Origin of the sequence: Virgibacillus proomii, from assembly GCF_018916875.1 — a bacterium.
Classification (GTDB): Bacteria; Bacillota; Bacilli; order Bacillales; family Amphibacillaceae; genus Virgibacillus; species Virgibacillus proomii_B.
Genome location: NZ_JAHLNO010000019.1, coordinates 115344 through 173014, shown reverse-complemented (window position 1 = coordinate 173014; position 57671 = coordinate 115344). Strand labels below are relative to the sequence as shown.

At 35.3% G+C, this 57671-nt stretch carries 52 protein-coding genes (1 of these 52 only partly in view); 20 read left to right on the top strand and 32 right to left on the bottom strand.

The genetic code is table 11. The annotated features are described in order from the left end of the window. Positions 1–905 precede the first annotated feature (905 nt). The 5 genes from KQI21_RS08315 to KQI21_RS16755 all read right to left on the bottom strand — a co-directional run bounded on the left by KQI21_RS08315 (position 906) and on the right by KQI21_RS16755 (position 7157). Positions 906–1757, bottom strand: a complete 852-nt coding sequence (locus KQI21_RS08315; protein ID WP_216483739.1) for an ROK family protein — start codon at positions 1755–1757, stop codon at positions 906–908. 68 nt (positions 1758–1825) lie between these two features. Beyond that, on the bottom strand, positions 1826–3283 hold the full coding sequence (locus tag KQI21_RS08310) for a glycoside hydrolase family 32 protein (protein ID WP_216483738.1): 1458 nt from the start codon (positions 3281–3283) through the stop codon (positions 1826–1828). Between the two features lie 54 nt (positions 3284–3337). Beyond that, positions 3338–4732 carry a sucrose-specific PTS transporter subunit IIBC gene (locus KQI21_RS08305; protein WP_216483737.1) on the bottom strand — a complete coding sequence of 465 codons (1395 nt, stop codon included), beginning with the start codon at positions 4730–4732 and terminating at the stop codon, positions 3338–3340. 258 nt (positions 4733–4990) lie between these two features. Then, complete coding sequence (locus KQI21_RS08300) at positions 4991–5974, bottom strand: LacI family DNA-binding transcriptional regulator (RefSeq protein ID WP_216483736.1); 984 nt, start codon at positions 5972–5974, stop codon at positions 4991–4993. A 967-nt stretch (positions 5975–6941) separates the two neighbouring features. Next, positions 6942–7157, bottom strand: a complete 216-nt coding sequence (locus KQI21_RS16755; protein ID WP_216483735.1) for a helix-turn-helix domain-containing protein — start codon at positions 7155–7157, stop codon at positions 6942–6944. Between the two features lie 479 nt (positions 7158–7636). On the opposite strand from KQI21_RS16755, the gene KQI21_RS08290 reads away from it, so the two are divergent. Continuing rightward, a complete protein-coding gene (locus KQI21_RS08290) occupies positions 7637–8155 on the top strand; it encodes a type 1 glutamine amidotransferase domain-containing protein (RefSeq protein ID WP_216483734.1) in 519 nt (172 codons plus the stop codon). 126 nt (positions 8156–8281) lie between these two features. Here KQI21_RS08290 and KQI21_RS08285 read toward each other — a convergent pair whose 3' ends face one another. From KQI21_RS08285 to KQI21_RS08265, 5 genes are all read right to left on the bottom strand, one after another. After that, the gene (locus KQI21_RS08285; protein WP_216483733.1) at positions 8282–8659 is read right to left on the bottom strand and encodes a winged helix-turn-helix transcriptional regulator; all 378 of its coding nucleotides are present in this window, start codon (positions 8657–8659) and stop codon (positions 8282–8284) included. Between the two features lie 453 nt (positions 8660–9112). After that, positions 9113–10138, bottom strand: a complete 1026-nt coding sequence (locus KQI21_RS08280) for an NAD-dependent formate dehydrogenase (RefSeq protein WP_216483732.1) — start codon at positions 10136–10138, stop codon at positions 9113–9115. A gap of 808 nt (positions 10139–10946) precedes the next feature. Beyond that, positions 10947–11282, bottom strand: a complete 336-nt coding sequence (locus KQI21_RS08275; RefSeq protein WP_216483731.1) for a hypothetical protein — start codon at positions 11280–11282, stop codon at positions 10947–10949. Between the two features lies 1 nt (position 11283). Then, positions 11284–13137, bottom strand: coding sequence for a DUF6792 domain-containing protein (locus tag KQI21_RS08270; protein WP_216483730.1), 1854 nt, complete (start codon positions 13135–13137; stop codon positions 11284–11286). 5 nt (positions 13138–13142) lie between these two features. Continuing rightward, a complete protein-coding gene (locus tag KQI21_RS08265) occupies positions 13143–13739 on the bottom strand; it encodes a YvcA-related protein (protein WP_216483729.1) in 597 nt (198 codons plus the stop codon). 499 nt (positions 13740–14238) lie between these two features. Between KQI21_RS08265 and KQI21_RS08260 the strand changes: the two genes are divergently transcribed. The 4 genes from KQI21_RS08260 (at position 14239) to KQI21_RS08245 (ending at position 16650) form a co-directional block, all read left to right on the top strand. Next, the gene (locus KQI21_RS08260) at positions 14239–14460 is read left to right on the top strand and encodes a DUF2829 domain-containing protein (RefSeq protein ID WP_216483725.1); all 222 of its coding nucleotides are present in this window, start codon (positions 14239–14241) and stop codon (positions 14458–14460) included. Between the two features lie 24 nt (positions 14461–14484). Continuing rightward, positions 14485–15240 (top strand): 3-oxoacyl-ACP reductase, encoded by a 756-nt coding sequence (locus tag KQI21_RS08255; RefSeq protein WP_216483724.1) that lies wholly within the window; start codon positions 14485–14487, stop codon positions 15238–15240. A gap of 134 nt (positions 15241–15374) precedes the next feature. Then, positions 15375–15884, top strand: a complete 510-nt coding sequence (locus KQI21_RS08250; protein WP_216483723.1) for a QueT transporter family protein — start codon at positions 15375–15377, stop codon at positions 15882–15884. A gap of 166 nt (positions 15885–16050) precedes the next feature. Then, positions 16051–16650, top strand: coding sequence for a TetR/AcrR family transcriptional regulator (locus tag KQI21_RS08245; protein WP_216483728.1), 600 nt, complete (start codon positions 16051–16053; stop codon positions 16648–16650). A 10-nt stretch (positions 16651–16660) separates the two neighbouring features. Here the strand turns inward: KQI21_RS08245 and KQI21_RS17120 are convergent, their stop codons facing one another. From KQI21_RS17120 to KQI21_RS08235, 3 genes are read right to left on the bottom strand one after another with little or no spacing between them, the layout of a single operon-like run. Continuing rightward, positions 16661–16804 carry a hypothetical protein gene (locus tag KQI21_RS17120; protein WP_507236663.1) on the bottom strand — a complete coding sequence of 48 codons (144 nt, stop codon included), beginning with the start codon at positions 16802–16804 and terminating at the stop codon, positions 16661–16663. Then, complete coding sequence (locus tag KQI21_RS16115; protein WP_309245543.1) at positions 16797–17519, bottom strand: DUF6792 domain-containing protein; 723 nt, start codon at positions 17517–17519, stop codon at positions 16797–16799. The genes KQI21_RS17120 and KQI21_RS16115 overlap by 8 nt, the downstream gene beginning before the upstream one ends. Positions 17520–17527: 8 nt before the next feature. Further along, complete coding sequence (locus KQI21_RS08235) at positions 17528–18136, bottom strand: YvcA-related protein (RefSeq protein ID WP_216483726.1); 609 nt, start codon at positions 18134–18136, stop codon at positions 17528–17530. A 501-nt stretch (positions 18137–18637) separates the two neighbouring features. Here KQI21_RS08235 and KQI21_RS08230 point away from each other — a divergent pair. From KQI21_RS08230 to nheB, 9 genes are all read left to right on the top strand, one after another. After that, complete coding sequence (locus KQI21_RS08230) at positions 18638–18859, top strand: DUF2829 domain-containing protein (RefSeq protein ID WP_216483725.1); 222 nt, start codon at positions 18638–18640, stop codon at positions 18857–18859. A gap of 24 nt (positions 18860–18883) precedes the next feature. Then, positions 18884–19639, top strand: coding sequence for a 3-oxoacyl-ACP reductase (locus tag KQI21_RS08225; RefSeq protein WP_216483724.1), 756 nt, complete (start codon positions 18884–18886; stop codon positions 19637–19639). A 134-nt stretch (positions 19640–19773) separates the two neighbouring features. Then, on the top strand, positions 19774–20283 hold the full coding sequence (locus KQI21_RS08220; RefSeq protein ID WP_216483723.1) for a QueT transporter family protein: 510 nt from the start codon (positions 19774–19776) through the stop codon (positions 20281–20283). A gap of 166 nt (positions 20284–20449) precedes the next feature. Further along, on the top strand, positions 20450–21052 hold the full coding sequence (locus KQI21_RS08215; protein ID WP_216483722.1) for a TetR/AcrR family transcriptional regulator: 603 nt from the start codon (positions 20450–20452) through the stop codon (positions 21050–21052). Beyond that, on the top strand, positions 21045–21983 hold the full coding sequence (locus KQI21_RS08210) for an ABC transporter ATP-binding protein (RefSeq protein WP_216483721.1): 939 nt from the start codon (positions 21045–21047) through the stop codon (positions 21981–21983). Before KQI21_RS08215 ends, KQI21_RS08210 begins: the two co-directional genes overlap by 8 nt. Continuing rightward, a complete protein-coding gene (locus KQI21_RS08205; RefSeq protein ID WP_216483720.1) occupies positions 21976–22488 on the top strand; it encodes an ABC transporter permease in 513 nt (170 codons plus the stop codon). The genes KQI21_RS08210 and KQI21_RS08205 overlap by 8 nt, the downstream gene beginning before the upstream one ends. Positions 22489–22542: 54 nt before the next feature. Beyond that, entirely contained in the window at positions 22543–22758 is a 216-nt protein-coding gene (locus tag KQI21_RS08200; RefSeq protein WP_216483719.1) for a hypothetical protein, read from the top strand. Between the two features lie 827 nt (positions 22759–23585). After that, positions 23586–24707, top strand: a complete 1122-nt coding sequence (gene nheA / locus KQI21_RS08195; RefSeq protein WP_216483718.1) for a non-hemolytic enterotoxin subunit A — start codon at positions 23586–23588, stop codon at positions 24705–24707. 31 nt (positions 24708–24738) lie between these two features. Next, positions 24739–25929 (top strand): non-hemolytic enterotoxin subunit B, encoded by a 1191-nt coding sequence (gene nheB / locus KQI21_RS08190; RefSeq protein WP_253291364.1) that lies wholly within the window; start codon positions 24739–24741, stop codon positions 25927–25929. 142 nt (positions 25930–26071) lie between these two features. Here the strand turns inward: nheB and KQI21_RS08185 are convergent, their stop codons facing one another. Next, positions 26072–26476 carry a hypothetical protein gene (locus KQI21_RS08185; protein ID WP_216483717.1) on the bottom strand — a complete coding sequence of 135 codons (405 nt, stop codon included), beginning with the start codon at positions 26474–26476 and terminating at the stop codon, positions 26072–26074. 258 nt (positions 26477–26734) lie between these two features. On the opposite strand from KQI21_RS08185, the gene nheC reads away from it, so the two are divergent. Further along, positions 26735–27817: a non-hemolytic enterotoxin subunit C gene (nheC, locus tag KQI21_RS08180; protein WP_216483716.1), complete on the top strand. Its 1083-nt coding sequence runs from the start codon at positions 26735–26737 to the stop codon at positions 27815–27817. Between the two features lie 1474 nt (positions 27818–29291). Here nheC and KQI21_RS08175 read toward each other — a convergent pair. Continuing rightward, complete coding sequence (locus tag KQI21_RS08175; RefSeq protein WP_216483715.1) at positions 29292–30647, bottom strand: acetaldehyde dehydrogenase (acetylating); 1356 nt, start codon at positions 30645–30647, stop codon at positions 29292–29294. Positions 30648–31157: 510 nt separating this feature from the next. Between KQI21_RS08175 and KQI21_RS08170 the strand changes: the two genes are divergently transcribed. Continuing rightward, the gene (locus KQI21_RS08170; protein WP_216483714.1) at positions 31158–31937 is read left to right on the top strand and encodes a helix-turn-helix domain-containing protein; all 780 of its coding nucleotides are present in this window, start codon (positions 31158–31160) and stop codon (positions 31935–31937) included. A gap of 661 nt (positions 31938–32598) precedes the next feature. Here KQI21_RS08170 and KQI21_RS08165 read toward each other — a convergent pair. From KQI21_RS08165 to KQI21_RS08135, 7 genes are all read right to left on the bottom strand, one after another. After that, complete coding sequence (locus KQI21_RS08165; protein WP_216483713.1) at positions 32599–33258, bottom strand: L-fuculose-phosphate aldolase; 660 nt, start codon at positions 33256–33258, stop codon at positions 32599–32601. A gap of 555 nt (positions 33259–33813) precedes the next feature. Next, the gene (locus tag KQI21_RS08160; protein WP_216483712.1) at positions 33814–34461 is read right to left on the bottom strand and encodes a class II aldolase/adducin family protein; all 648 of its coding nucleotides are present in this window, start codon (positions 34459–34461) and stop codon (positions 33814–33816) included. A gap of 13 nt (positions 34462–34474) precedes the next feature. After that, complete coding sequence (locus tag KQI21_RS08155; RefSeq protein WP_216483711.1) at positions 34475–35413, bottom strand: 1-phosphofructokinase family hexose kinase; 939 nt, start codon at positions 35411–35413, stop codon at positions 34475–34477. Between the two features lie 164 nt (positions 35414–35577). Continuing rightward, positions 35578–36924, bottom strand: coding sequence for a PTS galactitol transporter subunit IIC (locus KQI21_RS08150; protein ID WP_216483710.1), 1347 nt, complete (start codon positions 36922–36924; stop codon positions 35578–35580). A gap of 101 nt (positions 36925–37025) precedes the next feature. Then, on the bottom strand, positions 37026–37301 hold the full coding sequence (locus KQI21_RS08145; RefSeq protein WP_077302264.1) for a PTS sugar transporter subunit IIB: 276 nt from the start codon (positions 37299–37301) through the stop codon (positions 37026–37028). Then, positions 37298–37774 (bottom strand): PTS sugar transporter subunit IIA, encoded by a 477-nt coding sequence (locus tag KQI21_RS08140; protein WP_216483709.1) that lies wholly within the window; start codon positions 37772–37774, stop codon positions 37298–37300. The genes KQI21_RS08145 and KQI21_RS08140 overlap by 4 nt, the downstream gene beginning before the upstream one ends. Beyond that, positions 37737–39794, bottom strand: a complete 2058-nt coding sequence (locus tag KQI21_RS08135; RefSeq protein ID WP_216483708.1) for a BglG family transcription antiterminator — start codon at positions 39792–39794, stop codon at positions 37737–37739. The genes KQI21_RS08140 and KQI21_RS08135 overlap by 38 nt, the downstream gene beginning before the upstream one ends. Positions 39795–40881: 1087 nt before the next feature. Here KQI21_RS08135 and KQI21_RS08130 point away from each other — a divergent pair. From KQI21_RS08130 to KQI21_RS08115, 4 genes are all read left to right on the top strand, one after another. Further along, complete coding sequence (locus KQI21_RS08130) at positions 40882–41970, top strand: ThiF family adenylyltransferase (protein WP_216483707.1); 1089 nt, start codon at positions 40882–40884, stop codon at positions 41968–41970. Positions 41971–42698: 728 nt separating this feature from the next. Continuing rightward, positions 42699–43598, top strand: a complete 900-nt coding sequence (locus tag KQI21_RS08125; RefSeq protein WP_216483706.1) for an LpxL/LpxP family acyltransferase — start codon at positions 42699–42701, stop codon at positions 43596–43598. A 264-nt stretch (positions 43599–43862) separates the two neighbouring features. After that, entirely contained in the window at positions 43863–45122 is a 1260-nt protein-coding gene (locus KQI21_RS08120; protein WP_216483705.1) for an MFS transporter, read from the top strand. Between the two features lie 316 nt (positions 45123–45438). After that, on the top strand, positions 45439–45954 hold the full coding sequence (locus tag KQI21_RS08115) for a gamma carbonic anhydrase family protein (protein ID WP_216483704.1): 516 nt from the start codon (positions 45439–45441) through the stop codon (positions 45952–45954). 424 nt (positions 45955–46378) lie between these two features. On the opposite strand, the gene KQI21_RS08110 is transcribed toward KQI21_RS08115, so the two are convergent. The 10 genes from KQI21_RS08110 to KQI21_RS08065 form a co-directional block, all read right to left on the bottom strand. Beyond that, positions 46379–46519, bottom strand: coding sequence for a hypothetical protein (locus KQI21_RS08110; RefSeq protein ID WP_216483703.1), 141 nt, complete (start codon positions 46517–46519; stop codon positions 46379–46381). 14 nt (positions 46520–46533) lie between these two features. After that, positions 46534–47811, bottom strand: coding sequence for a helix-turn-helix domain-containing protein (locus KQI21_RS08105; protein ID WP_216483702.1), 1278 nt, complete (start codon positions 47809–47811; stop codon positions 46534–46536). A 959-nt stretch (positions 47812–48770) separates the two neighbouring features. Next, positions 48771–49730 carry an NAD(P)H-dependent flavin oxidoreductase gene (locus KQI21_RS08100; protein ID WP_216483701.1) on the bottom strand — a complete coding sequence of 320 codons (960 nt, stop codon included), beginning with the start codon at positions 49728–49730 and terminating at the stop codon, positions 48771–48773. Between the two features lie 6 nt (positions 49731–49736). Then, positions 49737–50648, bottom strand: coding sequence for a phenylacetic acid degradation operon negative regulatory protein PaaX (paaX, locus tag KQI21_RS08095; RefSeq protein WP_216483700.1), 912 nt, complete (start codon positions 50646–50648; stop codon positions 49737–49739). 576 nt (positions 50649–51224) lie between these two features. Continuing rightward, positions 51225–52001 carry an enoyl-CoA hydratase-related protein gene (locus tag KQI21_RS08090; RefSeq protein ID WP_216483699.1) on the bottom strand — a complete coding sequence of 259 codons (777 nt, stop codon included), beginning with the start codon at positions 51999–52001 and terminating at the stop codon, positions 51225–51227. 20 nt (positions 52002–52021) lie between these two features. After that, positions 52022–53218, bottom strand: coding sequence for a thiolase family protein (locus KQI21_RS08085; RefSeq protein WP_216483698.1), 1197 nt, complete (start codon positions 53216–53218; stop codon positions 52022–52024). Further along, a complete protein-coding gene (locus tag KQI21_RS08080; protein WP_216483697.1) occupies positions 53215–54078 on the bottom strand; it encodes a 3-hydroxyacyl-CoA dehydrogenase in 864 nt (287 codons plus the stop codon). Before KQI21_RS08080 ends, KQI21_RS08085 begins: the two co-directional genes overlap by 4 nt. A gap of 651 nt (positions 54079–54729) precedes the next feature. Beyond that, complete coding sequence (locus tag KQI21_RS08075) at positions 54730–56247, bottom strand: aldehyde dehydrogenase family protein (protein WP_216483696.1); 1518 nt, start codon at positions 56245–56247, stop codon at positions 54730–54732. A gap of 18 nt (positions 56248–56265) precedes the next feature. After that, positions 56266–57039 (bottom strand): enoyl-CoA hydratase-related protein, encoded by a 774-nt coding sequence (locus KQI21_RS08070; protein WP_216483695.1) that lies wholly within the window; start codon positions 57037–57039, stop codon positions 56266–56268. Between the two features lie 13 nt (positions 57040–57052). Then, positions 57053–57671 carry the 3' portion of an enoyl-CoA hydratase/isomerase family protein gene (locus KQI21_RS08065; protein ID WP_373687653.1) on the bottom strand. The gene runs 158 nt beyond the window's last position, so only the last 619 of its 777 coding nucleotides appear in the window; its start codon lies off the right edge, out of view — the gene reads right to left on this strand; its stop codon occupies positions 57053–57055.

Sequence of the window (57671 nt, the reverse complement as noted above, 5' to 3'; positions counted from 1 at the left end):
AAAATTTGAAATTTTTAGCAACGGAAAAAGCTATGCCTTTTCAGAGGCATTGGTCATATGGAATCGGAGTTGTTGAAGTCTATACTAACACCACTTATCAGTGAATTATACTGAAGCTCTATTTTTCTATAACGTAGATAAAGTGAAACTTCATTCCGTAGAACGCTTTTTACACGGAATGTTAGTACCGCAAGGGTATGACCTAAAGGCCCTTGAACGAATCGGGCATTTAGGTGCCGTTTTCACCCACTATCAACTCAGGTCTTGAAGTGGGAGTCTTACGGAACCTTACATGCGGGATAAACGAAGACTTGACTTAGGTTTTCTTACTTTGTTTGAATGATTCTAAAAATAGCGTGAATAAATTCCTTATCCCCTTTTTAATCTGCCTTTTTCTATCCATGCATGAAAAAACAAAAAACCCGAACTGCCTAAAAAACGCACGTATAGCGTTTTTAAACAACTCAGGTTATGCCCTTTAAAGGTTACATTCCTATATAGGATATTTTATTTTACAATAATAATCTAGCATACCGTTTATAGTTTGTCAACGTTTTCACAAAATGTCTATTTATATCCTTGTTACATCCACAAAACTTTATATGTTTTAGTTAAGGGATTCATAGTTTCATTAATTTATATGTTTAAAAGAGGATTCAAGGTGCGACGGAACGTTTTCGTTTAAGCAGCGAACAACATGGTGTGAGTTTGTGAACTAATAAACTAGTATACAATCATATCCAGTACTTTGTATTTCATATGTTGTAAAACGTTTTTCACTGACAACGAATTTTATTATATGGTAACATTTCACCTATATATATTGAAAACATAATTTTAACTTTGAGTTTAACGAACTGGCTGCGTGTTAAAAAACTATTCAATCTACCCAAATACTCTCCATATTACTTTAGCGTTAATGCAATAGCCCCTTTTACACCTTGCTCATCATTCAACATTGGAGCAACGATTAGATCATCCACCTGTTTCACTTCTAAATAACCATTCAGCAAATCCAAAAAATACTTGCGAATCATCGAATAAAGCTTTACCTGCTTCATTACTCCCCCACCAATGATAATTTTTTCTGGGGACAAAATAAGATAGTAATTCATCATTGCTTGTGCTAAATAGTAAGCTTCGATTTCCCAAACTTGCTCTTTATCTACCAGCAAATTTGCCTTTATGCCGTAACGCTTCTCAATCGCCGTACCGGAAGCAAGGCCTTCTAAGCACGAACCATGACTTGGACAACTACCTGTAAAGGAATCATCCTGATGTTTTCGAAGTAAAATATGACCCATTTCCGGATGATTCTTTCCTTGAAATACTTCTCCACGTAAGACAAATCCTGCACCAATTCCAGTCCCTACTGTAATGTACAAACAACTATCCGCATGCTTACCAGCACCGTAGTTGTACTCACCAAGACAAGCCGTGTTTACATCTGTGTCCAAGTAAACGGGCACTGAAAAATCATGTTGAAGCTTATCAAGCAACGGATAGTTACGCCAACTTATTTTTGGTGTATTTAAAACTGAACCGTATGCGGAACTTTTTTTATCTAAATCAACCGGCCCAAACATACCAACACCAAGCGCTTCAATTGCATAGTTGGCAAAATAGTTTTTCACTGCTTTTAATGTATCATCTGGGTCAACTGTTGGAAGGCTGATCTTATCGATTATCTTCCCGTTTTTATCACCAACTGCACATACAAACTTCGTACCGCCTGCTTCAATTGCCCCAATTAACATATCATACAAACCTCCTTCAGGAAGCAGAAGAAACCATCTCCTTAACTGCTTCCTTTATTTTTTTGTTTTCAATATTTTGTTATCTTTTTCACATTCCATTTCTTTATATTAATCGTAACATTACCTTCAGCTTTAAAAATAACATCCTTCGCTTCCAAATCATCAAAAATTCGAGAGGAAAATACTTCTTCACCATCATTAAGAAAAATTTCCATAGAGGATGTATCCTTAAAAATGAACATCTCCTTTAAGCTTTTCAAAACGCAATGCCTGCTCTCTATCGCATGTGAAGCTGTGAAACTTTTTCTCTGAAAAGTAAACACTTGGGATGTTTGATCATAGATGAGCTTGGATTCTCCAATTTGTACGATTAACTCGCTCGCTTGCCAATTCTTTATCTCTAGCTTTATTGCAAACACATTCCCATAAACATAAGGTAACGTAATAGGTTTTTTATTGTCTATCACTACATTATCATAGTAAGTTTCATCTTCATATAATTTTTCAAGTTCTTTAACCGGACGTTGCCATAACTTCCCATTTCTCCATTCTAAATAGCGAGGAATCGTAAGAGCGTGTATCCAGTTGTATTTGACAGTAGGATGTTTTGATTCACCTACTTCTGCGTTTCCTAACCAGCCAAACAATAATCTTCTTCCTTTTGTATCAACTGTCGTTTGTGGTGCATAGAAATCAAACCCTCTATCCAACTCAACAAAGGAGTCATGGAGAAAAGATACATTATCATAATCAATTTGACCTGAAAAATAACCAGATTGAAAGATATTTTGGTATTGAAATCCTCTAGCAGGAATTCCTTGGGGACAAACTAGTAAAATATCCTTATCACCTAAGCGAAAAATATCCGGACACTCCCACATATAACCAAAATCTTCTAACCCGTTAGACTCAGCACCCACTAAAGTTCCTTTAAAAATCCATGTTTTTAAATCAGAGGATGTGTATAGGACAGCCTCGCCTGTTTCTTCTTCTGTTTGCGCTCCAAGCACCATAAACCATTTTCCGTTGTTAAAAAACACCTTTGGATCACGGAAATGCGCCGTGTAACCATCAGGAACATGAATGACAGGACCCTTTTTTTCAAAGTGAACCCCATCAATTGATACAGCCATACATTGATAAGAATTACGATTTCCCTCATCATCGATGACATTTCCTGTATAAAAAACATATATTTTATCCTGAAAAACAATAGCGCTTCCGGAATAACATCCATCTTTGTCATACCACTTATCAGGTACAAGTGCGATGGGTGCTTCTTTCCAATGAACGAGATCCTCAGAGATAGAATGCCCCCAAAATTTTGGACCATGATTCGTTGCAAAAGGATTCCACTGATAAAAAATATGATACTGGCCTTTAAAAAACACAAACCCATTCGGATCATTTAACAATCCTACCGGTGGCATAATATGATAATGCAGTCGATAAGGGTCACTTGCTACTTTTTGCTTATTCCCCTCTATTTGTTTATATGCCATTTCTTTTTCTATCCTACTATTCATATATAAAACTCCTAAACATAAATAATAAACCGATCCTTCAATTGTCTATATTTTTTAATCCTGTTTCAGTTGTTTATCTGAAAAGCCAAAGAGCCATGTAAGCACAAAGGCAACACCAATCGCAATTAAATTAACGAATAGATATAGAAGAACTTGTCCATTTAAATATAGCAGCGTACCAGGAATCACCGTAACAGCCATTCCCGTCCCTTTTAAACCTATTAACGCAGCAACGAATCCACCAGCGCCACCACCAATTAACCCCATTACAAATGGTTTTACATAACGTAAATTAATCCCAAAGATTGCCGGTTCTGTAATGCCTAAAAATGCTGACAATGATGAAGGATAAGCTAGTGCCTTTAGCTTTTTCGATTTTGTTTTTAGCCCAACTGCAAGTGCAGCTCCACCTTGAGCCGCAACAGAAGAGGTAACAATAGCGTTAAAAGGATTACTACCAATACTTTCAAGCAGCTTTATTTCTAATAAGTTAAAAATATGGTGAACACCAGTGATTACAATGATTTGATTAAAGAAACCAATTAATAATCCAGCTAAACCAAATGGAAAACTCAAAATATAAAGTGTTCCATCCAAAATATAACCTTCAATTAGATGAAAAACAGGTCCAATCACAAATAATGATGCAGCAATCATGATTAACAAAGTTAAGAAAGGGGTAAGAATTAAGTCAAGTGTCTCAGGTACTCGTTTACGAATTATCCGTTCTAATTTAGCACCAATTATTCCAGCGATAAATGCCGGCAGTACAGATCCTTGATAGCCGACAACCGGAATAAACCCAAAGAACATCAATGGTTCTGCACCTGTTGCTACTCCCCATGCATTTGGTAAAGATGGGCTAACTAGCATTAGGCCGAGAACTATTCCAATGATCGGTGTGCCACCAAACACACGAAACGTAGACCAAGCAACCAATGCAGGTAAAAAGATAAATGCTGTATCCGTTAGAATTTGCGTAATTAAAATGAAGTTTTCCGAAATATCAGCTGGTGACAAACCGAAAAATGCCAACAGCTCCTCCTGCATGATTAATCCACGAAGCCCCATAAACAAACCAGTAGCTACAAGCACTGGAATAATTGGAACGAAAACATCTCCAAACGTACGGATAGCACGTTGGAATTTATTACCCTTTTTCGCCGCTTCTTTTGCTTGTTCTTGTTTAGATATGCTGTTTACATCGAATTTCTCTACTTCTTCATAGATTTGATTTACTGTACCAGTACCAAAAATAACTTGAAATTGTCCCGAGTGAAAGAACGCTCCCTTTACTTTATTAATCTTTTCTACACGTTCTTTATCAATTTTTTTCTCATCAATAATGATCAAACGTAATCTTGTCGCACAATGAGCTACAGAAGCTATATTCTCTAATCCGCCAATCGCTTCAATCAATTCTTGAGCTATTTTCCTGTTTTCTGACATTATTACACTCCTTCCATTGTGGTATCGATTCCACATCAGACAAATAAAATTGTGATAGCGGAAGTTTTGATATATCCTAGGACTTTTTTCAGTTGCTATCTTCTCGGTACATATATCCTTATGGGAGAAATAGCATCGCTCATCATGAATTAAATTATCTTTTCATTAAGATACTATCCCAAACTATCAAAGCTTTATTCTTTGTGGAATCGATACCACAAGCAATAAAAAATATATGTGAAATCGATTTCACATATATCATACACTATCACGAATAATAAGTCTATAGTCCAGGACAATTTTTTCTTGATATTTTTCTGAACGAATCCGAGCTAAAATCTGTCTCGCTGCTTCTTCACCTGCTTTTTCATTTTTGTAGTCAACTGTAGTTAACGGGGGATCAACATACTGGGATAATTCGGAAGCGCCAATTCCAATAAACGCCATATCTTTTGGTACGTTAAATCCTTGCTGCTTTAAATAGCTGATAGCGCCTATTGCCAATCTATCCGTAACAGCAACAATAGCGGTTGGTCGTTTGGAACAACATTTTATCATATTTTCCATCGCCGTGTAACCTGAATCAATATCAAAAACCGCTTTCTGAATCCAAGCTTCTTCAATTGCTAGATGATGTGCCATCATTTCATCAAAAAATCCTTTTTTACGCAAGTAACCAACGGCCCGATCGGATTCGTCAACGCCAATAAAACCGATCCGTTTATGTCCTTTTTCTATTAAGAAAGCGGTTAATTCTCTAGCTACATGATAGTCATCATACGTAACGCACATAACTCCTTCTGCTTCCTGACCGATGAGGACAATCGGCAGACTGATCTCATTGATTTTTTGCATAAGTTCTGGTTCTGTATTCGTTGCAATCAATACAATTCCATCCACCTGGCGCATAAGCAAATCTAAGTACTCCAATTCCTTTTCTTTGTTGTGGTTCGTGTTTGCAAGTAGAATCTGGTATCCATGTTTTGATAATTCTTTTCCTAAACCTGTAACCACCCTGCTAGGCGTTTCTGTCTGAATAGTAGGCAGAATCACTCCAATTACTTTCGTCTTTTTTGTCCTTAAAGATTTTGCATATCTACTCGGCACATAGCCTGTTTTTTCAATGACTTCCTCAACACGCTTTCTCGCGTCATCACTTACATAGCCGGAATTATTCAAAACTCTAGAAACAGTTGACCTCGAAACACTTGCCATTTCAGCGATATCTTTTATCGTTACCAAAGTTATGTCCCCCTCCTTAATTTTAAATTATATCTATATGTAAATTAACCAAGCATTCGTACAAATACTCCCTAGTTGACTTATACTTTGAACATTAAAATTTTCACTGTTTTCACTTAATTTCCGAACTAAATTTATACTGTCCTAACGTATAAAATATACCAGGTTTCTCCTTTGTTTCCAATAACCAAGTTAATTTATTATCCCTCTAATACAAACATAAATGAAAAGAAATGCGATTCATCACACCGCCTATAGAGTTGAGTTACTTCTTGCCTTACAACTTAAAATACATCATTTCACATATTATTATCTGTAACTTTTAATCCTTATGAATCAATTTCATAATAGCTTTTATTAAAAAAGTTCATACTTGCAGTATTTTAAAATTATACGTTAAAAAATTCTAAATAAAGTTGTGCTATCAGTGTTCCATTCGGATATACTTCACTTTCCGTGGGTAACGCCTCAACTTCCTCGGAAGCAAAGAACGGCTTCCTGCGGGATTTTCGGCTCTGCTTTTCCCACGGTAGTCTATGTGTATCCGAATTCCATACAGACCTAATTTCCCCGTACTAACCATTTATAAAAAATCAAACATCATACTATGCACTTATAAGTAATTTATCATCCACAAGACATTACTTTTAAACTCACACTAACCCAAGTTGTTCTTTTCCATACACACATTTATAAGATAAGAAATATAACCGAATTGGTACAAATTCCGGTTTAGACTGAAGTTCTATTCAAATCATAAGATAAGATTCTAGTTTTTTTCCACCATGATCACATATTAACTATACCTATACATCTCTAAATAAGCTATTTGTCAAATAATGGTCATAGGAAGTACTCCTAATCTCAATGGTTGTTTTGGTCAACTACCATTATACAAGATTTGGAACTTCCTTTTTTCATTGCAAAGCTCTTGTGAAACATGGCTAAGAATTATCAAATTCATTCCTTATAAGAATTTTTTTCTAAATAAAGTAGGTGTTAAACCAGTTTCCCTTTTGAAGACATTGCAAAATTGCGAATCATTAACAAATCCTGCATTTAAGTCAATTTCTGATACAAGCATAGACGGATTCTTGATTAAACATTCTATTGCATAGTTTATTCGTTTTAAATAAAGATTCTGTAAAGGAGCAATCCAAACTTTTCCTCGAAAACCGATCATAACTGTTATACAACCTGTCCGTTAGAAAAAATTGAAGTTTAAACAAGGCTACTGGTGCCCAATTCTTTCGGAGTCTCATCAGCTTCAATCTTGCCACCAACACCGTTCCATAGCCCTATGTTTGGGCTGTTTAATCTATTTACCATAAGTAATTTTTGATCCTTTTTTATATATTCAGCATTTTATATCCTTCTGTTAGCAAATATTTAGTTTTCTATATATAGGAAAGCTCGATCTCAATAGCAATTGCTTACATTAAACCTACATTTTTTACGATGTCAAATCAACCCTTCCTCCTTATTTTATACTTTATAACCTACAAGCAAAATGAATTCTGTACAACAAATACAAATTACATGCCAATAGTAACGTATAGGTAACCTCCGCACAAAAAAGTGCATTCTTTACAGATACTTCTAACAGTTCTAAAATGAACATATGATTTAGAGGCTGATTAATTTAGAAAGGATGAAAATTTTATGGGTAAAAAAATTGCTGTACTTGTTACAAACATGGTTGAGGAAATCGAATTAACTGATCCAGTTAAACATTTTAAAGAAGCGAATCACTCCGTAGATTTAGTTGAACAAGAAGCAGGAAAACAAATTACTGGTAAAAATGGCGGAACATTTACGATTGATAAAGGAATAGATGAAGTAAAAGCGGAAGATTACGATGCACTCCTTGTACCAGGCGGCTTTTCCCCTGACTTATTGCGAATTGATGAACGGAATGCTGCATTTGCGCGTAAATTTATCGAAGCTAAAAAACCCGTTTTTGCAATATGTCACGGGCCTCAATTCCTTATCGATACAGATTTATTAAAAGGCGTCCATGTTACCGGGTTTACTTCTATTCGCAAGGATTTGATCAATGCTGGAGCTATTTTTATAGATGAGGAAGTAGTGGTTGATCAAAATATCGTAACCAGCCGTACCCCTGATGATCTTCCAGCTTTTAACCGGGAGGCATTGAAACTTCTAAACGATAAACTTTAATATTAATAGCAGGCGGTTATTAAAGTGATGGACCGAGTATTTCAAATAATCCCATATCATATTTAGTGGTATGGGATCATTTCATAAGTAGGAGAAATGTTAAAAATGACCTTTGGAAAAACCTTTCTAATTAATGATCCCTTCTTCCTTTAATTGTTGGATGCGTTTTTTCCCCCAGTCGTACATCATTTCAATAATAGGCAATAAAGTATAGCCCAATTTTGTCATAGAATATTCTACTTTAGGTGGAGACACCGGATATACTTTACGGCTGACAATACCATCTTCTATTAGCTCTTTTAACTGGTTGGAGAGTGTCTTATGAGAAATGTTTTCAAATAAACGTTGCAAACTGTTAAAACGGTGCGGGCCTTCAACACCTAAATGCCATAAAATGACTACTTTCCATTTACCACTTATAATAGACAAAGTTAGTTCTTTTTCACAATGATATTCCCCATTTTGTAACTTCAGCTGTATTTCTTCACGCAATGTATGATGCATATAAAATTCCTTTCTCTATTCAGTAAGTTTTGATTTATAAGATAAAGGGAAACGGAAAGAATTTCAAGTAGTTTATCCGATTATTTAGTTGAATTCAAATGGGAAGCGACGCCCAAGTAATATTTAGTTACATATAAAACAAAAAGAAACTGGAATAGTTCCCCGATGATTAATCGTGAAAATGAAATCATTGAAAAAGAAATTATCCGGAGTTTGCGTTAATTAGCATAAGTAAAATTTCAACTTGTTCTCAGCAAAAATTTAGACCATTTATTTTTATACGGAATTATCTCTCTCTTATATAATAATATAATAAGCTAACAAATAAGACATTTGTCCGATTGATTAATTCGTAAACAAAAACAGTCCGCACACTTTTATTATTTCTTGCCTGCTTGGCAGGTTAATTAGATTCGTACGGACTGTTAACTAAGTACCTTGTCAGTATATATATTATTTTTGTGTTTGATAACTTTGATTTGTAACTTTATGATTAGCCACAATCAAATAGGACTCTTTAATCGGCTTGTTGTTTATAAAGCTTGTTAGAATTTCTTGCACACCTTTTTGAATTCTCTCTTGTGCCTCTACAGTCATACCGGAATAATGAACCGTAAGCCCTGTCTGTTTGAGAGAACGCCAAGGATGATCTTTAGGAGCTGGTTGTGGGTACCAAACATCGCCACCATAGCGAATCTTGCCACTTTTAACTGCTTCTGTGATTGCATCTCGCTCCACAATGCCACCTCTTGCACAATTGACAAGTACAGCATTCTCTTTCATCTTACTTATAACATTCTTATCAAATCTATTTTTTGTATCTTTGGTTAACGGTGACTGAATAATGATGATGTCAGATGTTTGTACCAATGTATCAAAGTCTACATATTTAATTCCCATTTGATCTTCCAGTTCTTTTTTTCGATATGGATCATGGTATTGTAACTTTACTTCAAACGGTTTCAAACGTGCAGCTGTTAATTGACCAATACGACCAAATCCGAAAATACCTACCATCTTGCCAATCAAATCATGCGCCTCTACACCTACTTTAGGTAAATCCCATTCACCTTCCTCAGCTTGTCTGTGTCCTTCTTCATAATTCCTTAGCAATAATAATGCTTCCATTACATTTTGTTCAGCAACACTAACATTGTTACTGCCAGGTATTTCAGCTACAGTGATTCCTTTATCTATCGCTGCATCAAGATCTACATGATCAGACCCAATTCCAGCTGTAATTGCCAATTTTAAATTCTTCGCTTTATCTGCCCTTTCTTTAGTAATATAAGCTGGTAAGAAAGGAGAAGAAATAACCACATCAGCCTTCTCAATATGTTCATCTACTTCCCTATCATTCGTAATGATCGTTAATTCATGATCTGTATTTTTTAAAAAGTCTCGCAACCCTAGCGACTTCTCCTTAGATAATAGTTGTGTGGCACTTGTTGTTTCTGGAAAAAGTGTAAGGATCTTCATGTTTAGTCCCCCTTTTGTTATTTGTTCTAAATTAGATCCTTTATGACCTATAAAACCATTCCCCTAGTTTTAACAGTATTAAACATATTCACAATATATTCCAAGTTATTTTTACTTGGAAACACAGGATATTAAATGGGAAACATAGAACAGACATCGATTTTTCAACTGCTTCTTTGAGATTGAAAGACAAGTTTTCTGTTCATAGTCATCATTTCTTTTTTACCAGACATCTAGCTTGTTTTCCGCCCACACCCAAGCTCAGATCTTCTTTTGATATACCTTTTCAGAGAAACATACCCTGTAAAAGAATTAATCTGTAAGCATAGTACCCAAGCCTAAGCAAATCTGATCATTATTTAAATAGCTAGAAAACAGTTTATTCAGATAAAATAAAGTGAAACTTCATTCAGTAGGAGTTTTCTTCCTACCGAATGTTAGTGCCACAAGGGTTGACCTAAAGGCCCTTAAACGAATCGGGTTATTTAGGTGCCGTTTTCTCCCACTTAGACCCTTTTGTACCAACTCAAGCTCTTGAAGTAGGAGTCTTACGGCACCTTACATAGGATAAAATGCTGGATATTAGCATTTATATGTAAACTCAACAAAATCCTCTTTTCTTTCCAGTTATTAAACTTTTTACAGGTGCAGATCCTATTCTTCACATAGAAAGTCCAATATATATTCTAAAACTGTCCTCACTGCTGTAGTAACTTCTGTCTAAAAATTCATCACAAAAAGTACCTATCCGTAAAGCTGAATAGGAATTTCCCTTTGCAAGTGAATCGGCTTTTACATTGAGAGGCAATTAAGCAGATGGAGTATTTTCATAGGTGATGGTAAGGCTCTGCTTTTTCATCTCATCAACTTGCTCGTCTAACCCTTCAACCATTTTATTAATTCGTTTATCTACATGCTCTAGTAAATTACGATTATACGTAGTTAATTTCTTGGTTTCTTCTTTCATAGCTTCAACAATTTCACCCTTCTGCTCTTCGTTAACAATAATGTCATCCATTAATTTTAAAAAAGCGGTATCACATTGATAAATTGCATCTGTATACCCACGAAGAATTTGTTTCTTATGTGTAAGATCCTCACTTGCAACAATTCTTTCTGTTACTGTGATCGTTTCCTCTCTCACTCTATTCCCCTCCAACTAAATCAAACAAGTTCGCTATTTCTTTTTCTTCTGCAAATAAGTCTTCAATTGCCTTTCGATAATTTTCAACATACGTGTACCCTTTTTCTACACTTTTTCTTAAAACATGAATTTCTTCATTTAGATTTGCAGTTTCCAATGGAAAAAAGACTTCATAAACACGAATACGTTTTACTTTTTTATTTAACCGTGAAAAATAAATATGCTTTCTAAGCAGATAACTATATAAATCTGGATTTGCCTCGATATCATCAATTTTACGCATAACTTGAGATTTATTGTTTTCGTAACATTGGGAAATTTCTCTATGGATTGCTGTTTGGAAGTGATCAATTTCAGAAGACTTTTCTTCTAAAACTGCCTTTCCATCTTGATACATGCGCAGCGCAGCTGAAATATTTACCTTTATTTCTTTTTTTCCATGTTTAGTAGAAAAAACCATATCTGTTCCTAGGTAGGACTTCTTACCGCTGGACAAACTGCTTAAAACCTCTGTGATACTATGACTTGCCTTTATTTCTTCTAAAATGGACAGAAGATCTTCTCGTTTTAACACTTCCAAACTATCTTGAATGGCCGTGATGTGTCCCATTAATTTTACTACCGCTGCTATATCCCCACCAATTTGAACAAAAAAGTTTCCGGTGTCCCTTACGCCTACCAATCTCGACAACGTTTCCTGAATAGCATCTAATTCTGTTTCGATATTGGTAAATTCTTTGACAATGAGCTGTTTTTGCGCATTCGATATATACCCTGCCTTCACCAATCTTCCAAAAATTAATTCGGCATTACTGGTAATCATTTTCACTCGTTTTAATACACCAGGTAATTTTTTATCCAACTGGCGAATCATAGTATCAATTTCAGGTTGATATGTGGCGTAGGCTTTAACAGAGTTAAACCAATTATCCATCTTATTTACGACATCCATATTAACACCTAAAATATCGTGCATAACTGTTTTAATACCACCTTGGTTAGAAGCAGTGGTGTACTGAATTGCCAGTTCCTGAAAATCCTTAATCACTTCATCTGGAATATCCTTAATAAGCGAACGAAGCCCTGGATAATCAGGATTCGTATCCATAATCTCTACATTTCCAAGCGTAAAAAACCCGCGTGCTACACTTACAGCATAAAGTGGATCATCTTCTGAAATAACTTGATGAATATTTTTTGCCTTGTCTTTATAGTAAGCTTCAGCAAATTGGCGGAGTTTGTTTGGGTCTATGTCGTAGATGGCGTCAGGATTATTGTATGACATAGAAAAATAACTTCTTACATCATTTGCAAATTTTCTATCGGCGAAATAGAGTTGATAATAATTTGTTTGAGCACCATTAACACTATATACTTTATCAAAGGTTCCGTAGATTAAATGTGCTGTAGTGTTATTATTGTGAGCTAAAGAATGTGATAATCCTATAATGCTAGTCATCTCTTTTTTACTATTTATACCGAATTTATTTATAGTCTCTTCAGTAAATTTGTGTGTGTCCTGTGCTTGAGAATAATCTTTTCCAGCAAACATTGCTTTTATATTATACTCCCAATCTACTATATCTTTTGATCCTTGAGAAATAACATAAAGTTCGTTATTATCGCCGTTATGAGTTTTAAAATGAATTGCAGTCCCATCAAATCCAGTATCTTGTGTTAAAGTAGTTGCTTCAGAAGAATGATATATTTCAATTTCTGCACTAAGCTTCTTTCCATACTCTTCTAGATAAATTTGTTTAATTCTTTTAATCATTTCTTCTTTAGATATATTTTTATATTCTAAATCAATTAATCTTAAACGAAACTCCTCAGTAGTGACTACTTTTTCAGTCATAACTATCATTCACTTTCATTTTCTTTATTTACAAACTGGATTGTTTTTAACCAATCTATTATAAGGCTATTTTCTTTTTCAATATCCTTTGAGCAATTTTCATTCTCTTTATTGCATTCTGACACATAAAAAACTTGAATTCCTCCTACACCACTCAAATTCTGTATATAGCTTACAAATCCAAATTCTCCATTTTCATTTAATGGTGCTATATATAAGCCTCTACCTTGTAACTCTTCTTTTTTAAACTTCAGCTCTTCGTTAGAACTTTTCCTTAACATGTCTAAAATGACTTTTTCATTTCCTTCTTTTTCAGCTGTATATGTAATATCTACAGATGATTTTACAGATTCCTTTTGAACCCCAATCAAATAACTTTCAAACCTTTCTTTTTCCAGAGCATAACTTTTTTCACCAATAATTCCACCAGCCGGAAAATCCATTTTATATTTTCCAGTTCCAGACAAAAATGGGTAGTAGCCAGATCTTGTTTCTTCCGTCGATTGCAAAAAGTTTCGAGTAAATTCATCTTGAAAAGCTCTTACATCCGGTAAGTCTTCCACATTCATTTCAGAAGATTTTCTTGTTTCTTTACTTTCCATTTGACAACCTCCTAAGAAAACTACTATTAACAGTAGTAATAAAATGTAAATTCTACCCTTCACATTTTAGCCTCCAATACGCATGGTAATGTTCCAAAACGATTCACATTTTTCAGTTATGTATAGTATATATTTGAAAATTAGCAAAGTGTAGCAGTAACTGGAGGATTTCTTAAAATAAGCACTTAGTTTCATGAGGAAAGATGGTTAATGGTGGGAGACTTTCATACAAAAGTAATAATTTTGAGAAATGGAAAGAGTATACTTAAAATCGAGAAGTTTATACCAAGTGAGTACCTATAAAGATCTATAGGTGAATTCCTTGTAATAAAAAGTATATTCCCCGGCTCTTACGCTTATTTACTTGCTTCAAGCTTTATGCCAACATATACTTGATTTACAGTTGCTTAATTTCAATATATATGGCTACGTAAATTAATTACCGAACCATACAACTAGCATATTTAAATTTAAAAATACTGAACAAAGGATGATAAATATGACGTTTGAACAAATATTACCTGAATTAAAAGCTGGGAAAAAAATCATTCGTAAAGGGTGGGGGGGCGCTGAATTATATGTGAAACTTGTTAGTGAAAGCCAGTATGATGGCGAAAAACTCAATCCATACTTTTTAATTAATGTATCTGGTGAAGGTTACACGATGTTTACACCTACTGTATGCGACATTCTTGCTGATGACTGGAAAATTATAGAATGACAATACAATCCGTGGAGGTTTTAAATGAAATTTGAAGAGTTTGCAGGACAAACTGTTTTTATTACTGGTGGTGCTTCAGGTATTGGAAAAGCACAAGCGATTTCCTTTCTAAAAAACGGTGCCAATGTGTTTGTTTTAGATAAGGCTGAAGAAAACTTGAAAGAAATGTTCAAGCAATATGAGAATAGTTTTGATTATGCAGTTGGAAGCATTACTGATAAAACTGCAGTTCAGCAATCTGTGAGACAAGCAATTAAGAATTTTAAACAGATTGATATTTTATTAAATACAGCAGGGGTTTTAGATGGTTATGCTAAAACATTAGAAACAGAAGAACAATTATGGGATAAAATTATGAATACGAATGTAAAAGGAACCTATTTTGTGACTAATTCTGTACTTCCTCATATGCTCCAAAACGAAAGAGGAGTTATCATCAACATGGCATCCATTGCAGGTATTGTTGCTGGGGGTGGTGGTGCGGCATATACTGCTTCCAAGCATGCCATTATTGGCTATACAAAACAGCTTGATTATGATTATTGCAGAAATGGAGTACGGGCTAATGCTATTGCACCAGGTGCGATTAAAACGCCAATGAACAAAGCTGATTTTGCTGGAGATGGCCAAATAGCAAAGTGGGTCGCTGAGGAGACACCCGCCGGAAGATGGGCAGATCCATCGGAAGTAGCTGATCTAACGCTGTTTTTAGCAAGTAAAGCTACTGACTATATTCATGGCGCTGTTATTCCTATTGATGGCGGATGGACAAACAAATAATTCTATTGCACAACCAATCTTCTTTGGATATAATAGCTTGGCAAACTTATAAATGTTGCACTGTGACACTTCCTTCTTTGGTCGCAGTTATTACTAAAATAGCTGACAAGCTATTTTACAAAGGAGAATATAAAATGTATAAATCCGTTTCCCATCCATCTTCACCCTCGATGATCTCAGAGCTATCTAAAATTTCTCTTATTTGTGCGCTCTATGTAATAATTACAGTATGGCTGGCTCCAATCAGTTTTGCTGCTATCCAGTTTCGTTTTTCCGAAATGTTTAATTTCCTAGCACTGTACCACAAGCGCTATGTTATTGCAGTAACGTTTGGAGTTATCATCGCTAATTTCATGTCTCCTACATGGTTTTTAGATGTTCCCATTGGTGGTGTTTCCACTTTTCTTGTTTTAATTTTGTGTAGATATGTAACAAAACGGCTCGAAAATGACATTATAAAAATATGTATAACTGCTGTCATTTTCGCTATTTCAATGTTTACTGTTGCAGCACAACTAACTATTCTGTTTGACTTACCATTCTTTTATACATGGCTAACCGTTGGTGTTGGCGAGCTATTGTCTATGACTATTGGTGGAGTGATCATTTATTGGTTGGCGAAGAAAATTGATTTTACAAAATAATTGCAATTAAAATAGAACTTTTAAAAAGTACTTACATCTAAGCAAGCCTTAATAATAGGGCTTGCTTTTGTTATTATACATAGTTTTGTTGACAGATCTCCATGGTCTTGTTATGGTATGACTATAAAAACAATTATAGTCATACATTTTCATCAGGAGGTACAATATGGCTACTGCATTTACTAATAGCGAAAAGGAATTAATCAGGAATAGACTGCATAAGGCAGCAAAAGAATGCCTTGGGAAATATGGTGTAAAGAAAACGACCGTCGATCAGCTTGTCAAAATGGCAGGCATATCAAAAGGAGCTTTCTATAACTTTTACGCAAAGAAGGAAATTCTATTTTTTTATGTCTTAGAAGATTATCAAAATTCGCTGGTAGATAAGCTAACAAAAAAGCTTGAAAAAGAAACTACTATAGGAATTGAACAATTTTCAGAATTAATTTTTGAGCTATATCACAATGTAAGACAATCTTTTATTATGAACATCATTCAACAGCAAGAATTACAATACCTGATGCGAAAATTACCAGAAGAACTACTTATGAACCACCATTCTTTAGATGATATGTTTATGGAGAAAGTTTTTTCCCATATAAAGGTGAAAGACGATGTACATATAAGTGTCGTCACAGCTTCGTTACGAGCTATTTTCATGAGCATGATGTACATGAAAGAAATTGGTGAACAAGATTTCGAGGAAGTTCTGAAACTTTTAATCAAAGGGCTTACCCTACAGATAATCGAGGAGGATAAAAAATGAGTGATGTGATTCATACTGTCAATTTGACAAAAGCGTATGGGCAAGTCCTTGCCGTTAATAATGTTGATTTATCTGTTGCAAAAGGGGAAATATATGGATTTTTAGGATTAAATGGTGCAGGTAAAACGACAATAATACGAATGCTTCTAGGCATGGCTACTCCTACTATCGGAGAATGTTACCTTAACGGCGAAAAGGTTAATAACTTGATGAATATTTTTTGCCTTGTCTTTATAGTAAGCTTCGGCAAATTGACGGAGTTTGTTTGGGTCTATATCATAGACCGCATTTGGGTCTATGGGAGAAATAGAAAATTTACTTTGAACAGTCTCTCTAAATTCAAGATTAGCATTGTAGAGTTGATAATAATTTGTTTGCGCGCCATTTACACTATATATTTCATCAAAAGTATCATATAGTAAATAAGCAGTCGTATTATTATTATGAGCTAATGAATGTGATAAACCAATAATAGATGTAGAATCTTCATTTTTATTGAGGTTAAAATGGCCCTGTGTTGCTTTTACAAATTTATTCGTTGCTTTAGCTTGTCGAATATCTTTTCCTGCTAACATTGCTTTTATATTATAATCCCAATCCTTAATATCCTTAGATCCCTGTGAAATAACGTATAATTCATCTTTTTTATTTTCCTTAGAATCTATATAAATTGCTATACCGTTATATCCGGATTTTTCACCAACTCTTGCCTCTTTTGATGTATATACCTTAATATCTGCTTTCAGCTTCTTCCCGGTTTCCTCCAAATATATTCTCTTTACCTTTTCTATAATTTCCTCCTTCGATAACTTATCGTCGTATCCTAACTGGGTTAATCTTAACCGCATTTCGGACGAATGCATAATCATATCACTCACTATCCATTCACTTCCTTACTTTCATTTATAAAGCGGATGGATTTCATCCAGTCTATAACATGTTTTTCATTCTTTTCTTTATTTTTATTACATTTTGCTTTTTGCTCTTGCCTGCAATCGATTTGATAAACAACTTCAAGTGCCCCATCAGCTTTTTCATTTTGTATATAACTTGCGTATGTATGAAATTCATTCCGCTCAAAGTTTCCATAATAAAATGACTGATTTTCTCCATCTATTTTTTTGAAATTTATATTCTTACCAATCCTAGTACTGAAACTATCTAAATTAGATTCTAATTCATCTGTCGTATCATAAGAAAAATAAAATATCGTAATCATTGCTTCACCAACAATGTCACTCTGAATATGAACAGAGTATTCTTCATAATCCTTTTCTTTTCGTGCATATGACTTTTCACCAATAATTCCACCAGCCGGAAAATCCATTTTATATTTTCCAGTTCCAGACAAAAACGGGTAGTAGCCAGGTCTTGTTTCTTCCGTCGATTGCAAAAAGTTTCGAGTAAATTCATCTTGAAAAGCTCTTACATCCGGTAAGTCTTCCACATTCATTTCAGAAGATTTTCTTGTTTCTTTACTTTCCATTTGACAACCTCCTAAGAAAACTACTATTAACAGTAGTAATAAAATGTAAATTCTACCCTTCACATTTTAACCTCCAATACGCATGGTGATGTTCCAAAACGATTCACATTTTTCAGTTATGTATAGTATATATTTGAAAATTAGCAAAGTGTAGCAGTAACTGGAGGATTTCTTAAAATAAGCACTTAGTTTCATGAGGAAAGATGGTTAATGGTGGGAGACTTTCATACAAAAGTAATATTTTGAGAAATATTGGAAAGAGTATACTTAAAATCGAGAAGTTTATACTAAGTGAGTACCTATAAAGATCTATAGGTGAATTCCTTGTAATAAAAAGTATATTCCCCGGCTCTTACGCTTATTTACTTGCTTCAAGCTTTATGCCAACATATACTTGATTTACAGTTGCTTAATTTCAATATATATGGCTACGTAAATTAATTACCGAACCATACAACTAGCATATTTAAATTTAAAAATACTGAACAAAGGATGATAAATATGACGTTTGAACAAATATTACCTGAATTAAAAGCTGGGAAAAAAATCATTCGTAAAGGGTGGGGGGGCGCTGAATTATATGTGAAACTTGTTAGTGAAAGCCAGTATGATGGCGAAAAACTCAATCCATACTTTTTAATTAATGTATCTGGTGAAGGTTACACGATGTTTACACCTACTGTATGCGACATTCTTGCTGATGACTGGAAAATTATAGAATGACAATACAATCCGTGGAGGTTTTAAATGAAATTTGAAGAGTTTGCAGGACAAACTGTTTTTATTACTGGTGGTGCTTCAGGTATTGGAAAAGCACAAGCGATTTCCTTTCTAAAAAACGGTGCCAATGTGTTTGTTTTAGATAAGGCTGAAGAAAACTTGAAAGAAATGTTCAAGCAATATGAGAATAGTTTTGATTATGCAGTTGGAAGCATTACTGATAAAACTGCAGTTCAGCAATCTGTGAGACAAGCAATTAAGAATTTTAAACAGATTGATATTTTATTAAATACAGCAGGGGTTTTAGATGGTTATGCTAAAACATTAGAAACAGAAGAACAATTATGGGATAAAATTATGAATACGAATGTAAAAGGAACCTATTTTGTGACTAATTCTGTACTTCCTCATATGCTCCAAAACGAAAGAGGAGTTATCATCAACATGGCATCCATTGCAGGTATTGTTGCTGGGGGTGGTGGTGCGGCATATACTGCTTCCAAGCATGCCATTATTGGCTATACAAAACAGCTTGATTATGATTATTGCAGAAATGGAGTACGGGCTAATGCTATTGCACCAGGTGCGATTAAAACGCCAATGAACAAAGCTGATTTTGCTGGAGATGGCCAAATAGCAAAGTGGGTCGCTGAGGAGACACCCGCCGGAAGATGGGCAGATCCATCGGAAGTAGCTGATCTAACGCTGTTTTTAGCAAGTAAAGCTACTGACTATATTCATGGCGCTGTTATTCCTATTGATGGCGGATGGACAAACAAATAATTCTATTGCACAACCAATCTTCTTTGGATATAATAGCTTGGCAAACTTATAAATGTTGCACTGTGACACTTCCTTCTTTGGTCGCAGTTATTACTAAAATAGCTGACAAGCTATTTTACAAAGGAGAATATAAAATGTATAAATCCGTTTCCCATCCATCTTCACCCTCGATGATCTCAGAGCTATCTAAAATTTCTCTTATTTGTGCGCTCTATGTAATAATTACAGTATGGCTGGCTCCAATCAGTTTTGCTGCTATCCAGTTTCGTTTTTCCGAAATGTTTAATTTCCTAGCACTGTACCACAAGCGCTATGTTATTGCAGTAACGTTTGGAGTTATCATCGCTAATTTCATGTCTCCTACATGGTTTTTAGATGTTCCCATTGGTGGTGTTTCCACTTTTCTTGTTTTAATTTTGTGTAGATATGTAACAAAACGGCTCGAAAATGACATTATAAAAATATGTATAACTGCTGTCATTTTCGCTATTTCAATGTTTACTGTTGCAGCACAACTAACTATTCTGTTTGACTTACCATTCTTTTATACATGGCTAACCGTTGGTGTTGGCGAGCTATTGTCTATGACTATTGGTGGAGTGATCATTTATTGGTTGGCGAAGAAAATTGATTTTACAAAATAATTGCAATTAAAATAGAACTTTTAAAAAGTACTTACATCTAAGCAAGCCTTAATAATAGGGCTTGCTTTTGTTATTATACATAGTTTTGTTGACAGATCTCCATGGTCTTGTTATGGTATGACTATAAAAACAATTATAGTCATACATTTTCATCAGGAGGTACAATATGGCTACTGCATTTACTAATAGCGAAAAGGAATTAATCAGGAATAGACTGCATAAGGCAGCAAAAGAATGCCTTGGGAAATATGGTGTAAAGAAAACGACCGTCGATCAGCTTGTCAAAATGGCAGGCATATCAAAAGGAGCTTTCTATAACTTTTACGCAAAGAAGGAAATTCTATTTTTTTATGTCTTAGAAGATTATCAAAATTCGCTGGTAGATAAGCTAACAAAAAAGCTTGAAAAAGAAACTACTATAGGAATTGAACAATTTTCAGAATTAATTTTTGAGCTATATCACAATGTAAGACAATCTTTTATTATGAACATCATTCAACAGCAAGAATTACAATACCTGATGCGAAAATTACCAGAAGAACTACTTATGAACCACCATTCTTTAGATGATATGTTTATGGAGAAAGTTTTTTCCCATATAAAGGTGAAAGACGATGTACATATAAGTGTCGTCACAGCTTCGTTACGAGCTATTTTCATGAGCATGATGTACATGAAAGAAATTGGTGAACAAGATTTCGAGGAAGTTCTGAAACTTTTAATCAAAGGGCTTGCCCTACAGATAATCAAGGAGGATCAAAATGAGTGATGTGATTCATACTGTCAATTTGACAAAAGCGTATGGGCAAGTCCTTGCCGTTAATAATGTTGATTTATCTGTTGCAAAAGGGGAAATATATGGATTTTTAGGTTTAAATGGTGCAGGTAAAACGACAATAATACGAATGCTTCTAGGCATGGCTACTCCTACTTTCGGAGAATGTTACCTTAACGGCGAAAAGGTTAATCCGGGAAAGGTAAACATTTGGCGTGATGTAGGCTATATTGTGGAAACACCCTATTCCTATCCTGAGCTGACCGTAAAAGAAAATCTTGAGATTGTCCAGAAGCTAAGAGGAATCACAAATAAAAGCTTTGTGAATTGGATTATCAAGAAATTAAAGTTAGAAGCATACGCTTCAAAGAAAACGAAGCATCTGTCTATGGGTAACAACCAAAGGCTCGGGATAGCAAAAGCACTAATTCACAAGCCAAAAATTTTAATATTGGATGAGCCAACAAATGGATTAGATCCTGCCGGAATTGTTGAAGTTCGGCATCTTCTTAAGGACTTAGCCAAAAATTCAGGCATAACCATTCTTGTCTCTAGTCATAAGCTGGATGAAATTTCAAGATTGGCTACAAATATCGCCATCATACATAATGGAGAATTAATCAAGAAAATAAACGGAGAGCAACTAGAAAAACAGTTACACAAATCCTTATTGGTAGATGGAAAAGATAGAACTGCTATTAAAGACATTCTTTCTAAAGCTGGATACAAGGCTTCTATTTATAGTAGTGACGAATCTTCTCTTTTACAAATAAGTGAAGAAGATGCTATCAATAATCCAGAAAAAATTGCTACATTGCTTGTAAATTCTGGTCATTCCCCAATGCTATTAAAAGTGGAAAAGGAAGATTTGGAAATGTATTTTTTAAGAACGATCAAAAGCACTGGAGGGGATAAAAGTGAGTAAGTTTGTCACAAGCACTTCCGTAGAATTCAAAAAATTTTTTCGTTCAAAAATTCCTTTAATAACATTACTTGCATTTACTCTAGTACCTTTTATTGGTGGATTTTTTATGTTTGTTTTAAAGAATCCTGACTTTGCAGAAAGGTTAGGGTTTATATCAAAAAAAGCGCAGATTATGGGAACAGCCGACTGGCCCTCTTATCTTAGTTTGCTTACACAAGCAATTTCTATTGGTGGGTTAATCATTTTCGGGTTTATTATTAGTTGGATTTTTGGCAGAGAATATTCCGATAGAATCATTAAAGATCTATTAGCACTGCCCATATCTAGAAATATAATTGTATTGTCAAAATTTATTGTAGCTATTATTTGGTGCTTGATTTTATCTATATTTGTATTAGTCCTTGGATTAGTAGTTGGAAATATGGTGAATATACCCGGCTGGTCACAAGAGATTATCGTTCGAGGTTTAATGATTTATAGTGTTTGTGCAGTATTGACATATTAGTTTCTACACCAGTCGCTTTATTTGCAAGTGTTGGACGTGGCTATTTGTCTCCTCTTGAGATTTATGGTCTTTACACTCGTATTGGCGCAAATAGTTACAGTAGCAGGATATGGTCAATTTTTCCCTTGGTCTATTCCAGCGCTTTCGAGTGGTGCAGCTGGAAACAAAAGTTTTATCGTTGAAGGAATTAGCCTAACTATTTTACTTTTAACAACTGCAATAGGATTAATTAGTACGATGCTTTGGCGGAGATATGCCGATCAAAAATAGAAGCTGCAAACTAGTAAAAATAAGTCGCCTTTTCTCTAAGCAAATAGGCTTCACTTCATTCTAATACTTATCCCCTAACTGGAATCTATTAGTGAAAATACTACCTAAAACTTCCTTCAGAAACATAAAACAACTAAAAAGCTAATGGCATCCCTATTTCTTTCGATAAATAAACATTAGTAACCCTTACCTTTCTCGTTAAATAGACATCAAGGTAAGGGGGTTAAACTTTTTTAATATATTTGTTAATTTTGTAACCGTTATTTCATTAATGTTTAATTTTATTGCCATAATAAGCAAAAAATGTAGTATTATAGAGTAAACTAATTGAACTTAAACGCAAATTATCTAATATTCAGATGGTTATTATGAATAAAAAATGAAAAGTAAACATATAGAACCATTATGTTTATCCCGTTCCTAGTTGTTTTTACTATTAAGACAAACACTTGTTACAAGTTGATTTAAAAATCTCCTTTAGAAAAATAATTTTCCGAAAAAGATAAAGTGAAGTTCCATTTGACAAACATTTTACCTCATCCCTTACTGAATGTTAGTATCAAAAGAGTATGCCCTAAAGGCCTTTGAATGAAATCAAGAATTTAAGTTGCTATTATCTTCTCGAGATTTTTTCGTATTCTCCATAACTCTTGAATACGGCACCTTACATTCGAGGTAAAAAAATTACAGCAATACATACTTCTTAACTAAGTTAATAACTTAATATTCTTATATATTAAGTTAAAATAAACTGGTTAATCTTGCTAGAAAGCTATTCATATTAGCTAAAAAACTACAGGATTGTCAGCCAAGGAGGAGATTTTTCAATGAAGAAAAAATTAGCAGCATTTTTTATGATTTTGGGTATCATTTTAAGTGCCATGATCCCCCAAAATGTGTTAGCCGAAACAAATAAGGAACTTAGATCAATCACATTCTCCAATTGGATAAGGACATTAGGATCACAATACCCGCTGTTACAATCGTACGGACTTGTTGTTTTAAAACAGCCAACCCTTGATATAAAAAACATGAACAGTTTAACTAATCATCAACAAATTGCTAGAGAGAATGTCCGTGAGTGGCTGGATGAATATAGTCCACAACTAATCTATTTAAATGAAAACATGAATGGTCTAAGTCAACGGGTTGATCAATACTACACTCGTTTATATGAATTAGCTGGAGAAATTGATAATAATGAACAAGCAAAAACAGACTTTTTAAATAGATTCAATCGGCTCCTGGGCAATGTTGAGGATATGCAAGCAGATTTAAAACGAACATCCTTAGATCTAAATGCCTACAAAGATCTTCTTGATTCTGATAGCAAGGCATTTTCTGAAAAAGCAACGAAAGCAGTTGAATTATTAAATGGACAGAACAGTGAAGCGGTACAAATAAGAGAAACTGTGAAGGTTCTATTAGCAGAAATCCAAGATGAGCTTATTAAAATTATCACTAATCCAGACGAAGTATATGATTTTTCATTTAGATTTGGAAAGTTACTTTATAATACGGTTAAAACAAGTGCCGAAACTCAAACAGTTGATATTGCATCCATTGAAGCTATTAATAAAGAAATAGCGAATGCTACTAGCTTTAAAACAAAACTATTAGCTACAACCATCCAACAAAAACAACAGGAAGTAACCGCCCTAATGAAGAAACTGTCTAAATTTGAGCAACAAGCAACAGAAGTTACCATCGTTGAAGATCAAATCATTGGTTTTGCTGAAATGGTAAAACGGGAGATTACTATTTTTGATTATATTGTCAATGAATTTACAACCTTAAATAATATCATGGACAAGTTAAAGGATGATGTGTTTTCTGGAGAAGTAAATCCTTCTGAATTGCAAAGCCAGTTAAAGCACTTAAAGGAAATTATGTTGCATATCAACAAACAGACAGAACAATTTGAAGGTTTTACTACAAACATAAAGTAAAAATTCAGCTCTTTTGTTAGGAGGAACCAAATTGGCAAAAAAAATATATAAAACTTTTCTTTTTCCAATAATGGCAGTAACAATAGTGTTTAGTAATATCGCACCATCCTATGCCTATGCAGAAAATGCAACCGAAGAGCAAGCTCAAACAAATCCAACCGACATATACAATAAATTTGAATTAGGTCCGGATGGTCTTAGAGAAGCGATGAAAACAACCGGATCCAACGCACTGGTCATGGATCTTTATGCCTTGACAGTCATTAAACAGCCCAATATAAGCTTTAAAAACGTAAATTCCATTGAAACAAATTTACAGAATAAAATATTAGGGGATCAGGACAACGCAAGAGAAAATGCAAAAGAATGGCTCGATCAATTAAAACCGCAATTAATAGCAACGAATGAAAATATTATTAATTATGATAATAAATTTGCAGGGTATTATAATAAGTTATTAGAAGCTACAGAAAATAAAGATACACAAGCTTTAACTGCAAGATTAACAAGACTTTCTAATAGCGTTTTGGAAAACAAACGGGAAGTCGATGAGTTAATTGTTGATTTAAAACAGTTTAGAGAAAAATTACAAACCGATACACAAAACTTAAAAGCAAACACTAACCAATTATCGACCATTTTAACGAGCCAGAATACAGGTGTTCCGCTTTTTCAAAAACAAATTGACGCATATTATGAATCGATAAGTAAATATAACAATATCCTGATAGCATCTTCAGTAGCTACTGCAGCAGGACCAATTACCATTGTAGGAGGTGTAGCTGTACTGGTTACAGGCGCCGGAACTCCCCTTGGTATAGGTTTAATTGCTGGAGGAGCAGGAGCAACCGGAGGAGGGGTAACAGGAATTGTGTTAGCTAAACAAGGAATAGATCAAGCGCAAGAAGAAATTAAAGTTCTTACCGGAAATATAGAAGAAGCACAAATCCAGTTGGCTAGTATAACTGCAATTAAAAAGCAAATGGAATTCTTAACAGATACAATTGACCTTGCTATCGATTCCTTACAAAACATATCTACTCAATGGAGTACAATGGAAGCAAAATATAGAAGCTTAATTAGTAACATTAATATAATGGATCCGGAAGACTTTGAGCTTTTAAAAGAAGATTTAGTAATTGCTAAAACGAGTTGGAGCAATATTAAAGACTATGCAGAAAAGCTATATGTAGAAGAAATTGAAATAGTAGATCATCAATAAGTATAGGTTGGGGAAGTACTTTCAAACATACTTCCCCTATTTAGAAAAACTTGGCTTGTCGCCAAGTCTTTATGGCGAAAGCTATAGTTTTTCTTATACTATAAACCATAAAGTTCTATACTTTCCTATAGTGGAATAAAAGCTAAAACCGCTCGGTTACCAACATACAACCGAGAGAATCTCTTATGAGATCGAGTAAAACTTCATTCAAAGGGTTCTTTTCTTCTTGAAAAAGAAGAACACTTTTTCTGCGTGCGATGTATTGCTGTAGAAGCAACTCTGTCCTTGAAAAAGAAAAACGCTTTTTCTGCGTGCGATGTATTGCTGTAGAAGCAACTCTGTCCTGTGAACCCGAACGAATCGGGAATTTAGAGTTATTTTCTCTTATAAAGGTCGCAAAATAATAAGCAGATTTTTCAACTTTCCGGCGCTCCGTCTCGACTTGGGTGCATTCTCTCCCAACTTTCCCGGCGCTCCGTCTCGACTTGAGTGCATTCTCTCCCAACTTTCCGGCGCTCCGTCTCGACTTGGATGCATTCTCTCCCACGAGGGAAATACTGCTTTCATTTGGGATAAAGAAAACCCCTGCAACAGGGGAATGCCGATGTTGGACGGCAAACCCGCTTTTAGTCGATCTTCCTTCCTAGATTCAAAGCATATGTTGACTTATTACGGAAAGAAGAGCGAAGTTTGCTAACCGTTTAAGCACTTAAACTAGACGATACTATTTTTTGAAAAAGATATCCCACTATGTACTAATTTTATAATCTCCTATAAAATAAATAGTCAAAAGTGGGTGATAACAATGAAAAAGAGTTTAATTAAAAAAATAATCATAGCAGTGATCACGATTATTTTTACAATGACTTACCTATTTCCACTAAATATAGTAACCGCACAACAACAGGGAAATGAACTTGGACCGGATAATTTCCAGGAAAAATTAGAAACCGCTGCTTCAAGCATTGTTGTTATTGATTCTTATGCACATTCCGTTCTCGATAGTCAATTACCCCAATTAAATGGAATAAGCTCTGTTGATAATAATTTAAAAGTAAATATACGTACTAACTTTACAGACGCCCAAGAAAATGCTGCTTATTGGTTAGATCAATTAAAACCAAATATTAGATTATCCATAAAAACCGTAGTAGATTTTAATAAAGCCTGGCAAGATCATTATAATCATTTATTAAGCGCAATTGAGCAAAAGAATGATCAACATGTACAAAAAGAAATAGATGAATTGTATCAAACGATTTTAAGAAATAATGAAAAAGTTGATGATATGATAAAGGATTTGACGACATATCGAGATAGCATTAGCGAAGATGTAAAGCACTTTAAAGAAAATTCTAATCAATTGCAAGTTATTTTATCACAATCGGATGCCAGCATCCCCATGTTAAAAAAGCAAATTGAACATTATCACAGGATCATAGAAAATGCGAAGTGGAAAATAGGTGGTGGAGCAATATTATGTGGACTTATCATTTTTTGTATTGCCGGAGGACCAATAATAGCTGAGGCTGTTAAAGAAAAAGACAACGCAGAGAGCCAAATTGCTAGTTTACAAGCGCAAATTTCAGGTATAGAAAAAGAAGTAGTTATTATAACAGACATAGAAAATAAGCTTACAAATATGACAGATACCATTGATAAAGCCATTGACTCGCTTCAAAACATTTCAAATCAGTGGCATGTTATAGCTGCAAAATACCGTCATCTAGTAAATAACGTTGCTGTTTTTGATGCACAAGATTTTGAGTTGTTAGAAGAAGATTTAACTATAGCAAAAACTAGCTGGGAACAGTTAGAACAATTTGCCACTAAGGTGTTTGAAGCACTAAAAAAAGAAAATATGATCGAAACTGTTGATGTTGGATAACCATGTGGAATCAGCACTAAGAGTATAGAATAAAAACATCCTGCTCATGACGGCCGTTCATCTCTGTCATGAGCTTATTTTTACTGTATGTAACATATTTATCCTTGGTCAAGTTTTGACTTTTAAAATCCAGAGTATTTTATAACATTTAGTTTCCTCTCTTCTATATTCTTATTTGGTAGCATAGCAGTTTTTTCAGCAAAGCTGAACAGTTGACAACTCAAAATAATGAGAAGCATTCTCTAGTTCAAATGCAGTATATGGAGAAATTTTGCATTCAGCAGATTGTCTACAAATGAAGTCCGACTACCATGTCCCTGTTTATTTTAAATATGTATCCACCTAACTCCTGTCCTGTGACCTCCATTTGTAATAACATAAACAGCTGCATTATCTGATACTTGATATTGAGTCTGCTCAGTCTAGCACTATTTTCTCGATTAATATAATTTTCTTCAGGTTCTTTGGCATACTATTCTAGTTGATCCTAATCAGATGAAACTTAAAAAATAACTGCATAGATTAACATATATCTTAATAATCACTATGTCAATCAAATTTCCTAATTTACAGATAATTATTCTCTGCTATTGCATGTTTAAAAGAGAATAAATAGTCTTTCGTTCAGCTAAGACCTCGGCGTCATTTGAAATATAGCGGTTGTATCACGGGATAAGTCTTTGTCCTGTCAATCGGCAACAAATCGTATTTAGGAGCCGTTTTTATCACATAGTACTTAGGATAATAAAAGATGTTTGATGGAAGAGATATACAAATCGTTACATAAGGGTAAATTCAGTTTACATTAGCTTTCAGGGCAGTAACAATTGCAAATAATACAGCATGCGCTAGCATCCTCTTTTTCTAGAAGTGTCTCGTACTATGGCTTCAGCTGTTTTCTAGTCCAGCAAACATTCACATAACTGGTTACACAATATGTTCTATGTTTTTAGCAAGCTTCCAGGGTGAGTACACATTCTTCCCCTCCATATCCTTACTTTATTTACTTGATGTACCATTTGGCAGCATGGACTTTGACTTGTATGGAGGTCTGATCTAAGTCACTAGTCTGATACGAAGCGTATGTTCCTCGAAAACTTAGACTTGCTGCTGACTTCCTGAAGATTCTAGCTTACCTAGATATCCTTAACTTATACTAAAAACTACTATTTTCGTAGTTCAAGAACTCTATAGAATATACACAGGTCTAATTCGCTTAAAAGGCATGAGTCCTTACAATATCGAACTCATGCCCAACAGGCTGATAATAAAATAAGCTGTCTCTTTTGGAAGACACTTCGACGTAAAGATACTTTTTTGTTTACTATTAGAAAGAGACAAAGTTTGTTTATATTGTCAATCCATTGACAATATAACATGGTTTAGATATATAGGATGATAAAACGTTATAAAACAAGTATTGCATGATAATGAATCGGTTATAGCCTATAAATAAAGAGGAACCCTTATATTTTTATTGTTTATCGTAAGCGACACGATTAATGTTCATTAATTGACGTACACTCACATTATCTGTAATGCTACTTCCTCCGATTGCTCCACAACCTAACGTTAGTGAAGGAGCAAGGTTAGTTGAGAAGCCAATTCCGCCAAATGTTCCAGGGGTATTTATTAAAATTCGTGATGCTTTAGTGCGCAATCCAAAATCTTCTACTTGCTGATCGTCACTAGTATGAAGAATAGCCGTATGACCAGCACCTTCATTTTCTAAAATAGCATTACAGATTGTCACTCCCTCATCCCAATCATTAACTGTATACATTGCTAAAATTGGAGTAAGCTTTTCACGAGAATATGGATTGTCATGACCGATAGTTGTCTGTTCAGAGATCAAAACAGTGGTGTCGGCAGGAACAATAATACCACATAGCTTGGCAATTTCGGTTACCGGTTTTCCAACTATTTGCGGATTCATCGTGCCATTTTCTCGCATAATAAACTTCGCAACCTGCTCTGACTCTTCTTTATTCATAAAGTAAGCGTGGCGCTTTTTAAGTTCATTCACAACTTGATCCTTTATACTTTTCTCCACCACTATAGACTGTTCTGAGGCACAAATAGTACCATTGTCAAACGTTTTACTCGTAATAATTTTATCAATGGCAGCTTCTATATCCGCTGATTTTTCAATAAAAGCTGGCCCATTTCCAGGTCCAACACCAATTGCCGGGTTGCCCGAAGAATAAGCGGCTTTTACCATCTGTCCGCCACCAGTAGCTAAAATTAGTGCCGTATCCTCATGCTTCATTAATGCTTGCGTTCCTTCTAGCGTTGGTGTCTCAATTACTTGTACTAATCCTTTCGGTGCGCCTGCATTTACCGCTGTCTCTTCTACTAATTTTGTTGCTTCTACAATACAATTCACTGCATTTGGATGAGGTGATAAAACAATTGCATTTCTAGTTTTTAATGCAATTAATGTTTTAAAAATAACGGTTGATGTCGGATTTGTTACAGGTACAAGTGCTGCAATTAATCCCATTGGCACTCCAACCTCAATCACTTTATTTACTTCATCGCGATGAATAATCCCTACCGTCGGCTCATCTTTAATGCTTTCATAAACTTGTTGACTCGCAAATAGATTTTTCGTTGTTTTATCTTTTACATTACCGAATCCTGTTTCTGTATGTGCTTTTATTGCTAAATCTTCTGCAGCTTCTGTTAATACTGTCGCAACAGATTTGACAATCTCATCTACTTGTTCTTGGGTAAAACTGGCATATATTTGTTGAGCCTGCTTGGCTTTATGAATGAGTGATTCAACCTCATATTCTCTAACGCTTTCTTTTGCTAAATTAATAGCCATGTTTGCCATCCCCTTTTCAATAATTTTCTATAACTCTATGATAAAGCGTTTACATAGAAGGCGTTAGGATTATTTTTTGTTGTTTTTGGACTATTTCGACACTTGATCAACATTTCACAATTTTATTGATCAACAAAATCAATGTAACCATGGTATACTTATAATAGGATATTAGAAAAACTTGGCTTGTCACCAAATCTTTATGGCGAAAGCTACAGTTTTTCTTATACTATAAACCATAAAGTTTTATACTTTCCTATAGTGTAAAAGATCAGCAGAGGATCTCTACTCTTTACTGATTAGGTAAAAACCAATCGAGACTTTATTGAAAGTTGTGTCCCTCTAACTTAACCTTTTGAATTGTGCCTGATTCTTTAAGATGAGAAAGTTGCTACTAGATATTACAGGATATGTCATTCAAAACGAACGTTAGATTAATTATTGAGCTACATAAATATAACTGCAATTAGCACTAAAACATGAACTTACTTTAAAATGAGGTGTTTATCCATGTGTCGTGTTTTAATAGCCAGTCCTGTAGAAACAGATCGTGCTTTTTTAAAACAAATATTTGCTGAGCATTTTTTTAATGTTACTTTTCTTGAGGACGCTTTATCAGCTGAAGAAGCATACAAACGTTCATTAGATAATCGGCTTGATATGTTAATCCTTGATATTAGTGGATCAAGCGATGAAATATTTCAATATAAAACAAATATAGTAAAACAATATCCGAATATTAAAGTAATCCTACTTGACAAAAAGGCGAATTTTAAACATATTCAAACTGCAATACGCTGTGCTGCCATTGACTATATCGTTAAGCCATTAGATGAAGATGAGTGTAAGTCGGCAATTCATCGTGCCATTTTGGCATTAAATCAGGTTTCTTTACTTCATTACGAGCGAAAATCAATTACTAATACAGTAAAAGAAAGTGCCAATCAGATGATGCAGTATGTTCATGAATATTTTAATGAAGAAATTAACCTAGAAACTTTGGCACGCTTCATGCATTTAAATAAAAGCTATGTTAGCCGTTTTTTCAAAGAAACGGTTGGTATGACGTTTAGCAGTTACTTACGTCATTACCGAATAGAACAGGCGAAAAAACTATTACGAACATCTGAATTAACTATCACCGAAGTTGCCGAGGAGGTTGGTTATCCGGACCTCACCTATTTTAGCCGTATTTTTAAAAAAGAAACTAACTATACACCTAATGAATTTAAACAAATATTTCAAGGAGAACATATCCCTGCTGACTTTGCATTTGTCGAAGGGGAGTAGTAAAAAAGCCAGGAAAAATAAACTTATCCATTGAGAACTGCTTGCATAATTTTTACCATCCTTGTGAAGCTCAAGAATAGTAGAAAAACAAGAAGCGATCGATTAGCGACATATAAAGAGAACTTCTGAGATATAGTGAACCTTCATTTAAGGAGAATTTTTTCTTCTTGAATGTTAGTGCCGCAATGGTATGACCTGAAGTCCTTTGAACAAATTGGACATTTAGATGCCATTATCTCCTATTTAGACGTCTTCGTATTCTATATAACTCTTGCAGTGGGAGGATTGCGGCACTAGATACGGTATTAAGGAAACATGCCTCTAAAACAGGGGATGCCGACGTCTGAGCAAGAAGCCCGCTTTTAGTCGGCCTTCCTTTAGATTCAAGCCCGATGTTGACTGTCATAAGAAGAAAAGCGAAGTCTACTACAGCTGAGCGCATAAGCTAGACGAAGCTACTTTTAAAAAAGATTATCCACCCTTAATTAAATAGTTAGAGTAGAAATACACGTTTTTAAGAAAAATAGATGATAGAAAAAATAAGAAACAAAAATAAAAGCCCTAGTTAAAAAACTAGAGCTGATACGAAAATTTATTTTCAAGATCTTTTAAAATGAGAAAGAAAAGAAGGTAGTCCTTTAGGATGTAAGAAACTAATTTTCTATTCGTTTGTTTGCGGTTGTCCATAATCCTTAAAGCGTTCCACCATCATCGTCATTTCTTCATCTGATAAGATGACTGGATTCCCGATTGCTTTTGCTTGCCAATACAAGCGGGCACAAAATTCCAACTGCTCTGTAATTGCATAAGCTTCTGCAAGAGAACTGCCGACTACATTGATTCCATGATTGGCTAATAAAACTGCTTTTCTATCTTTCATTGCTTCCAGGGCATTCTCAGCTAATTCGTTTGTTCCATATGTTGCGTAATTAGCGCAACGGATATTTTTTCCTCCACTATGAGCAACAAGATAATCAATAGCCGGTAAATCAACATTTAAGCAAGAAATCGTTGTGGAATACAGAGCGTGAGTATGAATCATTGCAACTGCATCATATCTATTTTTATAGACAATGGAATGCATTTGATGTTCACTGGATGGTCTTAGCTCCCCCTCAACCACATTACCATATAAATCCATAATGATGACATCTTCCTCAGTTAATTTATGATATTCAATCCCGCTTGGTGTAATTGCCATAAGCCCTGATTCTTTATCAAAAATACTAATATTTCCACCGGTGCCAACGGTTAGTCCAGAATCGATTAATTTCTTTCCATATTCAACAATTTGTTTTCTCTCTGCTTTTAAATATTTCATTAGTAAACCCTCCGTTGTAATTATTATTCGTAATGTTCAAAAAGTCATAGGTAATAACGAAACAAATTTCCTCATTACGTTAGAATGTATAATATAGTACTGAAGTTAAGAGCACAGTAGAAAATTTAATCCCTCAAGTAAAGTAAAGCACCGTAATTTCTCTTACTTTAATGATGTTGAAAGCGAAAGGCGAAGTGCTGAGATACCTGAGCTAAATGCCATTGGTTCGGATCACTGGGATACATCGTACGAGAGAAAAAGTTTTTCTAGTACGTTAATTCTTAGTTGATCTCATGTCCATTGTCCTCTTTTTGAATATCACTATTGACAAATTATTATTTATTTTTCGACTTACTAATTTGCTCTTTCTCGTATTTTTTCTGAATTAATTCCTTATATGATCTTGCCTTATGGGGATACCATTTTCTGTATTTACTTTGAGCTATGATTGCTAAAATTAGAGCTACCATAGTAGGAATCAGCCATTTCGTGAATACGGAAATGAGCAGACATAATGCTGAAAGAAAAATACATAAATTAAGAAAAAGCTTTTCCTTATTCATCTACGTTATAATTCAGCTCTTTATTTTCAATCTTACAAATGCCTAACTTATCAAACAGTAATGCTTTTTCGGCAATGTATGCGTTGTATTCCAGACGACCCAGGTTATCATAAGCTTTTATTAAATTTGTATCTGTAATTAACACCCCGTGCTTATTCAATAAAATGGCGTTTGTTACAGAGTCTAAAGCTTTATTCTCCAAATAATGTTTAACTTTTTCAGCTAATGCTTTCGAAGTTGCAGGAGCAAAATCCAGACATGGAATATCCCCAAATTTTTGCGTTGATTCTGTTAAATTTGGCATATCTATCCCCATCGTTGCAAAGACCATTGATTTAAGTGCATGTGCATGGAGTACACAGCCAATCTCTCGATTATGTTTATAGCATGCCATATGCATATTAATTTCTCTTGTGATTCTGCCATCACCTTCAACTATATTTTCATCCATATCCACCACTAAAACTTGGTAAGGGGATATATCGCAATGGTATTCTTGCGACATATGGGTTGGTGTCATAATAATATGTTGCTCATTCATCCTGACACTAACATTTCCCCCAGCTGTGTTCGTCTCATATCGAGAGAACATTTTTTCCACAATCTCAGCCAACTGTTCTCTTTCTTCTTGATATAACAATGTTATCGCCACCTTATAGTTGAGTGATTTTTACTTGTTGCTTTAACTTCATTGCCATCTTCACATCAAACGTTGAACTATCCTTGTTCATCACTTTACTTGCAGCACAACCACTAGCTAGCTTTATTATTTGTTCTATCGAGAGCTGATTCGCAAGTCCAGCTAAAAAGGCACCTACAAAGCAATCCCCAGCACCAGTATCGTTTACTTCTTTTACCTTTGGTGGAATTACACGATAGATCTTTCTATCATACCCACAGTAACTGCCTTTTCCGCCTAACGAAGTAACTACATAATCAATGTCTTGGTTTAGTCTTTTTACTGTATCTAATAGACTTTCATGAGAAGCTTTTAGCTGCTTTAATTCAAATTCATTTGGTTTAATAAAATCCACCTTCATTTTTACAGCTAATTCAATTGCCTCACCAGATAAGTCACAAGCAATAAAACAACCAATTTCTTTTAAAATACTTAATAATTGTCTTAAATTATCGATTGTGAAATTAGCTGGTAATGAACCGGCGATTAATACCATATCTTCCGCTTTCACTCTAGCTTTTATCCTATTAAAAAGTCGCTTGATATCAGCTTCTTCTACATGAAATCCTTTTTCTGTCAACATGATAGAGCCGGCTGAGACTTGCTCCGGTTCTACTATGATATAGCATTCCCTAGTGGTTTTACCATCTATAATCGTGAAGTCATGCTCAATGCTTTTTTCACTTAAAATCTGTTTAAACTTATCTATATTCTGACTCCCTGCAAATCCTAGAGCTAGGTTTTTTACTCCTAATCTCGACATAACGTAAGAAGCATGGGTTCCTTTTCCACCAATATCATAAGAAACTTCTGTAATTCGATTGCTTTTTCTTCTTTCCAATTTTTCATTCAAGCATAATAATCGATCAATAGCTGGATTTAATGTTATCGTATAAAGTGAAACTTCATTCAAGATCCTTCATCTCCTGTTGAATGTTAGTACCACAAGGGTATGACCTCAAGGCCTTTGAAGTGAATCGGGAATTTCGGTGCAGTTATCTCCCACTTAAGCATATTCTTTACAACTATTGAAGTGGGAGACTTACGGCATCTTAGGATAAAGCATTTCATCACCGACTATTTTTCTGCCTTTAGTTCTTCCGTTCGTTTTAGCATTTCTTTCCGGTACAGGATAAATCCCAACGCCCATACAACAGCTAGTCCAATTCCTACCATGCTGAAACTTCCAAGCTCAGTTAAAATATATCTAAATGCAGGGTATTCAACCGTACTCCAGGTGATTTGCTGACCTGCTTCTAATTCAACTGCTTTTGTTGAATGAGCTAGGTTTGTCATAATATCAGCAAAATACGTTGCGGCATATAGGAATACTGGCGTGGTAATAGTACAGATCACCAGCATTCTTAACAAATTACCACCCGTTACAATTAATGCCGGTACAGCAAGCCCAATATTTAGAATTCCCGCAAATGGAAGTACTGCATTTCCTGGTAATATAAAGGCAAAGAATAACGTAATCGGAACCAAAATCGTCATAACAACCCATGCTTCACTTGAACCAGCTAATATTGGCCAATCAAGTCCAATAAATATTTCCCTATCTTTAAAGCGTTTTTTCATATAATCATTAATGGCTTCTGATAACGGAGATAATGCTTGCATAAATAATTTAGCTACCATTGGGAATAACGTTAATGCGGCAGCCGCTTGCATCGACAAAATTAGTGAATCAGCTACTGAATAACCTGCTGCTAAGCCTAAAAGAAATCCGATAATAAAACCCATCACATGATTTTCAGCAAAAATACCAATTTTATCTTTTAATGCACTTGCATCCATTTCTTTATTAAATACTTTAAATTTTCTTAAGAGCCAATCAATCGGCATTAATAATGTACCAATTAAGAAAAAGTTATGAGAACTTGTAACACCTGGAATATTTGTTAACGTCTCAATCTGTTTTTGATTCAAATCAGCAAATACTAATTCAAGTACAACCACAATTGCTGAACCAATAAGAGCGATATACATGCTTCCGGTTACACCATAAATAAGTACAGCCGTGAAAATTTTTCCCCATACATTCCACAAGTCGACATTCAATGTTTTTGTTTTATTTAATAGAAGCATCACTCCATTAATGACGAGCTGAATAGGAAACAGTAGAAAAGCATACGGCCAAGCCCAGGATAATGAAGCAGCAGTTGTCCAACCACCATCAACAGCTGTTAACTCAATCCCTGTTCGCTCTGCTAAAGCTTGAGCTGCCGGTGTTAAAGCATCAAGCATAAAACCAATTACAAGGTTCATTCCTAAAAAGGCAACTCCTAAAGTAATTGCTGCACTTAAAGCATTTTTAAATTTCATTTTTACAAATATTCCGATTAACAACATAACTGCAGGAACAAATACAGAAGCACCTAAATCTAAAATATATGAAAATATTGTTTTTAGCAGGTCCATGATTTTACCCCCCAATAATAGATAAATAGTTATCATAGCTTGACTGGGCAATTTAGATTACTTTTCGTAACATAGATTACCCAGTATCAAAGAAGTACAATTTACTTTAGCGCATCGAGCAGTTTTTGCGTTTCTTCTTCCATTCCCATACCGGTCAAGAAAGCTATTCCATTTAGAGTAGGAATATCATATTCTTTTGTATTTTTTGTGATTGAAATATAAACATCACTCGTTTTTATATATTGATCTAATGACTTAATATCAACTGCTTCTACACTTGCACGAACACCTTTTTCTTCTAGTATTGACTTCACTTTCGATGCTACTGTTTGACTTGTAGCTACACCTGAACCACAGGCTACAATTACTTTTTTCATTCGTCTTCACTCCTAAATTGTTTTTGCAGTATTGCTAGCATTTCTTCTTCGGTTGAAATAGAATTAAACGTGTTCACAAATTGCTCATCCTTGAACTTATCAATAATTAATGAAAGCAGCCCAACTTGTTTTGACGGCTCTTTTATTCCAAGCATAAATATGATATTTATATCAAGCCATGTATCTGTCGTCGCCATTTGTAAAAATCGTAATGGCTGATTTAGTTTAACAATGTATATAAATGGCTTTTTAATATGTTTCGTATCTGTATGTGGAATTGCCAATTGTTCTGTTTCCGTAGACAAGCCTGTTGGAAACTCTTTTTCTCTTTCAATAATTGCTTGTTTAAAGGAAGTCTCTGCGTAACCGTTTTCTATTAAATCATTACTAAGTGCTTCAAACATTTCATCTGTTGAACTAAATTCAGCATTTAGTTTAATTAATTCCTTCTGAAACAAATTTGCAAAATTCATCTTCTGCTCCTCCTAGACTGTTAAGAATGCTCTGGATGGTGAATATATTTTCTTCCTTCATCATTTGACACATTATGTTTTTATCCATAAACAGATTATTTAGTTTTATTAAAGTCGGTACATGATCATTTTCAACAGAAGGAGCTAAGGCTACAACAATCTTTACTTTTTCCCCATTAGGTGTAAAAGCTGGTTTTTTTAAAACGACAATTTGAAAATCCATTTTCTTTACCCCAAACTTAGCAGCCACATGAGGTAAATAAACATTTTCAGCAATCAACATTCGATTATAATTGCTATAAAAAACTTTCTTTGTTTTATTTACATAATGTTGTGTAATACTTTTTCTTCTAAAAAGAGGAAGCATTGAAATATCAACGAGTTCTTTCCAATCAATGCTTTCTTTTATGATACTTATATTATCGATGGAAAATTTAAATTGGTCTGATCCATTATCTGTTTGTACTTTTGAAGCATTTTGCTTTGCTAACAAACAACATACTTTCCTTGAAACAACATCGATATATTGACTTGGAATATACGGCTTAATGACCTTCATAAGTGATCGTACTAACGGATCACTGTTGTTTCTCATCTCACCTTGAACTCGATTTCTTAAATCTATTCGAGTTTGGCTATCCAATATTGGCGGAACAATAAACGTTGCTCTTTTATCGTTGATTGGAACTGTTGTAAAGATAAAATCAACTTCTTCCCCATCTTGCTCAAACTGCCTTACTGAATATGCACCAATAAAGTCTATTTCTGGAAACATGGATTGCAATGTAACTAATAACAATTTGGAAATAGATGTTCCACTTTGACATAGCACTACTGCTTTGAATATCGTTTCCGTTTCCTCCGCTTCATAAATCCAACTTAAGACAATCATACACAGATAAACAATTTCTTCTGTAGACAGCTCTCTGTGAATAATATCCTGAAAGGGCTTAACCGATTTTTTGACTACACAGTAAATTTCATGATATTGATCCAAAAATTCTTGTGTCAATGGATTATTGATTTGAAAACCGAGTAAACTTCGGTAGATGGCAGGTCTCATATGAAGCAGCACTTTATTTTTTAATTCATTTCTGCGATGCATGTGCATCGCTAAATTTGCTTCGATATTATCAATAAATTTATCCGTGGCCTCTGATACTTCATCACCATCTGTAATAGCAAGTGCTGACTCTACCATATTGGAAGCTAGAACTTGTAATGATAAATAGAGCAAATCACTTTGTGTTAAAAAATCATAATCCCAAAACATTTGCTGGATTTCAGGAAACTCTACCGTATTTTTAATATCATATTTTTCTATTTTAAAAGACCACTTGGTATCTAGCTTCTTCGCTCGCTTTATAACAAAATGTATAATATACGGTAGTTCATCTAATTGTTCATCGGTTAATGTTATACCGATCCTGCTTTCTACTCGCTCCAGCCTTTTTCGTAATCGAAATATTTTTGAACTGTCTACCAGGTTTTTCTCTTCTAACAATATTCTTCCTGCTAAAGAACGAAGTACATCTTTTACTGCCGTTACCAGCAAATTCCGTATGGCAAACTCTGAACCTTTCATAACGTACCCATGTTTTCGAGAATAGTCTACATCAATCTCTTTCTGCTCTAAATCTTGTTTAATTAATTTCATATCATTTAGTATCGTATTTTTACTAACTAAACATATCTCTGCTAATTCTAATAAGGATAAATATTTTTTCTCTACAGCCAATACAATAATGATTAAATTGTATCGAGTCTCAAATTCATGATGACTAAATAATTTTCCTTTTTCTCGAAAAATCTTCTTATAGCAAAGCATCTTAGCTGCTTCCGTCATGTAAACTGCTTGACCACTCGAAATAATAACATCCTTATTAAAGGAATCGTTAATATTGTTAATCGTTTCTCTGACCTCAAGCTTGGTTAATTGAAACTCAATCATTAACTCTTGGATTTGGACATTATCTTTTAGTATTAGATGTTTTATGATTCTTGTTTTATCGCCTCCCATCACTTCACCTCCTTACCTTCATTAAAATCGTACCATAGGAAATACGACTATTTTCAACAATCTATCACAAAATAAATAAAGCGCTTTAATTGGATTGTGATGAACCTTTTTGAAAGCTGATTAAAAGTCACGCATCAGGATGAATTAAAATTTAGCTCAGGTTAATCCAATACGCTGGCAACGGGGCTAAGTGCCAGCACCGTTTTCTAAACTTTTTTCTTATACAGTTTGACTCATTAAACCTACCGATTGAACAGTCATCCTTGTAGAATTATATATTAGAATATGGATTTTAAGTTCTTTTAAATAAATAACCCTTTTTTGCTTCACAGGAAATTAATAATAAATAATTATTGTGTTAGATAATAGCTTTTAACAACATTGATGTAACCATTGTCAAATGATATCTACTTTATTACCAACTTTTACATTTTTGGTAAAGATAAAGTCTAACTTGATCTTAAAATAGGAGCTTTTAGTAGGCTTAAATACGAGATAAAGTGAAACTTCATTCAAGGAGTGCTTTTCTCCTTAAATGTTAGTTAAACGAATCGGGGATTTAGGACTCGTTTCTCTCATCATGTTCGCAACATCATTAGCACATTTTGAAATGAGAAAAATACGGATCCTTACATCCGAGATAAAGTGAAACTTCATTCAGTAGGAGTTTTCTTCCATCTCCTACTGAATGTTAGTACCACAAGGGTATGACCTAAGGCCCTTGAACGAATCGGGCTTTTAGGTGCCGATTTCTACCACTTTGACTTCTTCGTATTGCCTACACTCTTGAAGTGGAAGTCTTACGGCACCTTACATGCGGGATAAACTCTTTTTGGCTTTACTCTATTAAAATACCAAAATACTGATATAATGTAATAAAGTTGTAAAAAATCTATTAATTTCCTTTAACAAAAAATTCAAATTTGACTATTTTTTGGAATAACATTATACTATTTTATAAATAAACCAAGGTGGTGGTAGAAATGGTAAAATGTGTAAGTCGAATTACATCTGATAACAAAAAATGCTAATCAAAAAGAAGCCGATTCTTTATAGGATTGGCTTCTTTTTCCGGGAGGAGATTATATTGCCTACATATTGGTTAAAGCAACCAGATGTTCAGGTAGAGGAAACGGAACACGGACAAATTATTTGTAAATTGTTAAACCGTTCAGAAAGTATTATATACGAAAGTATGAGTGTATTTATTGATTTTTTAATCTACTTACAACAACCTCGTACCTTTGAAGAACTTCTGTTATGGGGAGAACAACATGAAATTTCAAAGAAAATATTAGAAGAAACGTTACAAACTCTATCAGAAGATAAAATCTTGTTATCTGGCAATCAACCTTGGAATTTAACAGGGGATAGCCGTTTATGGAGTTACCTTGCTGCGCAAACATCTTCTCTTGATAAATTATTTGAAAGTGAACAAGCATGGAATTCCAGTCGAGTTGGAATTATTGGAGTAGGCGGTGTTGGAAGCAGAGTTGCACATGAATTGACGGCAATGGGAGTACCTTCACTTATTCTTATTGATCATGATCATGTAAGCACTCACAACCTGACTCATCAATCGTTATATCCTAAAAGTTCTGTTGGCGAATTAAAAGTAACCGTTTTAAAAGAAATATTACATAATAGATACGGAACGATGATAGAGGGGCTGGCTTCTCCTATTACACAGGAACTCTCTCCACACATCTTAGAAAAACTAAAAACTTGCTCGGTAGTAATATTATGTGCTGATGAACCTTCCGTAGATACACTAGCTGATTGGATCACTCCCTATCTGACAAAACTCAACATTCCACATATTGTCGGTGGTGGCTACCACGGTCATTCTACTAGTACAGGTACTACTGTGATTCCTGGAGTAACCGGGTGTTGGAAATGTTATGATCAGCTTGTTGACCGTAAAGATATATATAGTGTTCATCAACATATTCGTGGTATTTCCGGTTCCTTTAACCCATTGATACAAATATTAGTAAGCTTTATTATTTCAGACACAGTTGCCGTTATTACAAAATTAACAAAACCATTGCTTGTAAATGGAATGGGTGATTTTGATTTAGAAACTGGAAAATTCAAATGGCGATCTGGTTCACGTAATCTAAATTGTGAGATATGCGCTAATATACAAAAGAATCTTGCTAGTTTTACATCATAGATAAAAAAAGCATGTCCAACAAGATTAAATAGATCTTCCATTTTAACAAAGGAATATATGGAACGCCACAAATATAAGAAACTATAAAGCTTTAAACTCTTTAAATCTTTATAATATGAAATATATTTTACGTTATTTTAAATTCCTTTACTTAGAACAAAACCTAGAAGTGTTCGACTAGCGACGTGTAAACGCCAGAACTTCTGACGAGACAGTGAAACTTCATTTAAGAAATGATTTTCTCCTTGAAAAAGAAAAACGTTTTTTCTGTGTGTGATGCATATTCAAGCAGTCTCTCTAGTCCTTTAAAAAATCGCGATGTATCGCTGTCGCAGTTTTCCTTGTCCTTGAAAAATCGCGATGCTTATTCAGGAAGTCTTACTTCTCCTGTCAGGGTCCAAACGAAATGGGAATTTAGGAGTCGTTTCTTTCATAAAGTTCATAACATAATAAGAGATAAGAGATTTTTTTAATGAGAGAAATACAGGTTACACTCGGGATAAAGGAAACATGTCCCGGCAACAGAGGTATGCCGTCGCCTGAGTGGTAAGCCTGCTTTTAATCGGCCTACCTTTGGATTTGAGCCGATGTTGACTTACGTAGGATGAAGAGCGAAGTTTGCTATAGCTTGAGCGCTTAAACTAGACGAAGTTATTTTTTTAAAAAAGTGATCTATAATGTAGAAACGAATATCGTTTGCTAAACAATAAAAAAGAAGGTGATCATACATGTCAATCTTAAGCTTTAATAATTTATTACATTTCCATTCTATTTGGAAAAGTATCTCCTTTCAAACAAAAGATGAACGAGAATTAGCAAATCGTTTTTTTAACAGTATCGTTGATACGGAATTAGATTCAAACAGAGCAGAGTTAGAAAAAAATCAACAGCAATACGTAAACATCATAAATAAATTTTCAATTCTAAAGCCACGTGCAGAGAAAATCAGCCATGCTTATAGTTTATTTGCAGAAAAAAGAAAGTGTGCTTGGACGTACTTATCACTGGCATTATACAATAAACAATACGATCAGATAATCGAACCAGAGAGTGATCGCATGTTAAAAATGATTGAAACACCCCATTCGAAAAACCGGATTATTTTAGCTCCTTTTCATATGGGAATGCATACAATGTCCATGCCATTAATTACACGTTACTTTAATAAAACCACTATACTCGTGAATAGTGATGAAATAGATATCATTCAACAATGGATGGCTACATACCTTGAAGCAACATTCAGCACCTCTACAAATATGGTTCCTGTTCCTTCACACACAAGTCCTTTAAAATTCGCAAAAGCTATTATGCGAGGAGCAACCGGCATTATCTTTCCAGAGTTTTCATATGGAATTAATCAAGAGGAAGAAGAAATAAGTTTTTTAGGAGGAACATTTAAAGCTCCAATTGGTGTTTATGTACTGGCTAAACGTCTATCAGCAAAAGTATATCCCATTGGCTCTATTTGGAATGAAAGGGAGAGCAAAGTTCGTTTTATGATTGGAGATATACTTGATCCTAACACATTAACTCAGTCTACCTTCCTGCAGAAATTATTTACACAAGGAGAAGAATGGATTGCTAAATATCCGGAACAATGGCTTTGGGATCACTTAATCGAATAAAGTGAAACTTCTTTTAGTTGGGCATTCTCGGCGTGCAAAGTATCGCTGGCGAAGTTTTCCTTGTCCTTGAAAAAGAAGTACGCTTTTTCTGCGTGCGATGTTATTCAAGAAGTCTTACTTTTCCTGTCACCAGAATGAATTGGATATATAATGTCGTTATCTCATTTAGACTTCTTCGTATTCTCTACTCTTGAATTGGGAAGCCTTAGATCACGTTAGATATCGGGTAAAATAATACAATATAGAAGAAACGGGTTTTTCTCTATGTGGATACTATTAAAAAACAAACAATTTACAAAGCTTTTTTTAGGAAAAATTGCTTCCAATATTGGAGACAGTATGTATGCTATTGCAGCAATGTGGTTAGTGTATGAGTTAAGTCATTCTGCATTCTACACTGGCTTAGCTGGATTTTTGACAAAAATCCCTCATGTTTTTCAATTTTTAGCTGGCCCCTTTATTGATCGGTGGTCATTACGAAAAACATTAATGATAACACAAGTATGCCAAATTATCTTAGTACTTATCATCCCAATAGCTCACTATACGGGAAATTTACATGTTTGGATTGTGCTTATTATTATGCCAATTATATCTTGTATTCAACAATTTTCTTATCCAGCGCAAACAGTAGCCTTGCCAAAATTATTAAAAAAAGACGAATTGATTAAAGGAAACTCCCTTTTCTCTTTCGCTAATCAGGGTATTGATATGACGTTTAATGGCATTGCTGGTATACTTATAAACATGGTTGGTGCTATTACTATCTATTTATTAGATTCGATTGTCTTTACTGTCGCCTTCCTCCTGTTTTGGTCAATGCCTGTTTTAAAAGCAAACGGAAAAGAGAAAAAAGAAAAGCAGAAACTGACAGAGGTATTTAAAAAGTATGGGGAAGACTTAAGGGAAGGATTTCAGTATGTGTTTCAATCGATTATTAGCAAGTTTTTTATCGCTACCATTATAGCCAACTTTTCTTTCGGTATCGCCCTGGCCGTGATGCCTATCTATGCAGATTTTCGAGGAGGATCCGCTATATATGGATTTTTAATGGGAGCATTTTCTGCCGGTTTTTTGATTGGAGCATTGTTAAGCTCGCTTGCCAGAGCTTTTCCACTTGGAAAGACAATGATTATAACATATATGTTTAGTGCCGCATTTTGGATTAGTTCCGCATTTCTGCCATGGGATGTACCCGCTGTAATTTTATACGGAATCTCCCTTATACCGCTTGGTGCTACACAAGTACTTCTAGCAGCAACCGGTCAACGAATTATTCCAGATTCACTATTAGCAAGAGTTTTTTCTGTTATTTCAAGTGTGTCCTCTACAGCCATGCCTATTGGGTTTTTGATGGGGGGAACCCTAGGATCGGTTTTAGGCGGACAACTTGTATTCGCTATCGGTGGTCTTGGCATGCTTTCCATTTCATTCGTTTGGTTTATCATATCTGATTTACGTCGTATTCCAAGAGTTAAAGATATCCATCCGGAAATATATGGACTGAGAAAATCAATCAATTAATATTTTTTTCTTCTAAAACACCTATCTCTTTATTAGTGAGTATTGTAATAGGAATGATTATAACCAGGTAAGTCACACAGATAATATTCCATTTCTGTGTGACTTTGTATTGTAGTAACAACCATGTAAAAAGACCCGTGTACGAACTGTTCCTTTAGCAAAGTGCCTTGTTCCATTAGATATAGAATCGCTTGAAACAAGCTAATTATTGTTAATTATTTCGTATTATAGTAAAATTCAAATTTATAACACGCTCCTCAAATCAACTATAAAATGTTATAATTAACTTAAAATAAAAACTATTTCGAGAGGTGATATGTTGATTATTCCATACAACCATCACAAGCCATCCATTCATGAAAGCGTTTTTGTTGCGCCAGGAGCATACTTGATCGGAGATATAACCATTGGTAAAGAATCTACTATTTGGTTTAATGCGGTGTTAAGGGGTGACGAAGATTCAATAACGATAGGAGAAAAATGTAGTATTCAAGACAATTCTACCATTCATTTATTTGAAGGTTGTCCTGTAGTTGTGGAGGATGAAGTTACCGTTGGACATAATGTTATCCTTCATGGCTGTAAGATAGGGAAGCGGTCGATTATCGGAATGGGATCAACGATATTAGATAATGTCGAGATTGGTGAGGAATGCATTATCGGTGCAAACACCCTTATACCACCAGGGAAAAAAATACCATCTCGTTCGCTTGTTGTAGGCTCTCCAGGAAAAATAGTTCGTGAAGTATCTGCAAAAGACCTTGAACTCATCCAATTATCTATTGATACATATGTAGAAAAAGGTAAAGATTTTAAACAAATTTTAATATAGAATTGTGTAGTAGATAAATTTTAATGTAGGGGGGGCAAATTATAAGCCCCCTACTATATATCAAAAAGTATATCTGTAAATAAAACTTCTGATGTTCTATGTATTTGCACTTTTGTTTCTAAACCGGACTTGTTTTTTTATGAAATAAAAATCTATAAAACAAGGATTAATATAGCTTTTTACTGTTCGTTTATTTTATTAGGATTTTTATTAGGTGTTCTTGAATTATTTAATAAGGGCATAAAAATAAATTCACTTTTGTTGTAATAACATTTGCTGGTGAATTTATATCCAACTATCAGAAAAAAATAAAGCGTGAGCTCAACTCACGCTTTATTTTTTCTTGGGATCTACAAGAGCGCCTTATACTCAAGTATCGAAATTATAGAAAAAAGTAGGGGAACTCTAATATTCCAGGTTTCTATCACAAATTGCTGGTTGGAATGGTTGGTACAGCCGTAGGAGAAGGTTCTAGAGATGCTGTATCTTCATATTGTTTATTGGTAAATAAAAATCCGCCAATAAGTAGTGCACCACATGCCAATGATACTACTAATTTTCTCATATTATATCCCTCCTCTACAATTTGATTAATTTGTCATAACTCCTGTTTGCTAATTTATAATATTGAACAGACTCCTTATACTTACCCATTTTCTCTAGGTGAACAGCTAACAGTTCTGCATAAAATACTAAATGTCGATAATCTTCTTGTTGTTTTAGATAAGGTATAAAGTCATCTGCTAATAACGATCTAAACTTTTTTAAATCACCATTTAGCAAATACGTATATACTTGAATAATGTAGTCATAAAAGTTGTTATAGAATTTATCATATTTGCATTTAGCTAATTCCAATATTTCCTTAGCCTGTTGCAAACACGCTTTTGCTTTTTTATAATCCCCAATCGTATAAAGTTCTTGAATTAAACGAGTAATCGCTTCTAATTTTGTCTTATCTGTTAGATCTTTATTTTCAGTAGCTATTAAATAATGTTTAATGGCTTCTTCGGAATTTCCCATCATTGAATGAAAATAACCCAAATTATGATGTGCTAGGTGAATGATATCTTCATTATTGCTTAATTTTCCCAGATTCATTGCCAAATTAAAATTTTTTATCGCTCTATCTGGCTTTTTAATTCTTTGATATGATATTCCTAATAAAATATGACATTGTGCACAGCGAATAAAACTATAGTTCTGCTGAAATACCTTCATTGCCTGCTTCGCGTAATCGATAGCTTCTAGGATTTCCCATAATTTACTATGGACTATCGATAATGCATAATGCAAATCAGCAATTTCCTCTTCGTTAATATTGGCTAACCGAAATTTTTCCTCTGCCAACTTATAATCCCGCATCGCTTGATCATAGTCTTCTTTATGTGAGTAGTAATCTCCTTTAAATTTATGCCAATAATAACGTTCTTCATAATTAAATGAATCAACCATATCATGGAGTTCATTCATTTTCTGTAACGCTTTTCCCAAGTCACGTAAAACGATGAAGTAACGGATTTGATGAATTTCAAACATAAGTGTATGATTATTAATGCTTCGATTCATTAGCTGTTGTAATTCTTCATACTTCGCTGTGATAATATGCTTATCATATCTGTCAAATAGCATATCATACCATTCTTTGCACTTCCCCTCAATCTGTAAATCTGTTTCGTCCATAACCTCGATTCCTAATCGATCACAAAGTAATTGAATAATTTCCGGGCTTGCCTTTGTCTTTTTGTTTTCTATTTTTGATAGATAGGATAATGAAACAATGCCCTCTGATAATTCCCCTTGTGTCATATTACGCTTCGTTCTCTCTAATTTAATAAAAGAACCAATTTCTATCAATCTCCCACCTGCCATTCTAGAATTAGTACTTTTATATGTATAGTTATATTGTAACATAAATTCAAATAATACCCTATTGGGAAAATAGTTCGATTTTTCATATGTTTATTGGAAAAAACTAGCTTATATCTTTTTAATTTTCTTCAAATAGGAAAAACACCTTAAAAAACTCGAATTATTTTAGTAGGGATTTTCCCCTATCTTCTACTAATGTTACAGAACGAATCGGGAGTTTGATGACGTTTCTCTCATAAAGTGAAACTTCATTCAGTAGGAGTTTTCTTCCATCTCCTACTGAATGTTAGTACCTAGAAGGGTATGACCTAAAGGTCCTTAAACGAATCGGGCATTTAAGTGCCGTTTTCTCCCACTTAGACCCTGTTGTATCAACTCAGGTCTTGAAGTGGGAGTCTTACGGCACCTTACATGCGGGATAAAGTTCGCAAAATATTAAGCAGAACCGTTGTCATACACCTTATATGAAAAAAGCTATAACGACAGATAGATCGCTAGTCTAATTGAAGAATCATGGGCATTTCTTTACTAAAGGTACAACTAAACATGTAAAAAGTGTGTTTTTAGGTAACCTAGCTATACAAACTATTATAAAAGCCGGATGTCACACTAGTAGCTTTAGTAACAATGTTAGAAATTGATTAGGGTTACCCGTTGGTTCCAGTATTAATAGATATCATTGTACTTATCATATTAAATTAGTTTCATTATCTGTTTTTGATGAGGAGTTGACCTTAATGAAGAACAACAAAATGAATATAACACATAGAATCTAATAGAACTATTGATATGGACAGGATCAAACAAGCACCTTTGCAACAGCTTGCGCACGTAAACTAAACAAAGCTGCTTTCATAACCATGTCAAAATGAATATAATCTCAAGAACATAACCAAAAAGCAATCTCAGCAAGAAGACTGCTTTTTTATAGCATGAAATCAGTGCTACTCTAATTTTTCCAAGCTTTGTTTTAATATTTGTTTGGCGTCTGCTGTCATTGTTTCAAGTAAATCATATACCGAAGGACAGTCCTCAATAAGACCTGCAATTTGTCCTCCATTAATAAATCCATTCTTTATATCACCATCGAAAGCTCCTATCTTATGATAGTTTTCTGTTGTTTGCTTAAAAAATATCGCAGGATCATCATTTTTATTTTCTATCTCTAACAGTTTAGATGCATATTCGCTTCTGATTAATCTTCGAATTCGATTATATCTGCGTCCGACAATAACGGTTGATTCATCCGTAGCTTGGATAATTGCCTGTTTGTATATTTTATGGTAAGGCGCTTCCTTTGTAGCAATAAAACGAGTTCCCATTTGTACCCCGGAAGCACCAAGTGCCAAAGCTGCAGCAAGTCCTTTTCCATCGGCAATTCCTCCAGCGGCCACAACCGGAATATTTACCTGTTGAACAACTTGGGGGATTAATGTCATCGTTGTACTTTCATTTTTGGCATTAATCCCTGCTGCTTCATAGCCTTCACATACAATAATATCAGCTCCTGCTTTTTCTGCCTTCTTTGCCTGCCGAACAGTAGCTATCACACATATGACAATTATCTTATGCTGTTGGAGTAAAGAAATGAACGGAGCAGGATTGCCTGCGGATAGTGAAACAACCGGAACTTTTAGATTAATCATCTGTTGAACGATGTGACTAACATTCGGGTGAACAGCAATAGGTATATTTACACAACACGGATTTGACGTTTGCTTCAGCATTTCCGTGACTTTATAAACTGCCTCATTTATCGGCAAATCGCCAACACCAATTGTCCCTAATCCTCCCGCATTGGAAATAGCTGCAGCGAGATTCGGATCGCTAATATTTCCCATTCCTCCCTGGATAATGGGATACGTTATATTCAATAAACGGGTTAATTTATTTACGACGGTCACCACTCCCTATCTTTCATCAAATGAGTCGGGCATATTTACTAATTCAAAAAAGTTAGAGATAGCTGGAGTACTCGTATTTTTTTGATTTGCATAGCCTTCTGCATAAACCTTTTCAAAAAATGCATTTGCCTTTTCTGCAAGAATTTTGTAATAACTGCTAAATAGCTTGGCTGCTTCTTCACCCAGCCATTTTTCGGGCAATAGCTCTTGCGGGATACCAGGATCAATAAAAAGTGACTTACGATAATGATGAACTAACAGCGTACGTTCTACAAAACATTCTTTATTACTCATTTCCCCTTGCTCTATTTTTTGGCGATTTTCAACCATTTCCTCTTCATAAAACTTAATAAACATTTTGTAACGTTTATTGATATGGTCAATATCCCAACAGTTCGTTATAATCTGTTTATTCGATTGTGGACCTTCATTATCAGCTGTAAAAAAATGAACACATTCTTTTATATTGTATTTATCAATAATATCGTTAATTTGATTTTTCAAATTGTTCGGTGTAATCCAAACCCCATTGGATAGTAAACCAAAACCACTCCAAATTAACTCTTTTCGCAACTCGTCTCTAATTTGTCTTTTTTCCTCAGGAATATTGTATAAAAGCATACGCCATTTCCCGTCCCACTTCTCCGGCTCAATTCTATAGATACGACCGGCTGCTTCTTCCATTCTTTTCTTTCCTCGGTCGGTTAATGAATAATAGCTTTTGTTAGTCTCTTTACGACTAACAACCCACCCTTGTTTACTCATTCGGGAAATAGCTGATCGTACAGATTGCTCATTATGGTTAAACGGTTCCAATAGTTTTATCAGACTCCCCATCCATATTTCATTACCATAGTAACGAATATAGTCGCCAAATAATGTAAAAATCATCGAACGTGTATTCAGTTTCTTTTGCATTTTGATCATCCTTTTCATCTGTTAAACCATCTATTTTTTGCTGTGTAACGATTCATAATGGAATAAACACGTTCCATGAAGCTTAGAAAAACTTGGCTTGTCGCCAAGTCCTTAGCGAAAGCTGTAGTTTTTCTTATACTATAAAGTGAAACTTCATTCAGTAGGAGTTTTCTTCCCTCTCCTACTGAATGTTAGTTGAACCAATCGGGCATTTAGGTGCCGTTTTCTCCCACTTTGACCCTTTGTGTATCAACTAAAGGCTCTTGAAGTGAGAATCTTACGGCACCTTACATGCGGGATAAACCATAAAGTTTTATACTTTCCTATAGTGGAACAAAAACTGGAAGCGCCTGGTTAGTGGCATACAAACTGAAGAGCTTTTGAGAGGATAAAGGAAACATCCCCTGCAACAGGGGTATGCGGACACCTGAGCGAGAAGCCCGCTTTTAGCCGGCCTTCCTTTAGACTTGAGCCAATGTTGACCTATCAGAAGATACGTTTCTAGCACATAAACCAGATAAAGTTACTATTAAAAAAATGTAAAAACGGATATCGTTTTCGAGACAGCAATAGATATTATTCACCAATGAATTGGGGAGGTCTTTTTTCATTAAATGCTGCAAGTGCTTCTATTCGATCTTTTGTTGGAATAGTCAGTCGGTATGCATTCTCTTCTAGTTTTATCCCTGTTTTTAGATCCGTGTTCATCCCATTTTGAATCGCAAATTTTGCTTGCTGAACTGCAATTGGTGCATTGTTCATAATCGATTCAGCAAATAATTCACAGCTTTCTAAAAGTTCTTTCGACTCTACTACCTTGTTAACGAGACCGTACTCAAAAGCTTCCTCCGCGGAAATCCGTTTCGCAGTTAAAATCAACTCCATTGCTCTCGCCTGTCCTATTAACCTTGGGAGTCGCTGCGTACCACCAGCACCAGGAATGATTCCCATACTTGTTTCCGTTAATCCCATTGTCGCATAAGAAACGGATATACGAAAGTCACAAGCAAGCGCAAGTTCAAAACCTCCACCAAATGCATATCCATTTATTAACGCAATAGTCGGTTGAGGTAAATTTGCAACCTGTTCAAACACAGAACTAATCTTTTTTACATTCCGGATTACTTCTTTCTTTCCTAAATGTCTACGCTCTTTTAAATCAGCTCCCGCACTAAAGGCTTTATCGCCGCTTCCTGTAATGACCACAATTCTTATATTCTGATCGATCGATAAATCTTCTATCACTCTCTCTAACTCTAGCAATGTACAATAATTAAAACAGTTCAATACTTCAGGTCTATTCATTGTAATATAGGCAATTTGTTCTTTCTTTTCTAATAAAACATGGCTCATTCTTACGCTCTCCTCTCCATTTACATCTTTTCAACAATGGTTGCAATCCCCTGGCCTACACCGATACACATCGTGGCAAGACCATATTTAGCATCCCTGCGGCACATTTCATGCACTAATGTCGTGAGGATTCTCGATCCACTTGCTCCTAATGGATGACCAAATGCGATCGCTCCTCCATTTACATTTACTATATCCGGATTCAACTCAAGTTGTGTTATACATACCAGTGACTGTGATGCAAATGCTTCATTCAATTCGACTAAATCAAGCTCTGCTACTTCTAAATTGGCTCGTTGCAATGCTTTTTTAGTTGCTTCAATAGGTCCAAGTCCCATGATGGCAGGCTCAAGTCCGGCAGCTCCGCTCGCTATGTAGCGTACCATAGGCTTGATACCTAATTGTTCCGCTTTTTCTTTACTCATTAATAACAATGCCGATGCTCCATCATTTATTCCTGATGCATTACCCGCCGTAACTGTTCCTCCTTTATATATTGGCTTTAAGTTGGCTAATTTTTCACGGGTTGTTGTTGGACGTGGATGCTCATCTTTATCAACCGTAATTTCCTCCCCATTGAGTGTATACGTAACCGGAATGAGTTCATCGCTAAACCTTCCCGCTTCTAATGCCTTTTTCGCCTTCATTTGACTATTATGGGCAAAATCATCTTGTTCTTCTCTCGTTATATTAAAACGTTTCGCTACATTTTCTGCAGTTTGTGGCATGGAATCAGCACCATACATTGCCTCCAGCTTTGGATTAATAAAACGCCAGCCAATGGTAGTATCAAGCAAGGTCTTATTCCCTCGCGAAAATCCCAATTCAGGTTTTGGCAGAACAAATGGTGCTCTTGTCATGCTCTCTGTTCCACCGGCTATATAAATGTCTCCATCCCCAACCATAATCGCCCGTGCTGCCATATTAACTGCATCTAAACCTGAGCCGCAAAGACGATTTACTGTTGTGCCGGTTACATGAACGGGAAGTCCGGCAAGTAGTGCAGCCATGCGGGCAACATTTCTATTTTCTTCTCCAGCTCCATTAGCGTTACCCATAATAACTTCTTCAATTGCTTCTACCGGCAGTTTTGGCTGTCTATCTATGATTCCCTTTACTACCGCCCCCGCCAGATCATCCGGTCGCACATATTTTAATACACCATTATATCGGCCAATTGGGGTTCTTACTGCATCAACAATGACAACTTCTTTCATCCATCTCCCTCTCCTTCATAGTCGTAAACGCCTTTTCCTGTTTTACGTCCTAATCTCCCAGCTTTTACATATTGTTCTAGAAGTGGTGCGGGACGATATTTATCACCTAATGTTTGATGTAAATAGCAGAGATTATGAAGTCTTGTATCTAAACCGACTAAATCTCCTAACTCAAACGGTCCCATCGGATAATTTAATCCAAGTTTAATAGCTTTATCGATTTCTTCCGGAGTTCCCAGTCCTTCCTGTAGCATATAAAATGCTTCATTCCCAACTAAACAACTAATGCGACTTGTTACAAATCCCGGAAATTCATTGATGGTCACTGTTTCTTTTCCCATTTTTCGGGCAACTATTTCAGCAAATTCAGCTGTCTCATCACTTGTTTCCAAGCCGCGTATAATTTCAATCAGAGGCATTTTATGAACTGGATTAAAAAAATGCATGGCAATTACTAAATCTGGTTTCGTTGTATATGAAGCTATTTCCGTTGGGCTCATGGTCGATGTATTTGTAGCAAACACACAGTTCTTTGGTGCAGCACGGTCGATGCTTGCAAATATTTTCCTTTTTATTTCTTTTACTTCAGGTACAGCCTCAATAATAATCGTGGCATCTTTTACCGCTGTTTCTAACTCTGTTTCATAACAAATATTAGCCTTTCCCTCATTTGCCTTAGCTTCTGTTACCTTTCCATAGGAGACTCCTTTTTCATAAAGCTTGTTAATTTCTGCTTTTGCTTGCTCAAGTATTTCCTGTTTTATATCAACAAGCTTCACAAAATAACCACCTAATGAAGCGACATAAGCAATTCCCCTTCCCATTACTCCCGCCCCAATAACGACTAAGCTATCACTCATTTGAAAAATCCCCTTTCTCTATTCTTTCTAATTCATAAACACTTCTACTCGTACCGAATATCAGCTGATCAAATGTTTTTCTGTAAAAGAACTTCGAAAATTCGGTAGAAATGAACAGCCGATTTCATCGTACGACTAGATTTTGCACTAAAGTTAAGACACGTATTGGGGGCGGCTAAGATCGCTATTCCTAGAAAAGATGCGATGTATCACTTTCGGTGTTTTCTTCTCCTATTGTAAGATTGACACTAACACGTCGTGTCAGGTCAAAGCTTGAGATAGTATAATTTCAATTATCACAGTGGATGTAGTTAGTATATAAGTAATGAAACTCAAGCCCCCCAATCCCCATCTTATTGAACAGTACTCGATAAGGATAAAGTGAAACTTCATTCAGTAGGAGTTTTTTTCCATCTCCTATTGAATGTTAGGTATGACCTAAAGGCCCTTGAACGAATCGGGCATTTAGGTGCCGTTTTCTCTCACTTAGACCCTTTTGTATCAACTCAGGTCTTGAAGTGGGAGTCTTACGGCACCTTACATACGGGATAAAAAGCGAACTTTTTCCATAAGTGGATATTCGTTCGCTTTTATCTAGAAGTATCTCTCCAGACTGTAATGGTCTTTTCTATTTGAGGTTAGCCGCTCTTCTTATAAGTTAAATGGATTAAGCGGCTTCCTTCCAGCAAAGGAAAGGACACTTTTTGTTTCTGTATACAGTTCTAGAGTTTCAATACCTAGTTCACGGCCAAAACCGGACTGCTTATATCCGCCAAAAGGAGTTCCCGGAAAAGCAGAAAATGGACAGTTTACCATAACAACACCTGCTTGGAGTCCATCCGACACTCGCTTAATTAGCCCTTGATCTTTTGCCCAAATAGCAGCAGCAAGACCATATCTCGTATCATTAGCTAGCTGAATAACTTCTTTTTCATCAGTAAATTTCATAACTACTACGACAGGGCCAAATACTTCCTCCTGAGCAATTTTCATATCGTTTGTTACCCCTGTAATAATCGTTGGTGCATACCAATAGCCATCTTCAAAACCTTCCACTTTTAAAGGGTGTCCGCCAGCTACAACGGTTGCTCCTTCTTGTTTTGCTTCTTCTACATAGCCATGAATTCTTTCCAGCTGGTTTTGACTAATAATCGCTCCAACATGAGACTTCTCTGACAATGGGTCTTCGATAATTAATTGACTGGTCTTGGCAAGAAAGCTTTCCATAAATTCATCGTAAATACTGTCATGGATAAATAACCGCGATCTTGCTTCACAGGATTGACCAGTATTATAGAAGATACCAAAAATTGATCCGTTAACAGCAGCATCTATATCCGCATCTGGGAACACAATATTAGGAGACTTTCCTCCTAATTCCAACGTTACCCGTTTTAAGGTTTCCGAAGCTTTTGCCATAATATCTTTGCCCGTACTCGTCTCTCCGGTAAAGGCAACCTTATCAATTGCTTCATGCTCCGTTAAGTAAGCTCCAATCGTTGTACCCGGTCCTGTCACCACATTGACGACTCCATCCGGTACACCCGCTTCTGTACAAATTTCCGCTAACAAAATAGCCGTAGTTGGTGTTAAACTGGCTGGCTTTAGTACAACCGAACAGCCTGCAGCAATCGCAGGTGCTACTTTCCATGCCGCCATCATCAGCGGGTAATTCCAGGGTATAATCTGTGCTGCTACACCAGTAGGCTCCTTCTGTGTATAATTAAAAAACTGTCCCGGCACATTATTCACATCACCGCGATGCCCTACAATAGCGCCTGCATAAAACTCAAAATCCTCTATTGCCTGCATTACCTGACCTTGAGCTGCAGATAGTGTTTTACCACTATTTATAACTTCCATCTCAACTAATTCATGAAATCGAACTCGCATGATGGAGGCAATTTTATTTAATACACGAGCACGCTTACCGACTGAATAACGTTTCCATTTCCCATGATCAAAAGCAGCTCGAGCAGCATCCACAGCTGTGTCCACATCCTCCCGATCAGCTTTTGGCACTTCCGCAATTGCCTTACCTGTTGCAGGATTGTAAACTGTCATCATTTCACCTGATTTAGCATGTACAGGCTTTCCATTAATGACCATTTGGTACATATCACGCTTCAGCTCTTTTACAAAAATAGGTTGTTCCTGCGTTTTTACCATATTCATCTCTCCCTTTGTTTAATATCCTTTATATTCAGGGGAACGTTTTGCAAGAAATGCCTGAACCCCTTCCACATAGTCTTCTGTTCCCCCGGCAATCTCCTGCCCGTACGCTTCATAATCCAACATGTTACTTAAGTTCATTTCAAAGCTTTTTTGCATGTAGCGTTTAATTAAGCCGATAGCTTTTGTTGGCATATTTGCTAACCGTTCAGCAAAAGCAACTGTTTCTTTTTCCAATTCATTAGGCTTAACAACTTTTGTCACAATTCCAAGCCTTCTCGCTTCATCAGCCTTTAGCTTTTCTCCTAAAATCGCTAACTCCAGCGCCTTGGCTAGACCAACAATCCGTGGCAGATAATATAAATTTCCTGAATCAGGGATCAAACCGATATGGATAAATGCCTCCATAAAGGAAGCCTTTTCTGAGACGATTCGAAAGTCACATGCAAGTGCCAGACTAAACCCGGCACCTGCTGCAGCACCGTTTACCGAGGCCACAACCGGCTTTTCTACTTGTGCTAGCTTCTCCATCATTGGCTTATAGCGAGATTTAATAATTTCTCCCAAGTTCATATCTGCTTGTAAACTGCTTATATCTTCACCGGAGCAGAACGCTTTTCCTGCACCGGTAATAACAAGTACACGAACTTGATTATTATTTTCTGCTTTTTTCAACACATCGATGATTTCTTGATTCATCGTATTCGTAAACGCATTTAATTTTTCAGGTCGGTTCAATGTTAGCCAGCCAACCTTATCCTTTATTTCATAACGAATAGTTTCATACATCTGTTGCATCCCCCTATTTCCCCTTGAAATGAGGTGATCGTTTTTCCATAAAAGCTTGCATACCTTCTTTTTGATCCTCAGAAGCAAAAAGTAAATTAAAATTTTTCCGTTCGTATTGCATCGCTTCATATACAGACAAGTCTTCTGCCTTTTCAACCGTGTCTTTGATTAACCGTAGGGATAAAGCAGGCTGCTTTGCCAGGTTTTCGGCAAAAGCGATTGTCTCCTGTAAAAGAAGTTCATCTGGCAAAACTCGATTAACGATACCCCAATGCTTTGCTTCTTCTGCTTCAAGTTGATTTCCAGTCCAAAGAAATTCCAGTGCCTTTCTTTTTCCCATCAGTTTGGTTAATTTTACAGTTCCGCCGGCGCTTGGCATAACACCAAGATTAACTTCCGGAAATCCAAACTTACTGCTTGCTGCAGCAAATACTATATCCGCACATAATGCGAGCTCAAATCCACCACCAAGGGCAAATCCATGAACGGCTGCTATAACAGGCTTTTTAGTTAATGCTATTTTGTCCCAGTCAGCAAATTGATTTTTCATCTCCATGGAAATCGCATTTTCCTCCGCCATTTCCTTAATGTCTGCTCCAGCGGCAAATGACCTGCCAGCGCCAGATAGAACA

Coding starts and splice junctions, on each gene's coding strand:
- KQI21_RS08090 (WP_216483699.1), bottom strand. CDS start 52,001: ATGAGCCATGTTTTATTAGAAAAGAAAGAACAAATTGCCTATATTACA.
- KQI21_RS08285 (WP_216483733.1), bottom strand. CDS start 8,659: ATGCATCATACATTGCGTGAAGAAATACAGCTGAAGTTACAAAATGGG.
- KQI21_RS08135 (WP_216483708.1), bottom strand. CDS start 39,794: ATGGGAGGCGATAAAACAAGAATCATAAAACATCTAATACTAAAAGAT.
- KQI21_RS08085 (WP_216483698.1), bottom strand. CDS start 53,218: ATGAAAGAAGTTGTCATTGTTGATGCAGTAAGAACCCCAATTGGCCGA.
- KQI21_RS08230 (WP_216483725.1), top strand. CDS start 18,638: ATGACGTTTGAACAAATATTACCTGAATTAAAAGCTGGGAAAAAAATC.
- KQI21_RS08115 (WP_216483704.1), top strand. CDS start 45,439: ATGTTGATTATTCCATACAACCATCACAAGCCATCCATTCATGAAAGC.
- KQI21_RS08245 (WP_216483728.1), top strand. CDS start 16,051: ATGGCTACTGCATTTACTAATAGCGAAAAGGAATTAATCAGGAATAGA.
- KQI21_RS08170 (WP_216483714.1), top strand. CDS start 31,158: ATGTGTCGTGTTTTAATAGCCAGTCCTGTAGAAACAGATCGTGCTTTT.
- KQI21_RS16755 (WP_216483735.1), bottom strand. CDS start 7,157: ATGATCGGTTTTCGAGGAAAAGTTTGGATTGCTCCTTTACAGAATCTT.
- KQI21_RS08125 (WP_216483706.1), top strand. CDS start 42,699: ATGTCAATCTTAAGCTTTAATAATTTATTACATTTCCATTCTATTTGG.
- nheA (WP_216483718.1), top strand. CDS start 23,586: ATGAAGAAAAAATTAGCAGCATTTTTTATGATTTTGGGTATCATTTTA.
- KQI21_RS08260 (WP_216483725.1), top strand. CDS start 14,239: ATGACGTTTGAACAAATATTACCTGAATTAAAAGCTGGGAAAAAAATC.
- KQI21_RS08080 (WP_216483697.1), bottom strand. CDS start 54,078: ATGAGTGATAGCTTAGTCGTTATTGGGGCGGGAGTAATGGGAAGGGGA.
- KQI21_RS08290 (WP_216483734.1), top strand. CDS start 7,637: ATGGGTAAAAAAATTGCTGTACTTGTTACAAACATGGTTGAGGAAATC.
- KQI21_RS08265 (WP_216483729.1), bottom strand. CDS start 13,739: ATGGAAAGTAAAGAAACAAGAAAATCTTCTGAAATGAATGTGGAAGAC.
- KQI21_RS08120 (WP_216483705.1), top strand. CDS start 43,863: ATGTGGATACTATTAAAAAACAAACAATTTACAAAGCTTTTTTTAGGA.
- paaX (WP_216483700.1), bottom strand. CDS start 50,648: ATGCAAAAGAAACTGAATACACGTTCGATGATTTTTACATTATTTGGC.
- KQI21_RS08210 (WP_216483721.1), top strand. CDS start 21,045: ATGAGTGATGTGATTCATACTGTCAATTTGACAAAAGCGTATGGGCAA.
- KQI21_RS17120 (WP_507236663.1), bottom strand. CDS start 16,804: ATGCCTAGAAGCATTCGTATTATTGTCGTTTTACCTGCACCATTTAAT.
- KQI21_RS08250 (WP_216483723.1), top strand. CDS start 15,375: ATGTATAAATCCGTTTCCCATCCATCTTCACCCTCGATGATCTCAGAG.
- KQI21_RS16115 (WP_309245543.1), bottom strand. CDS start 17,519: ATGATTATGCATTCGTCCGAAATGCGGTTAAGATTAACCCAGTTAGGA.
- nheC (WP_216483716.1), top strand. CDS start 26,735: ATGAAAAAGAGTTTAATTAAAAAAATAATCATAGCAGTGATCACGATT.
- KQI21_RS08110 (WP_216483703.1), bottom strand. CDS start 46,519: ATGAGAAAATTAGTAGTATCATTGGCATGTGGTGCACTACTTATTGGC.
- KQI21_RS08305 (WP_216483737.1), bottom strand. CDS start 4,732: ATGTCAGAAAACAGGAAAATAGCTCAAGAATTGATTGAAGCGATTGGC.
- KQI21_RS08235 (WP_216483726.1), bottom strand. CDS start 18,136: ATGGAAAGTAAAGAAACAAGAAAATCTTCTGAAATGAATGTGGAAGAC.
- KQI21_RS08315 (WP_216483739.1), bottom strand. CDS start 1,757: ATGTTAATTGGGGCAATTGAAGCAGGCGGTACGAAGTTTGTATGTGCA.
- KQI21_RS08270 (WP_216483730.1), bottom strand. CDS start 13,137: ATGACTGAAAAAGTAGTCACTACTGAGGAGTTTCGTTTAAGATTAATT.
- KQI21_RS08310 (WP_216483738.1), bottom strand. CDS start 3,283: ATGAATAGTAGGATAGAAAAAGAAATGGCATATAAACAAATAGAGGGG.
- KQI21_RS08225 (WP_216483724.1), top strand. CDS start 18,884: ATGAAATTTGAAGAGTTTGCAGGACAAACTGTTTTTATTACTGGTGGT.
- KQI21_RS08255 (WP_216483724.1), top strand. CDS start 14,485: ATGAAATTTGAAGAGTTTGCAGGACAAACTGTTTTTATTACTGGTGGT.
- KQI21_RS08280 (WP_216483732.1), bottom strand. CDS start 10,138: ATGAAGATCCTTACACTTTTTCCAGAAACAACAAGTGCCACACAACTA.
- KQI21_RS08075 (WP_216483696.1), bottom strand. CDS start 56,247: ATGGTAAAAACGCAGGAACAACCTATTTTTGTAAAAGAGCTGAAGCGT.
- KQI21_RS08140 (WP_216483709.1), bottom strand. CDS start 37,774: ATGAATTTTGCAAATTTGTTTCAGAAGGAATTAATTAAACTAAATGCT.
- KQI21_RS08175 (WP_216483715.1), bottom strand. CDS start 30,647: ATGGCTATTAATTTAGCAAAAGAAAGCGTTAGAGAATATGAGGTTGAA.
- KQI21_RS08070 (WP_216483695.1), bottom strand. CDS start 57,039: ATGTATGAAACTATTCGTTATGAAATAAAGGATAAGGTTGGCTGGCTA.
- KQI21_RS08145 (WP_077302264.1), bottom strand. CDS start 37,301: ATGAAAAAAGTAATTGTAGCCTGTGGTTCAGGTGTAGCTACAAGTCAA.
- KQI21_RS08150 (WP_216483710.1), bottom strand. CDS start 36,924: ATGGACCTGCTAAAAACAATATTTTCATATATTTTAGATTTAGGTGCT.
- KQI21_RS08220 (WP_216483723.1), top strand. CDS start 19,774: ATGTATAAATCCGTTTCCCATCCATCTTCACCCTCGATGATCTCAGAG.
- KQI21_RS08215 (WP_216483722.1), top strand. CDS start 20,450: ATGGCTACTGCATTTACTAATAGCGAAAAGGAATTAATCAGGAATAGA.
- KQI21_RS08165 (WP_216483713.1), bottom strand. CDS start 33,258: ATGAAATATTTAAAAGCAGAGAGAAAACAAATTGTTGAATATGGAAAG.